The following is a 54,892-nucleotide window of genomic DNA, read 5'->3' on the forward strand; positions in this document are numbered from 1 at the left end:
TCGCCGCCTCGATCGCGATGCTGGCCTTCGTCCGCCCGGCCTTCGTCAAGCGGCTCCACAGCGGTCCCGAGCTCGCGCTCGGCCACGGCAAGCTGGTCGGCACGCGCGGGCTGGTGACCGAGGAGATCACCGGCCTCGCCCCCGGTCGGATCAGGGCGGGCGGCGAGATCTGGACGGCGCTGCCCTACGACGAGCACCTCAAGATCGGTCCGGGCGAGACCGTGGAGATCCTCCAGATCAAGGGCGCCACCGCCTACGTCCACCCGGTCGGCACGCTCGAGCCCTGACCTCGGTCGGGCCCACGACCACACGAGACCCGTACCACTCGCACACACCAAGATCGGGGGAGATCCAGTGCCGTCAGCATTGCTCATCCTGTTCCTGCTCGTCGCCGTGTTCGTCGTCGTCATGCTCGCGAAGACGGTCCGCATCGTGCCCCAGGCACGCGCGGGCATCGTCGAGCGCTTCGGCAAGTACAAGGGGACGCTGCCGGCAGGGCTCAACATCGTCGTGCCGTTCATCGACAAGGTGCGCTACCTCATCGACCTGCGCGAGCAGGTCGTGAGCTTCCCGCCGCAGCCGGTGATCACCGAGGACAACCTGGTGGTGTCGATCGACACCGTCATCTACTTCCAGGTCACGGACCCGGTGGCGGCGACCTACGAGATCGCCAACTACATCCAGGCCGTCGAGCAGCTGACCATGACCACGCTGCGCAACATCGTCGGTGGCATGGACCTCGAGCAGACGCTGACCTCGCGCGAGGAGATCAACAACGGCCTGCGCGGTGTGCTCGACGAGGCGACCGGCAAGTGGGGGATCCGGGTCAACCGCGTCGAGATCAAGGGCATCGACCCGCCGCCGTCGATCAAGGACGCGATGGAGAAGCAGATGCGCGCCGACCGCGACAAGCGTGCGCTCATCCTGACCGCCGAGGGCCAGCGCCAGTCGGCCATCCTGACCGCCGAGGGAAACAAGCAGTCGGCGATCCTCAACGCCGAGGGTGACCGCGAGTCGCAGATCCTCCGCGCGCAGGCCGACCGGGAGGCCCAGATCCTGCGCGCCCAGGGTGAGGGACAGGCCATCCAGACGGTCTTCCAGGCCATCCACGACGGCCAGCCCGACCAGTCGCTGCTCGCCTACCAGTACCTCCAGATGATGCCGAAGATCGCCGAGGGCAGCGCCAACAAGGTGTGGGTCATCCCCTCGGAGATCACCAAGGCGATGGAGGGCCTCGGGTCCTCGATCCACGAGATCGCCGGCATCCCGAAGGACGCGACGCCCCGCACGCGGGTGGACATGGGCTCCTCCGAGCCGCAGCTGCCGCGCGGTTCGGACGACCCGGAGATGCGGGCGACAAGCGAGGCGGTGCAGCAGGCGATCGCCGAGGCCGAGATCGCCGCCAACCCGGGCAAGTCCGCACGGTCGTCGATCGACCCCACTGACCCGGGAGCACCTGCCGGCCAGTGAGTCCACTAGAAGCCGCGCTGATCGCCCTCGCGGGCGTGGCCGCCGGCACCATCAACACCGTGGTGGGGTCGGGAACGTTGATCACGTTCCCGACCCTCCTCGCGTTCGGCGTACCCCCGGTGACCGCCAACGTCAGCAACACCGTCGGCCTCGTGCCGGGCAGCATGTCGGGGGTCTTCGGCTACCGCCGCGAGCTCGCCGGGCAGGGCGCCCGCGTCCTGCGGCTGGGCTCGGCGTCGCTGCTCGGCGGTGTCGTCGGTGCGCTGCTCCTGCTGTGGCTGCCGTCGTCGGCCTTCGACACGATCGTCCCGGTGCTCATCGCGCTCGGCGTGGTGCTCGTCGTCCTGGGGCCGCGCATCCAGCGGTCGGTCGCCGCCCGCGCCGAGTCGCGGGGCGGCATCCCCGACCACGGCGTGTGGTGGGTCTGGCCGGCCGTGGCCGCCGCGGGTGTCTACGGCGGCTACTTCGGTGCGGCGCAGGGCGTGCTGCTGATGGCGATCCTCGGCATCGGCGTCGTCGACTCGATCCAGCGGCACACGGCCACGAAGAACCTGCTCGCCCTGATCGTCAACGCCGTCGCCGCGCTGGTCTTCATCGCCGTCGCCGACGTCGACTGGGTCGTGGCCGGCCTCATCGCGCTCGGCTCGGTGGTGGGCGGCCAGATCGGCGCGACCGTCGGGCGCCGCCTCCCGCCCGCCCTGCTTCGCGCCGTCATCGCCGCGGTCGGGGTCGTGGCGCTCGTGGTGCTGCTCGTCTGAGTGCGCCCTGTCCCACACCTGCTGGGTCGAGGAGGGACGTAGTCCCTTCGCGAGACCCGGAAGAACGGCGTGGCGGACGGGTGTCCACAGACCGCTCCTCGACGGGTGCCGTTGTCGTACCCGACGGCTAGGGTCGAACACATGAGCGAAGCGCTGGCGGACCGGGTGGCGGGTGGGGTCGAGGACCTCACCGCCTCTGACCTGCTCGCTGCGATCCGACAGCGTCGCGTGGACGAAAACCGCGCCGCTGCCGACCAGCTCCTCCTGGCGGCGCAGTGGGCGGACCTGCATCCGCCGGAGTCGATCCACGACGCAGCGTCGTTCTCGGTGCCGGGCTGGGAGCACGAGGAGCCCATCGCGGGTGAGGGGTGCCCGCTGGTGGCGGAGTTCTGCGTGGCCGAGCTCGGCGGCGTCCTCGGGGTGTCGACGGTGGCGGCGAAGAAGCTGATCGGGCAGGCGTTGGAGCTGCGGCACCGGCTGCCGCGGTTGTGGGCGCAGGTCCAGGCCGGCCGGGTGCCGGCGTGGAAGGCACGCGCGGTCGCCGAGACCACCATCCACTCCTCCCCGTCGCTGACGCGGGCGGCGGCCGGGTTCGTGGACGCGCAGGTCGCCGCGGTCGCCGGGAAGGTCGGCCCCGCCCAGCTCGATCGGCTCGTCGCGGAGGCCATCAAGCGGTACGACCTCGCCGAGCCCGACCGGTCGGCTGATAGCCCTCTCAAACACTTTCGACGACGCGCCGTGCGGACCCCCCCCCGTTCTGCGAGAGTTTCTTCCGCGTGCCGGAGGACGGGTACCTCTACGTGGACCCGCGTCACGTGAGGATCGACACCGAGGACGTGCACTTCGCCGGGACCATGCGGGTCGAGGCGGAGGTGGACATGGCCGACGCGATCGACCTCGACCGGGCCGTCGCCCACGGTGCCGCGACCCAGGCCGCGCTGGGATCGACCGAGTCTCTCGACGTCCGCCGGGCCAAGGCGCTCGGTGAGCTCGCTCGCACCCAGACCGCGCTCGACCTCCACACCACGGGCGCACGCACCACCGCGATGACAGACGACGGCGACGGTCTGCCGGTCGCGCGGGAGGTCGTGCTCCACGCCCATTTCGACGCGGGCTTCGCCGGCGACGCCACCGTGTTCGGGCCGACCGGGCGGCTGGCGGAGGGCCAGCGGCTCGTGCTGCTCGACCAGGTCAAGTCGTGGTGTGCCGACACGCGCACGAAGGTGACGATCAAGCCGGTCATCGACCTCAACACCCATCTGAAGACCGACGCCTACGAGGTTCCGGACCGGATCCGCGAGCACGTGATCCTCCGCGACCGCACCTGCGTGTTCCCGCGGTGCACCCGACCGGCCAGAGGTTGCGACGTCGACCACGTCATCCCCTATGACCCAGACGCCGAAGCCGAGGGCCGGCCTCAACCCGGGCCGACACAGACCGACAACCTCGCCTGCCTGTGCCGGTCCCACCACAGGCTCAAGACGCACTCGGCCTGGCGCTACGAGATGGTCGCGCCCGGGGTGTTCGAGTGGACCAGCCCGCACGGGTACCGCTACCGCCGCGACCACACCGGCACCACCACGATCGACTCACCGGATCCGCCCGGCCTACCCGGCATCCCACGACCACGCCGACCATGACCCCGCCCCGGACCCCGCTGACGTGACAACGGGGGGCCGGAGGCATGTCCATGTGGATGCCCTAGGGGCCGAGCTCCCCATCGGGGAACCAGCTGCCGGAAGTCTCCAGTCCGTTGTCCGGCGTGCGCCGTGTCACCAAGGACATCAGCGACGATGACCTCTATGAGGCGTTCATGGAGTTTCTTGGATGCTTCGGAGTAGCCCGCGAGACGGCCGCAGGCGCGATCCGCCTCGACATCGCCGGCGCCATGTATCCCACCGGTTGCGAAGCAGGCCAGCCTCTGGTGGTGCGCCTCAGCCGAACCCAGCTCCGTCGACTGGCATGGGCTGAGGACAACATCGTCGATGACACGGACCTCACGGAGGCGCCCCGTACGACGCATCATGTCGAGGTCGGGTTTGGCACGTTGACCTCTGGGCTGGCGGAGGCCTTCGAGTCTGGGATAGGCGCCGGGGCCGGCGTGCAGCCAGGCGAGCTCGTGTACGACGAGTCCGTCAACCGCCTGAGATATCGCGTCCGATCGTGATTGGGGCTAGTAGGCAAGGCACGGCCAACCTTCCACTCATGCCCCATTCCGTTCGAGCTGCGTCAACGGTGCCCGGTCCACCAGGACGAGCGCGAACCTGTCGGTGATGCCCTGCTGGCACGGATCTCGTGGGTGGAGCTTCCATGAATCCGCGGGGGATCAGCGGTGAGCACGTCGCCGGGCTCATGTGGTCGGCTGGAAACCATGTCGCGACGTCGCGGCCTCCCGATCCACCCACGCCGCCAGCCACCGGTCGAGGACGTCGTACGCCTCCTCGCGGACGGGCGGGCGGGAGAGGACGACGTCGTGGATGGCGCCCTCGATCGCGATCGAGGTGACGTGGCGACCGACCGACGAGGCCCAGTGCCGGATCTGCTCCACGTCGAGCACGATGTCGTGCGTCGTGGCGCTCTCGTCGGTCTGCTCGCCGAACCAGGACCGGGCCGAGGAGAGCACGAGCGTGGGGGCATCGATGTCGAGTCCGGCGTGCAGCAGCGCGTGGCCGCGTCGTACGGCGCGCAGCCACCCGACGTACACGGGCCGCGACTCGAGCGGCTTCCAGGTGAGGTCGTAGTCCCACTCGCCGCCGTGCTCGCGGTGCAGCGCACGGCCGTAGACCGTGCTGACCTTGCGGGGGATCTCCTGCATCGGCCGGCTGGTGCCGAGCCGCTCGATCGCCAGGCGCGCCGCCGGGCTGCGCAGCCACGCCGCCCCCTGCATGTCGAACCAGGGGGAGTTGAGCACCATCGCGGTCAGCTCGGTCGGCCGGCGCTCCCGCACCCAGAGCGGCACGGTCAGGCCGCCGGTCGAGTGACCCGAGGCGATCACCTCGCGGTGCCCGTCGCGCTGGGTGATCCGCCACCACGCCAGGTCGATCTCGGCGAAGTACTCGCCGAGGTCGGCGACGTAGTGCGGGGTCTGGTGGTCGCGCAGGGAGCGGCCGTACTTGCGGAGGTCCAGGGCGTAGAACGTGTAGCCGCGATCCGCCCACCACCGGGCGTACTCGGTGTGGAAGAAGTAGTCGGCGAAGCCGTGGACGTGCAGCACGGCGCGGCCGTTGGGACGGTCGGGCGCCAGCGTCACGAGCGTGGCGACGACGGGGCCCTCGGGATCGGGTGGGAGCGAGATCGTCTCCACCCGGAAGTCAGGACCGAGGATGTCGGCCTGCAGCGGGACCAGCGGCATGCGGGGAGCCTATCGACCGGCTGCGCCGACTTTCCCGGTTCACCCTCGGGGAACATCTGTCGAGCCCTACCCTTCGGACGTGTCGAGTGCGCTGGGGTCCGTGGCGCGCGGCATCACGTCGTACGTCCAGCAGCGCGTCGCGGGCTGGCGCACCGGATCGCGCGGCAGCCAGGCGTTCCTCCTGCTCGTGCTCGTCGCCTCCGTGGCCGTCGCCGTGGGCATCGGGGAGCTGGCGCAGGTCGTCGTCCCGGTGGCGCTGTGGTTCCTCTTCCTGATGCTCGGCCTCATGCTGCTGCGCTTCGTGCCCCTGCTGCTGCTGACCGTGGTCCTGGTGGCGGCGGCCCTCTGGACGTCGGTCGAGACCGGCTTCAGCACCCCGAGCCGCGAGGCGGCGCTGGTCATCCTCGCCGTGGGCGTGCTGCTCGCGATCTACCAGGCCAGCCGCCAGCGCTCGGGCCTGCCGATGGCGCTCAGCGAGGCCGTGCTGAGCCAGCTGCGTGACCGCCTGCAGCGCCAGGGCGTCGTGCCGCCGCTGCCCCGCGGCTGGCGCTCCGAGTCCGCCACCATCACCGCCAACGGACCGAGCTATGCCGGTGACTTCCTCGTCGCCGACCTGCGCGAGGGACGGTGGCTGGAGATGGCCCTGGTCGACGTGTGCGGCAAGGGGACGTCCGTCGGCCCGCAGGCGCTGCAGTTCGCCGGCGCCCTCGGCGGCCTGATCGGGGCCCTGCCCCCGGCCGAGCTGATGGCCGCTGCCAACCACTTCCTGCTCCGCCAGGAGTCCGACGAGTCGCTGGCGACGGCCGTGCACATCAAGGTCGACCTGGTCACCGGCGACTACACGATCACCAGCGCCGGCCACCCGCCCGCCCTCCACTGGCACCTCGGCCAGCGCGGCTGGTCGGTCGACAACGCGCGCGGCATGGCGCTCGGCGTCATCGACGAGGCCGACTTCACCCCGAGTCGCGGTCGGCTCCGCCCGGGGGAGGCGCTGATGTTCTACACCGACGGCGTCATCGAGTCCGCGGACAAGGACCTCGACGCCGGCATCGAGTGGCTGCGGCACGAGGCGCTCAAGGCGGTCGACGCCCGCGGCTTCACCGGCATGCCCAAGCGGGTGCTCAAGAAGGTGCCGCGCGGGGACGACGACCGCGCCATGCTCGTGCTGGAGCGCCAGGCGCTGACCTCGCCCGAGCTGCTGGGTGGGGTCACTTAGGCGCGCGAGTAGAGCTCGCGGATCACGTCCTCGATGTCGGGCTCCTGGATCGACAGGTCCGCCACGTCGTACGACGCCGCGACCGCGGCCACGATGGGCGCGGCGCTCGCGTCGGCCGGGAAGGACAACCACTGCCGCGGTCCGTCGACCCGGCGCACGGTCGCCCCGGGCACGACGACGGGCGGCGCCTCGTCGACGAGGTCGACCACGAGCATGCGGGACGAACCGCCCTGGGCGTGGAGCCCGGCGAGCGGGCCGTCGTACACCGACGTCCCGTGGTCGATCACGATGACGCGGTCACAGAGCGCCTCGATGTCCTGCAGGTCGTGGGTCGTGAGGACCAGGGTGGTGCCGCGCTCGTCGTTGAGCGCGCGGAGGAACTCGCGCAGCCGGCCCTTGCTGACGACGTCGAGGCCGATCGTCGGCTCGTCGAGGTAGAGCACCTCGGGGTCGTGCAGCAGGGCTGCGGTGATGTCGCCGCGCATCCGCTGGCCCAGGCTGAGCTGGCGCACCGGCGTGTCGAGCTGGTCGCCGAGGTCGAGCAGGTCGACGAACCGGTCGAGGTTGTCGCGGTAGCGCGCGGGCGAGATCCGGTACATCTTCTGCAGCAGCTCGAAGGAGTCGCGCAGCGGCAGGTCCCACCACAGCGTCGATCGCTGGCCGAAGACCACGCCGATCCGCCGGGCGAGCTCGACCCGGTCGCGGCTGGGGTCGAGACCGGCGACCCTGACCTGCCCACCGGTGGGCACCAAGATCCCGGTCAGCATCTTGATCGTGGTCGACTTCCCGGCACCGTTGGGCCCGATGTAGCCGACCATCTCGCCGGCATCGACGGCGAACGTCAGGTCGTGGACGGCGAGCACGGACTCGCGGACCCGCCGTCGCCGGCCGTCGACCCGGCGCCGTACGTCGAAGGTGCGCTCGAGGTCACGCACGTCGATCAGTGGCCCTGTGGCAGGCATGGTCAGCTCCCCGTGGAGGTGTAGTGGCGGACGCCGGAGCGCCACACGAGCAGGGCGGCGGCCATCGTCAGCAGACCCGCCACCGGTGAGGCGAACTGGAACGCCTCGGGCATCCCCGCCGGGTCGGTGCGGCCGAGGAGGTAGAGGCAGGGGTACCAGTTGACGAAGGCGACCGGGATGACGAACGTCAGGCCCACCAGGACCTCGCGCGGGAAGATGTTGAGCGGGTACTGGGTGATCGTCGCACCGCCGTAGGTGAAGGCGTTGGCGAACTCCGTCGCGTCGGTCGTCCAGAACTGGACGCAGGAGAAGCCGACGAAGAGCCCGAAGAACAGCAGGCCGCCGCTGAGCAGCATCGACACCGCCACCAGCGCGCGCGACGGCGTCCAGTCGACGTAGGTACACGCCCACCCGAACACGATCGACGCCTGGGTCAGCCGCCCGAGCCGGCGCAGCGTGAACTGGTCGGCGCACACCTGGACGAGCAGCGGCACCGGCTTGGTCATCATCTGGTCCAGCCGACCGGTGCGGATGTAGGTGCCGATCCGCTCGACGCTGCCGATCGCGGTGTCGGCCACCGCCAGCGCGAGGGACGCGCTGCCGTAGAGCAGCGCCACCTCGGGGAGCGTGAAGCCTCCGAGATCGTCGAGGTGGGCGAACATGATCCAGAGCCCCACGAAGTCGAGACCGGTGATCAGCCCGTTGCCCACCGCGAGCAGCACGAACGACGTCGGGTACTGCCAGGCGGCGCGGATCCAGAGCCACGCGATCTGGAAGTAGGTGCGCAGGTGCAGCGCAGGTCCGGACTCAGCCACCCTGCACCACCACCTTGCGGGTGGCCAGGCGCAGCACGCCCTGGCACCCGGCGAGCAGCACGACGGCCCACATCACCTGGAAGCCGAGCGCGGCGAGGAGGTCGACGCCCGTGTGCTTGCCGAGCCAGACGTCGGCGGGGACCTGGACGTACGACGCCCACGGCAGGGCGCGGGCGAGCGTGCCGAGCCAGCCGGGGAAGAGCACGAGCGGCAGCATCATCCCGCTGAAGAAGATCGCGAAGGCTCCGCTCATCACCTTCACGCCGGACTGGTCGAGCAACCAGAAGGCGGTGCTCGCGACGAGGAAGCGGATCGCGAAGCTCACGACCACCGCCAGCACCAACGACACCGCGAAGGCGAGCGCGGTCAGGGGGGAGGAGGGGAGCGAGATCTCGAAGACCAGGAAGCCGATGATCGTGGGCCCGACCCCCCGCGTGAGGAGGTGGTACGCCGCCCGGCCGAGGTCGCTGGCGAGGTACCACCCGACGAGCCCGACGGGGCGGTAGAGGTCGATCGCCACGTCACCGGTGCGGATGCGCTCGGCGAGGTCGTCGGTGGTCCCGCCACCCCAGAGGGCGATGGTCATCAGCAGCGCCTGGCCGAGCCAGACGTAGGTCACCGCGTCCTGGGCGTCGTACCCGCCAGCGGTGGGGTTGGCCCTCCACAGCGCGAGGTAGGCGTAGGAGTAGATGATCCCGAACACCGAGTTGGTGAAGATCCCGGCGAGCGTCGCGGCCCGGTAGGTGGAGTAGCGGCGGAACGCGCGGGTCGCGATGGCGACGTGCAGCACGCTTCCCCCTCAACGACGACGATCCCCGGTCCACCCACGAGGGGGCCGGGGATCGTCTCACACGGTAGGGGTGCCGTGCACCTCAGCCGTGGCGGACGAGGTTGACCACACCGATGGTGCGGCCCTGGGAGTCGCGGGTGATCGCGACGCCGGCGCGCTTGGCGCGGGGGCTCAGCAGGATCTCCCGGTGGCCGGGGGAGTCGAGCCACAGCTCGACCATCGTCTCCGGGCTCAGCGCGGTGCCGCGGACGAGCGTCTCCCCGGCCCAGGAGTTGTCGCACCTGCGGATGACCTCGCGCTGGTCGCGGTGCTCGAGCACGCCGGTGCGGGCGATCCGGGCGCCCCACTTCTCGGCCAGCCGGTCGGTGCACACGTCGAAGGTCCGGATCTTGGCCAGGCCGTTCTGGGCGCGCGCCTCGTTGATCCGGACCATGAGGGCCTCCTCGAGCTGCGCGCTGCTGGCGCTCGCGTCGACCGCGGAGGCGCTGCGGGGCACGGACCACGTGGCGGCGTCGGCGGTCGCGGGGACGCCGCAGGCGACGGCGAGGGCCACGCCGAGGGCGGCCAGGCGCGAGAGGGCGGGAGAGTGACGCACGGGGGTTCCTCCAGGGGGATCCGCGCATCGGGGGTGCGGATCTTGACGGAATCTATAGAAAATTCGCGGTTGACCCTAAGCAGAGGATGTGTAAGAAGTCGAGTCTCCGTTGCCTGCAGGCCGTTCATGCGCCGAGGATCATCAATTTTTGGCAGGTACTTCGCCGGTACAGATGAAAGCGGCTTGACGGTTTCTCCATGACGGAAACGCCAAAAAAGAGACCCGTGGTCTGGACCTGTCGGTCCAGCACACGGGTCTTGGGGGGCGGATGGGGCGGATGTGACCGTTGGGGCGCCCGTGGTGCGGCGCGCCGGCCTCCGGTCAGGTCAGTGCTGGTAGGTGCCGTGCAGGATGGCGCGGCCGAGCGTCTTGAAGGCCAGGTTGAAGGAGACGACCGCGTTGGAGGCGTCGGCGTCGACCCCCAGGGTGGCGTCCTTCACCGCGTGGACCACGAAGAAGTAGCGGTGCGGGTGGTCACCCTCGGGCGGTGCGGCACCCATGAAGCCGGCCTCGCCGCCGTCGTTGCGCACGTGGAAGGCGTTGCCCGGCAGGTCGCCCGAGGCCGCTCCGGTGTCGAGCGAGGTGACGTCCGCCGGGATGTCGACCAGGCACCAGTGCCAGAACCCGCTCGGGGTCGGCGCGTCGGGGTCGAAGCAGGTCACCACGTAGGACTGGGTGCCCTCCGGTGCCCCCGACCAGCTCAGCTGCGGCGAGGTGTTGCCGAGGGCGGCCACCTGGTCGTCCTTGAGAGGGGCGCCGTCGGTGACGTCCTCGCTCGTGACGGTGAAGGACGCGGTCGCCGGCAGGTAGTCGTAGGGGTTGGGGGCCACGGGTCGCTCGATGCTCATCCCTCGAACGTAGCCACCTCCCACCACCTCGGAAAGGGACAATCGAGTCATGACCGATCGCGGCGACGACTCTCGTCCCTACCTGGCCGGGCTGGTGCTGACCGGTCGCCGGGTCGTCGTCGTCGGTGGTGGGCACGTGGCACAGAGACGCGTCTCGGGCCTCCTCGGCGCCGGCGCGGACGTGACCGTCGTCAGCCTCGAGGTGACGCCGGCGCTCGAGGGGCTGGCGGGCGAGCTCACCCTGGTGCTGCGGGAGTTCACCGAGACCGACCTCGACGGTGCCTGGTACGTCGTCGCCGCGACCGACGACCCGGCCGTCAACGCCCGCGTGGTGGCGGCCGCCGACGCCCGCCACACGTTCTGCGTCCGCGCCGACGACGCCCTCGGCGGCACCGCCTGGACGCCCGCGGTCGGCCACCACGGCAGCGTGACCGTCGGGGTGCTCGGCAACCGCGAGCCACGCAAGTCCGCCGCGCTGCGCGACGACATCGTCACCGCGCTGCGCGACGGGCACCTGACGGCCTCCGAGGCGCTCGACCGCAGCCCGGGCGTCGTCCTCGTGGGTGGCGGACCCGGTGAGCCGGAGCTCGTGACCGTCGCCGCCCGCCACGCCCTCGCGACCGCCGACGTCGTCGTCGCCGACCGGCTCGCCCCGCGGGAGCTGCTCGACGAGCTCGGTCCCGACGTCGAGCTGATCGACGTGGCCAAGCTGCCCCGCGGTCGCTCGGCGTCGCAGCAGAGCATCAACGAGGTGATCGTCGACCGGGCACGCGCCGGCAAGCGCGTGGTGCGCTTCAAGGGGGGCGACAACTTCGTCTTCGGCCGTGGCTACGAGGAGCTGCTCGCCTGCGCTGCCGCCGACGTGCCGGTCACCGTCGTGCCCGGCCTCAGCTCGGCCATCGCCGTGCCCGCCCGGGTCGGCATCCCGGTCACCCACCGCGGGATCGCCCACGAGTTCACCGTGATCTCCGGCCACCTCCCGCCCGGCCACCCGGAGTCCCTGGTCGCGTGGGACGCGGTCGCCGGCCTGCGGGGCACCCTCGTCCTGCTCATGGCCGTCGACAACGCGCCGGCGATCGCGCACGCGCTGCTCGACGGCGGGCGCGACGCCGCGACACCGGTGGCCGTCATCGTCGACGGCACCATGCCCACCGAGCGCACGGTCCTCAGCACCCTCGGCACCCTCGCCGACGACCTGGTCGCCCACCGGGTCGTCCCGCCCGCGATCATCGTGGTGGGCGAGGTCGTCGCCGTGGCCCGTCCGGCTCACTATGCAGATCCTGGGCCGGGGCGTGACTGAGGTGTCCGGGTTGGTCGAGATCTCCGACCCCGACGACCCGCGCCTGGCCGACTACCGCGACCTGCGCGACGTCGAGCTGCGCAAGAGCCTCGAGGCCGAGCACGGGCTCTTCCTCGCGGAGGGGGAGAAGGTGGTGCGCCGGGCCGTGGAGGCCGGCCACGAGGCGCGGTCCTTCCTGATGGCGCCACGCTGGCTCGACGGCCTCGACGACGTGCTCGCCCGCAGTGCCGCTCCCTGCTACGTCCTGTCCGAGGCGCTCATCGGGCAGGTCACCGGATTCCACGTGCACCGCGGCGCGCTGGCGTCGCTGCGCAGGAGGCCGCTGCCGACCGTGGACGACGTGCTCGACGGCGCCCGCTCGGTCCTGGTGCTCGAGGACCTCGTCGACCACACCAACGTCGGCGCGGTCTTCCGCTCCGGAGCCGCGCTGGGCTTCGACGCGGTGCTCCTGTCGCCGCGGTGTGCCGATCCGCTCTACCGCCGCTCGATCAAGGTCGGCATGGGGGCGGTGTTCTCCACGCCCTGGACCCGCCTGCCCGACTGGTACGACGCCCTGCCGGACCTGGCGCGGCGCGGCTGGACGACGGTCGCCCTGACCCTCGGCCCCGACTCGGTCCCCATCGAGGAGGCCGTCGCGGGCGTCGACCGCCTCGCCCTGGTGCTGGGCTCGGAGGGGCACGGCCTGTCGTCGCGCTGGGAGACCTCGGCCGATCGTCGTGCCGTGATCCCGATGGCGGCCGGCATCGACTCCCTCAACGTCGCGGCCGCCAGCGCGGTGGCCTGCTACGCCGCGGCGCGTCGCTGAGGCTCAGGTCAGTCGGTGGTCAGGCGGTGCCGCAACCGCCGGGCGGCCACGAACACCACGACGAGGCCGATCAGCACGTAGACGACGTTGCTGACCGGGCCGACGTACCCCTCCACGAGGTGCCACTGGGCGCCGAGCTCGTAACCGGCGAGGATCAGCGCTGCGTTCCAGACGAGGCTCCCGGCAGTCGTGAAGAGGCAGAAGCGGGGGAGCGGCATCCGATCGATCCCGGCGGGGATGGAGATCAGGCTGCGCACCCCGGGCACCAGCCGGCCGACGAAGACCGCGGTGCGCCCGTGCCGGCCGAACCAGGTCACGGCCCTGCGCACGTCGTGGGCGTGCATCAGGGGGATGCGGTCAGCCAGCGCGCAGATCCGCTCCAGGCCCCACGCGGCGCCGAGCCAGTAGAGGGCGAGGGCACCGACGAGGGAGCCGGCCGTCGCCCACGCGATCGCCGCACCGAGGCTGTAGTAGCCCTGGCTCGCGGTGTAGCCCGCCAGGGGCAGCACCAGCTCGCTCGGCACGGGCGGGAACACCGTCTCGAGGGCGGTGGCGAGACCGACGCCGGGGGATCCGATCGTGCGCATGACGAGCACGACCCAGTCGAGCACTGCCTCCATGTCGTACGACGCCCCTCAGCCGCGCTGTCGCAGGGACTCGTGCAGCACGATCGAGCCCGCCACAGCGGCGTTGAGGGAGGAGGCGGTGCCGACCATCGAGATGGCGACGACCTCGTCGCACGCCGCGCGCCAGCCCGAGGACAGGCCGTGGGTCTCGTTGCCGACGACGACCACGAGGCGTCCGCCGAGGTCGGCGTCGGCGAGGGCGCTGCCGTCCTCGTCGGTGCCGACGATGCGGTAGCCGTGGACATGGGCGTGCTCGACGACCGGGCCGGGACCGGGCACCCGCAGCACCGTCAGGGCGAAGAGCGAACCGGTGCTGGCCCGCACGGCCTGCGGGTCGTAGGGGTCGGCGGCGTGCCCGGTGACCACGAGCGCGGACGCGCCGAAGGCGTCCGCCGAGCGGGCGAGCGTGCCGATGTTGCCCGGGCTCGTCGGGCGGTCGAAGACCACGACCGGGCCGTGCGGCCGCCGCGACTCCTCGAGGCGGGCGACCCCGTCCTCGGGCATCTCGACGACCGCGACCAGCTCGGCCCCCTCCTCACGTCCGCTGAGCCGGGCGTGGAGCTCGGGGGAGAGCATCACCCGCTCGGCGTCGGTCGTCGACCACAGGCTGTCGGACCAGGTGGAGGTGGCGCCGTCGGCGCGCAGCAGCGCCCGTACGGTCCAGCCCTCCTCGACGGCCCGCGTGATCGGCCGGACGCCCTGCACCAGGAACTCCCGGTTGCGGTGCCGCTTGGAACGGTTGGTCAGCAGCGCCTCCCACTGCTGGAAGCGTGCGTTCTCCCGGGTGATGCGCAGATCGTTCACGCGGGGGCCTCGGCGGGCCAGGACAGCGGGTAGTCCTCGACGGCGGCATCGTGCTTCTTGGTCAGTCGCTTGCGCGACTTCGCCGAGAGACGGTCGCCGAAGACGGTGCCGAGGGTGTGGTCGGTCTCGTGCTGGAGGCAGCGGGCGAGGAGGCCGTCGCCCTCGAACGAGACGGGCTCGCCGTCGAGGCCCTGTCCGTCGACGCGCGCCCAGTCGGGGCGGGGGCAGGGCTCGAACGAGCCGGGGAAGGACAGGCAGCCCTCGTCGTCGTCCTCGAGGCGCCGGTCCTTGCCCTCGGGGAGCGTGAGGACGGGGTTGCAGACGACGCCGACGGTCCGCACGCCCTCGTCGTCGGGGCAGTCGAAGACGAACATCGCCACGTCCTCGCCGATCTGGCAGGCGGCCAGTCCGACCCCCTCCGCGGCGTACATCGTGGCGACCATGTCGGCGGCCAGTGCGGCGAGCGCGTCGTCGTACGACGTCACCGCGGCCTGCGGTCGGTGCATGACCGGCGTGCCCCAGCGGGTGATCGGTCGGACCGCACCGCCGTCGGGGAGGGGACCGTGGGGCGCCCGGACCCCGGGGTCGGTGCCGGTCTGGGCGTCGGTCGGCTGCTCGTCGGGCATGCGGGGATCCTAGCCAGCCGGGGGTCTGGCGCCCGCACGGTGGAGGGGCGCTGGCGAAGTGTGTAACTCGGAGTTACATTGGAGCCATGTCCTTCATCAGCAGCCTGCGGCCCGGTGGCCGCCACGGGTTGTCGTCCCGGGAGTCACGCGACGCGATCGGTCTGGCCGTCGCCGCCGTCAACCGACTGGCGCAGAGCGAGCTCCTCGACCGCGTGGGCCTGCGCAGGCAGGCGGAGCAGGCGGTCTACACGACGACACGCAGCGGGTTCCGGGTGGCGACGGCCGCCGGTCGCACGTTCGCCCGCGCTGGCCGCCGGACCGCCGGGGCCCGCCCGGCCAGCGCCGAGTCGCGCGGGGTCTTCGACCTCACGCCCACCGAGGACGAGGAGATGCTGCTCGACGTCGTCCGCGAGCTCGCGGACGAGGTGCTCCGTCCCGCCGCGTCCGCGGCCGACGACGCGTGCGCGCCCCCGACGGAGGTCGTGACCGCAGCCGAGGAGGTGGGGTTGCCCGTCCTGGGCGTCCCCGAGCAGCTCGGCGGCATCATGGAGGAGCGGTCGGCCATGGCCGGCGCGCTCGTCGCCGAGGCCCTGGCCCACGGCGACATGGGGCTCGCCGTCGCCACCCTCGCGCCCGGGTCCGTCGCCACCGCGATCGCCCTGTGGGGCAGCGACGCCCAGCAGCAGACCTACCTGCCCGCCTTCACCGGCAGCGGCGGCAGCTCCACCGGACCGGGCGTCCCGGCCGCAGCGCTCGCCCTCGCCGAGCCGCGGGTGCTCTTCGACCCCTTCGACCTCACGACCGCGGCCCGCCGCGACGGGGAAGGCTTCGTCCTCGACGGTGCGAAGTCCGCGGTCGTCCGTGGTGCCGACGCCGAGCTGTTCGTCGTCTCCGCGATGCTCGACGGCACGCCGGCGCTGTTCCTCGTCGAGTCCGGCACCGACGGGCTCGAGGTCGAGGCCGACCCGTCGATGGGAGTGCGCGCGGCCGGGTTGTCGCGCCTGCACCTCACCGGCGTACGGGTGGGCGCCGACGCGCTCCTCGGCGACACCGACGGCACGGCCCACGCCGAGTGCGTCCGACTCTCCCGCCTGGCCTGGTGCGCGCTCGCGGTCGGCACCGCGCAGGCAGTGCTGGACTACGTGAAGCCCTACGTCAACGAGCGCGTCGCGTTCGGGGAGCCGATCAGCCACCGCCAGTCGGTGGCCTTCATGGTCGCCGACATGGCGATCGAGGTGCAGGCGATGCGCCTGCTCACCTGGAAGGCGGCCTCCCGCGCCGCCCGCGGTCAGGACTTCTCCCGCGAGGTCGGTCTCGCCCGTCAGCTGTGCGCCGAGAAGGGCATGCGCATCGGGCTCGACGGCGTGCAGCTGCTCGGCGGGCACGGGTTCGTCAAGGAGCACCCGGTCGAACGGTGGTACCGCGACCTGCGGGCCGTCGGCGTGATGGAAGGCGCGGTGATGATCTGATGGCGATCAACCTCGAGACCCCCCGCAAGCTCGTCGGGCTGGTCGACCAGGCCCACCAGCTCGCGATGAACATGCTGCGCCCGATCTCGCGCACCTACGACCGCGCCGAGCACGCGTACCCCAAGGAGCTCGACATGCTCGCCGCGCTGATCGACGGCGTGTCCGAGACGGGGGCGACCGGCGGGGCCGGCGCGGGCGGCGTACGCCGTGACTCCTCCGCCGACGGCGACGACGACCGGGTCCGCAACGGGGCCAACCTCGCGTCCGTCCTCTCCGTCGCCGAGATGTGCTGGGGCGACACCGGCCTGCTGCTGTCGATGCCGCGCCAGGGCCTCGGCAACTCCGCGATCGCATCGGTCGCCGACGAGGAGCAGCTCGAGCGCTACCGGGGTACGTGGGCGGCCATGGCGATCACCGAGCCCGGCACGGGGTCGGACTCGGCCAACATCACCACCACGGCGGTCAGGGACGGCGACGAGTACGTCATCAACGGCGAGAAGATCTACGTGACCTCCGGCGAGCGCGCGGACTCGGTGGTGGTCTGGGCGACCCTCGACAAGGAGCTCGGCCGCGCCGCGATCAAGTCGTTCCTGGTCCGCAAGGACAACCCCGGCCTCAAGGTCGAGCGGCTCGAGCACAAGCTCGGCATCCGCGCCTCCGACACCGCGGTCATCACGTTCACCGACTGCCGCGTGCCGGCGGAGGACCTGCTCGGCTCGCCGGAGGTCGACACCAAGTCCGGCTTCGGTGGCGCGATGGCGACCTTCGACAACACCCGCCCGCTGGTCGCCGCGATGGCGGTCGGGTGCGCCCGGGCGTCGCTGGACCTGACCCGCGACCTGCTCGAGCAGGCCGGCGTGGTGATCGACTACGACCGTCCCGCGCAGTCCCAGTCCGCGGCGGCAGCGAGGTTCCTGCGGCTCGAGGCCGACTGGGAGGGTGCGAAGCTGCTGATGATGCAGGCGGCCTGGATGGCCGACAACCGCAAGCCCAACTCGCTCGAGGCGTCGATGGCGAAGGCCAAGGCCGGGCGCGTCGGTTCCGACGTGACGCTGTCGTGCGTCCAGCTGTGCGGCACCCTCGGCTACGGCGAGGGCGAGCTCCTGGAGAAGTGGGCGCGCGACTCCAAGATCCTCGACATCTTCGAGGGCACCCAGCAGATCCAGCAGCTCATCGTCGCCCGCCGGGTGCTGGGGCTGACCAGCTCGGAGCTCAGGTAGGCCGCACGTGACGAAGCCCCCTCCCGGATCACCGGCAGGGGGCTTCGTGACGTGTGGTCAGGAGACGGACTTGAAGGGGTCGTGGTCGGCGAGGATCTTGTCGACGCGGGCCTGGTCGATGCGGGACACCACGTAGGAGTCCTCCTGGGCGTCGCGGACGCACTTGGCGAGGGTGAAGCTCGACGTCGTGAGGAACATGGTGCCGAGGCCGAGGAAGGCGCGGATCCACGGGTCGACGGGGAGGTAGAAGATCGCGAAGATCATGGTCAGCAGCGCGACGGCGAAGGAGACGCCGGCCTGCAGGAAGAAGGCGTTGGTGTTCTTGGTGGGAGTCGAGGAGGCCATGGGTCAACCGTCGTCCTCCTCGGGCGTCGCCGGAGCCGCAGGCCTACCCGACCCGGGCTGAGTACCCGCGCTCAACCGTGCCGAGTACGTTCGGCGCATGCCGGACCAGCCAGCCCACATGACGCCCGAGGAGTTCCGCCGCCACGGGCACGCCGCCATCGACTGGATCGCCGACTACTGGGCGTCCCTCGACGACCTGCCCGTGCGCGCCCAGGTCGCGCCCGGCGACGTACGACGCCTCCTGCCGGCGTCGGTGCCGGAGGAGGGCGAGCCGTTCGACGCCCTGCTCGCCGACCTCGACCGGGTCGTCGTGCCAGGCCTCACGCACTGGCAGCACCCGCGGTTCTTCGCCTACTTCCCGGCCAACTCGTCGCCGGCCGCGATCCTCGGCGACCTCCTCTCCAGCGGCATCGGGGCGCAGGGGATGATCTGGGCGACGAGCCCGGCGGTGACCGAGGTCGAGCAGGTGGTCCTGGACTGGTTCGCCGAGGCGCTGGGGCTCCCGGAGGCGTTCCGCAGTGATGGCCCGGGCGGCGGTGTCATCCAGGACACGGCGTCCACGGCGACGTTCACCGCGCTGCTGTCCGCGCTGCACCGCGCCAGCGGCGGCGACGTACGACGTCATGGCGTGGGCGACGCCGGCTGGCGGGTCTACGGCTCCACGCAGGCGCACTCGTCGCTGGTGAAGGCGGCGATGATGGCCGGCCTCGGCGAGGACGCTGTCCGCACGATCGCCGTCGACCCCAAGACCCAGGCGATGGACGTCGACACGCTGCGCGCCGCGATCGCCCAGGACTCCGCGGCCGGGCTGCGGCCGGTGATGGTGCACGTCGCCGCCGGCAGCACCTCGACGGGCGCGATGGACGACATCGCCGCCGTCGCCGACGTGGTGCGCGAGCACGGCCTCTGGGTCCACGTCGACGCGGCCTGGGCGGGTGTCGCCGCCGTCTGCCCCGAGCACCGCGACCACCTCGCAGGGGTCGAGGCGGCGGACTCGTTCGTCACCAACCCCCACAAGTGGCTGCTCACGACCTTCGACTGCAGCACCTTCTGGGTGCGCGACCGCGCCGCCCTGACCGGCGCGCTGTCGATCCTCCCGGAGTACCTGCGCAACGCGGCCACCGAGTCCGGCGAGGTCGTCGACTACCGCGACTGGCACCCGCAGCTCGGCCGCCGGTTCCGGGCGATCAAGCTGTGGGCGGTGCTGCGCACCTACGGGCTCGACGGGCTCCGCGCCCATGTCCGCAGCGGCATCGCGCTCGCCCAGCACGTCGCCGGCCTGGTCGCGGCCGACGACCGCTTCGAGATGGTGACCGAGCCGTCGCTCTCGCTCGTCGTCTTCCGGCTCACCGCCGGCGACGAGCAGACGATGGCCGCGATGGAGGCCGTCAACGCCTCGGGCGAGGCGTACCTCTCGCACACCACGGTCGAGGGCCGCGCGGCCATCCGGGTCGCGGTGGGCAGCTGGCGCACGACCGAGGCCGACGTGGACCGCACCTGGCGGGCGCTGCAGGACGCGGCTGACAAGGTTGCCCCATGAAGCTCTTCGCGGACACGCCCCTGCGCCGCACGCTGCAGGTGCTTGCCGACCTGCTGTTCGTCGCCTGGCTGGTGCTCTGGGTCTGGATCGGGACGGCCGTCCACGACGGCACCGCGCAGCTGGCCGAGCCCGCGCGGCAGACCGACTCGGCGGCGACGTCGATGGCGGAGCAGCTGCGCGACGCCGGTGGTCAGCTGGGGGAGGCGCCGCTGGTCGGCGACGAGCTGGCGGTGCCGTTCGACCGGGCGGCCGACGCCTCCGACGGGATCGCCGCCGCCGGGCGCGACACCGTGGAGGCGGTGGAGCAGCTCGCGCTGCTGCTCGGCCTGTCGGTGGCGCTGATCCCGATCCTCATCGTCTCGGCGATCCACCTGCCGCTCAGGTGGCGCTTCATCCGCCAGGCGACGGCCGGCGCGCGGTTCATCGACGCCTCCGAGGACCTCGACCTGTTCGCCCTGCGCGCGCTGGCCAACCAGCCGATGCACGTGCTCGCCCGCGTCAGCGACGACCCGGCCGGGGCGTGGCGCGCGCGGGACCCCGACGTCGTACGACGCCTGGCGGCCCTCGAGCTCGCGGACGCCGGGCTGCGTCCGAAGCGCCTCCCGGCCGCGTAGAGTCCAGACACGTGCAGTTCCTCGATGGCGCATCGCCGCCCCACGACCTGACGTACGACGACGTCTTCATGGTCCCGCGTGCCTCCTCGGTCGCGAGCCGCTACGACGTCGACCTGGCCACCGACGACGGCACGGGCACGACCCTGCCGCTGGTCGTGGCCAACATGACCGCGATCGCCGGCAGGCGGATGGCCGAGACGGTCTCCCGGCGCGGCGGCATCACGGTGATCCCGCAGGACATCCCGATCCCCGTGGTCGCCGACGTCGTCCGGTGGGTCAAGCAGCGGCACCGGGTCTTCGACACCCCGATCGAGCTGCGGCCCGACCAGACCGTGGCGGAGGCGCTCGCGCTGATCCCCAAGAGGGCGCACAAGGCGGCCGTGGTGGTGCAGGACGGACGCCCGGTCGGCGTCGTCTCCGAGGCCGACTGCGCGGACGTCGACCGCTTCGCCCAGGTGTCGACGGTGATGAACCAGGACGTCGTCACGGTCCCGGCCGACGCCGACCCGCGCGAGGTCTACGACGCGATCGAGCGGGCCAAGGCGACCCTCGCCGTCGCGGTCTCCGGCGCGGGCGAGCTCGTGGGCGTGCTGACCCGGCTCGGCGCCCTGCGGGCCACGCTCTACACGCCCGCGGTCGACCCGTCCGGAGGCCTGCGGATCGCCGCCGCGGTGGGCGTCAACGGTGAGGTCGCCTACCGCGCCGCCCAGCTGCTCGAGGCGGGCGTCGACTGCCTCGTCGTCGACACCGCCCACGGCCACCAGGACCGGATGGTCCAGGCGCTCCAGGCGGTGCGCGGCCTGTCGCCGACCGTGCCGGTCGCGGCCGGCAACGTCGTCTCGGCCGAGGGCACCCGCACGCTCATCGAGGCGGGCGCCGACATCGTCAAGGTCGGCGTCGGGCCCGGCGCCATGTGCACCACCCGGATGATGACCGGGGTCGGACGACCGCAGTTCTCCGCCGTCCTGGAGTGCGCCACCGCCGCGCGCGAGCTCGGCAAGCACGTGTGGGCCGACGGGGGAGTACGCCATCCGCGCGACGTCGCGCTCGCCCTGGCCGCCGGCGCCTCGTCGGTGATGATCGGCTCGTGGTTCGCCGGCACCCACGAGTCGCCCGGCGACCTGATGCTCGACGCCGACGGCCGCCCGTTCAAGGTGTCCTTCGGGATGGCCTCGGCCCGCGCGGTCGTGAACCGCACGTCCGGTGAGTCGTCGTACGACCGGGCTCGCAAGGGCCTGTACGAGGAGGGCATCTCGTCCTCGCGGATGTACCTCGACCCCGACCGCCCGGGCGTCGAGGACCTCATCGACCAGATCTGCTCCGGCGTGCGGTCGGCCTGCACCTACGCCGGTGCCGCCGACCTCGCCCAGCTCCACGAGCGCGCGCTCGTGGGCGTCCAGTCCGCAGCCGGCTTCCACGAGGGCCGCCCGCTCGAGAAGTCGTGGTGACGGTGCGCGAGCTGGACTACGTGTTCGTGATGACCTACGGCAGGTCGGGCTCGACGCTGCTGATGGGCATCCTCAACTCGATCCCGGGCTGGTTGCTGCGCGGCGAGAACCGCCACGCCATGCGGCACCTCTACGACTTCCACCGCAGCGGGCTCACCGAGCGGGCGCGCGTCGACCCCGCCCGCGCCAGCCAGCCGACGCACCCGTGGTTCGGCATCGAGGCGTTCCCCGAGGTGGCCTCGCTGCAGCACATCCGCGCGCTGGCGGAGGCGACCCTGCTGCGGCCGGAGCACGACACGCGGGTCACCGGCTACAAGGAGATCCGCTGGTACGACGACGACCTGCCCGACTACGTCGACTTCCTGCGCCAGGTGTTCCCGGGCGCCCGCTTCGTGGTCAACACCCGCAACCTCGACGACGTCGCGGCCAGCAACTACTGGACCCACAAGGACGACCCGCTGGCGCAGGTGCGGGCGATCGAGGACAAGATCCTCGGCACAGTCGCCGGGCTGGGCGACGCGGCCTACCGGGTGCACTACGACGACTACGTGGCCGACCCCGAGGTCCTGCGCGGGCTGTTCGACTGGCTGGGCGAGGTCTACGACCAGAACCGCGTCGAGTCGGTGCTCGCCACGCCCCACTCGCGCCGCGGGAAGCACCGTGACTGAGCGCTTCCTGGTGGTCTCGGCGACCGCGGCCGAGGCGGCGCACGTGCCCGCCGACCTGCCGCTCGTCATCACCGGGCTCGGCAAGACCGCGGCCGCCGCGACGACGGCGCGCGCCCTGGCGTCGTACGACGACCTGGCCGGGCTCACCGTCCTCAACATCGGCACCGCCGGGGCCCTGCGTGCCGGCCTGACCGGCCTCTTCGAGCCCGGCACGGTGCTCAACCACGACATCAGTGCCGACCTCGTCCGGGCGCTGGGCTACGACCCCCAGGAGCGGCTCGAGGTCGGGGAGTCCGACGTTGTCCTCGCCACCGGTGACGTCTTCGTCACCGAACCCGCTGTCCGCGACGCCCTCGCCGAGCGCGCCCACCTCGTCGACATGGAGGGGTACGCCGTCGCGTGGGCGGCGCGCGAGGCCGGGGTGCCCGTCCGGCTCGTCAAGCACGTCTCCGACGCCGCCGACGAGTCCGCCCTCGACTGGACGTCCATGGTCGAGGCCTCCGCCCTCGCGCTCGGTGAATGGCTGCGCGACAACGTCTGACAGAGCACGTCGCAGCCGCCGCTCGGGGGATCTGGCTCGACGTTCACTCGCAGCATGCACGAGCGGACTTCGAGCTGCCTCCGCGGAATCCGTACGGGTTCGGTGGTCCACGGGGGCGGAGGAAGGCAGGCCTGAGTGTCGGACCCCTTCTCTAGACTCGAACACATGAGCGAGCGGCTGGCGGTGGCAGAGGCGGGTGAGGTCGACGACCTCACCGCCGCCGACCTGCTCGCCTCGATCAAGGCTTCCCGCGAGATCGAGTACGCCGAGGCTGCCCGCCAGCTCGTGCTCGCCGCCGCGTGGGCGGACCTGCACCCGCCGGAGTCGATGCACGACGCCGCGACCTTCTCGGCCGCCTCGTGCGGTCGGGAGCACGAGGAGCCGATCGCGGGTGAGGGTGCGCCGCTGGTCGCGGAGTTCTGCGTGGCCGAGCTCGGCGGCGTCCTCGGTGTCTCGACGACCGCGGCGAAGCGACTCATTGGTCACGCCCTCGAGCTGCGCCACCGCCTGCCCCGGCTGTGGGCGCGGGTGCAGGCGGGCCGGGTGCCGGCGTGGCGGGCTCGAGCGGTCGCGGAGACCACGATCCACTCCTCACCGTCGCTGACGAAGGAGGCGGCTGGGTTCGTCGACTCGCAGGTCGCCGCGGTCGCGGGGAAGGTCGGTCCGGCGCAGCTCGACCGGCTCGTCGCCGAAGCCATCAAGCGCCACGGCCTGGCAGAGGTCGACCGGTCGGCGGATCCGGAGGACGGCTGGCTCTACGTCGACCCGCGCCACGTCACCATCGACACCCAGGACGTGCACTTCGCCGGGACGATGCGCGTGGAGGCCGAGCTCGACCTGGCCGACGCTCTTGATCTCGACCGGGCCCTCGCCCATGGCGCGGCCACCTTGAAGGCGTTGGGTTCGGCGGAGACGTTGGATGCCCGTCGGGCGAAGGCGCTCGGCGAGCTCGCCCGCACCCAGACCGCCCTCGACCTCCACACCCGAGGCTCGACGGCCGTGAAGGGGACGGCGACGGGCGAGGACGGGATGCCGGCCGCCCGCGAGGTCGTGCTCCACGCGCACTTCGACGCAACGCTGGCCGGCGAGCAGACCGTCTTCGGGCCGACCGGGCAGCTCGAGGAACGCCAGCGCCTCGTGCTGCTCGAGCAGGTGCGGTCGTGGTGCGGAGACAGCCGGACGAAGGTCACCATCAAGCCCGTCATCGACCTCAACACCCAGCTCCGCGCCCCCGCCTACCACGTGCCCAACCGCATCCGCGAGCAGATCGTGCTCCGGGATCGCACGTGCGTCTTCCCTTACTGCAGCCGCCCCGCCCGGCGAGCAGACGTCGACCACGTCATCCCCCACGACCCCCACGCCGAGCCTGAAGGCCGACCGCAACGCGGGCCCACGCGGACCGACAACCTTGCCGCCCTGTGCCGGTTCCACCACCGGTTGAAGACACACTCGGCCTGGCGCTACGCCATGGTCGAGCCCGGGGTGTTCGAATGGACCTCCCCGCACGGTCACCGCTACCGACGCGACCACACCGGCACCAGCCCGATCGATGACGCTGGCCCACCCGTCCCGCCCGGTGTCGTACGCATCCCGCGCCCGCGCCGACGATGATCCCGCCCCACACCCCGCCACCACCACGGAGGCGGGGCCAGAGGCACGTCCGCGGGGCGTCACCTGACCGGGGCACCCTAGGAACGATGTGCGGCTACCGCCGACGCTCCAGAGACGTACGCCACCTCGACGACCTGCGGGCACCGTCGGAGCTCTGCGGCCACGAGGTGGTCCCGTGGGGCTCGGTCCGGTGCTGGACGTCGACACCTCGGCGCCGTCGACATCGGGAAGGTCGCAGCATCCTGCAGGGCCCTCCAAGACCCTGCTGGACCACTGACCCCAGAGTGGCACGCGGCTCGGGCTCGATGTCGCGCGAGCACCGGCGTGCGAGGATCCGCCCATGCTCATCAACCCCGGCAGCGACCGACCCCAGGGTCCGTGGGACCCGGACGAGAAGAAGAAGTGGATCGACACGGAGTACTTCTGGGTGCTCCTGCCGCTCCTGCTGATCATGGTCGGCGTGATGGTCCTGGTGTCCATCTTCGGCCCCTGACCGAGAGCCTGGCGACATGGGACGATCGGCGCGTGACGTGGCATCACTCGACAGATGCGGCCGAGCTCTGGCACGCAGCAGGTCCATGGCTTGCCGAGCACCCGTTCGAGAACGCACCGCTCCTGGCTGAGATCGGCCACCTCCTCGCGACGGACCCGGCGCCTGAGGGACTGGCCGGTGGCTGGTGGACCGAGGATGACGGCACGGTGAGCGGGGCGTACGTCCGGGCGCCGCGGCACAACCCGTTGCTGACGCGGATGCCCCGTGCCGCACTCGCCGGGCTCACCTCCCTCCTGCCGCACCCGGACGCCCTCGGCGTGCCCGAGGTGATCGCCGCCGACGTCATCGAGGCGTGGGCCGCGGCCGGCACGCGCCTGGCGCCAGCGCGGTCCTTCACGGTGCACGTGCTCGACGGACGTCCGGCGGCGCCCACCTGCGCGGGAGGTCCGCGCACCGCAGGCCCGGACGACCGGGCCTTGCTGCACCGGTGGTTCGACCAGCTGATGGCGGGCCTGCCCGGCGACCCCAGCGACCGGGCGTACGTCGTCGACGACCCGCTCGCGACCGGTGCGCTGGCGCTGTGGGAGGTCGACGGCGAGCCCGTCGCGATGTGCAGCCGCAGCCGCGTGCTCGGCGACACCGTGCGGATGGGGGCGAGCTACGCACCCCGAGGCGATGAGGCGTACGCCGATGCCGCGTTCGTCGCGGCCGTGGAGGAGGCCCGTCGCCACGCGCGGCACGTCACGGTGCTCGCCGCGACGGGTGACGAGCACGAGGCGGCTCGGCTGGCGGCGCACGGCTTCGTCCCGGCCGCGACGCGGGTCTCCCTCACGGCTCCCGGCGACGGCTGACCGGCCCGCGACGCAGGGTGCGCAGGAGGCCGCCCGCGACGCTGCGCGGCCGGAGAACCGGCGTACCCGTCGAGGCGGTGTCCTGCATCCCCGCAAGGGTCTCCGCCAGGACCGGCGTCGCGTCCACCGACGGCGTCCACCCGAGCTCCGACCTCGCCCGCGTGGTGTCGAGGAGCGGAACGGCGTAGCCCAGGTCGATCCACCCCGGGTCGAGCGGCTGCAGCCGCGCGTGCCAGCTGGCCGAGACGGCCGCCCGCACCGCGCCGGACGGCACGTGGACCAGCCGCGCATGGAGCACATCGGCCACGTCCTGCGCAGTGACCGGGGGCTCGGCAGCGAGGTTGAACGCGCCCGGCGCGCGGGCGTCGAGGATGCGGGCGAGCGCGTCGGCGACGTCGTCGGCATGCACCATCGGGATGACCAGGCCGGAGTTGATCGGCAGCACCGGGACGTGCCGCAGCAGCCCGGCGGGGACCAGTGCGGGCAGCCCGTAGCGCAGCAGGGCGCTGCCGGCACCGCGCTGGCCGACGATCCCGGGCCGCACCCGGGTGACGGCCACGTCGGGATCGTCGACCTCGAGCTCGTCGAGCAGCCGTTCGGCGGCTGCCTTGTGCCGGCTGTACATCGACGTCGGAACCCCGTCGGTGGGCCAGGTCTCGTCAACCGGGTCGTCGTCGCGCCTGGGTGAGTAGGCGCCCACCGATGACATGTGCACGAGGTGCGGCACGCCCTGCGTGACCACCGCGTCGATGACGCGCGCAGTGCCGCCGACCCCGAGCTCGCGCAGGTGGTCCTCGCGGTGCGAGGGCTGGAAGCCCCATGCCAGGTGCACGACGGCGTCGGCCCCCTCGCAGGCGGCACGCAGGGCGGGCACGTCCGCCTCGTCGGTCAGGTCGACCGCTGCCCACTCCGCCACGGGGAGGACGTCGCCGGCGGGCGGGCGCCGTACGACGCCGACGAGCTCGTGGCGGCCGTCGCGGGCCAGCCGTCGGACGAGGGCCGAGCCGACGTTGCCGCTGGCTCCGGTGATGACGATGCGCATGGGCGACCGGTACCCCGTCGCGCGTCGCGCAGACGCGGGGCCGAGGCAGGATCAGCGCGAGGTGTTCGCCGTGCGTCCCTTCGTGACGCCGACGAACGCCTGGGTGACGTCGTCGTCGCGCTCGACGCGCCAGACCAGCGCGATGGTGGTGGGCTCCAGGTCGGACACCACGCGCGTCACGACGTCCTTGCGCTGGTGGAGCCGGGCCACCGACATGGGTACGACGACGACGCCGGTGCCGGCGGCGACCGTCTCGATCGCCTCCTGCTCGGTCATCGGCGGCCAGTCGAGCTGCTCCGCGGTGGGCGTCCACCCGCTCGGGTGCGGCCGGACCAGCTGCTCGTCGACGAGGTCGGCCGTCGTGACCTCCTCGTCCGCCGCGGCGAGCACGTGGTCGCGGGACGCCACGGCCACCTGCAGCTCGTCGTAGAGCCGCACGCAGTGCAGCCCGTCGCGGTCCACGGGGAGGCGCACGAGCGACATGTCGAGGCTGCCGTCGCGCACGCCGTCCAGCTGGTCGGCCTCCGTCACCGGCACGAGCTCCAGGGGCTCGCGGCGGCGCTCACGCCAGTGGCGGGCCCACTTGTCGGGGGTCGCGCCGGTGACGAAGCCGATCCGCAGGGGGATGCTCATGCGAGCGAGCCTAGGCCTCAGGCCCGCCCGGCCGTCGCGGTGTCGTCGGCGGTGTCGCTCGCGGTGTCGGTGACCTCACCCTTCTCCACGGAGAGGACGAAGTCGTCGCCGTGCTCGGTGACGCCGGTGATGACCGCGGCCTCGACGGCCTCGAGGGCGTACTTGCGCCGCACGACCATCGGGTCCTGGGCGAGGTCCTTCACCAGCGCCACCGCCAGGCCGATCATGATGAGCACGAAGGGCAGGGCCGCGATGACCGTGATGGTCTGCAGCCCGCTGAGGGCGTCCGCGCCGCCGACGAGCAGCATCACCGCGGCGACGGCACCGGTGGCCACGCCCCAGAAGATGACGGTCGGGCGGCTCGGGTGGATCGTGCCGCGCTCGGAGAGCGAGCCCATCACGATGGACGCGGCGTCGGCGCCGGAGACGAAGAAGATGCCGACCAGCACCATCACGACGATGCTCGACACGGTGGCGAGGGGGTAGGCCTCGAGGGTGCTGAAGAGCTGGTTCTCCAGCCCGCCCGCACCGGCGATGTCGGTGCCCTTCTCCTGCAGGTCGATGGCCGCGCCGCCGAAGATGCAGAACCACACGACGCTGATGAGGCTCGGGACGAGGAGCACGCCGGTCACGAACTGGCGGATCGTGCGGCCGCGGGAGATGCGGGCGATGAACATGCCGACGAACGGCGTCCACGACAGCCACCACGCCCAGTAGAAGACCGTCCACGTTGAGAGCCAGGTGCTGACCTCGTCGCCCTCGGCGGCGGTGCGCGCGGCCATCATCGGCAGGTCGGCGACGTAGCTGCCGATCGAGGTGGGCACGAGGTTGAGGATGAAGACCGTGGGGCCGACGATGAACACGAACAGGGCGAGCCCCACGGCGAGGACCATGTTGATGTTGGACAGCCACTGGATGCCCTTGGCCACACCGGAGACTGCGGAGAGCACGAAGGCCGCGGTGAGGACGGCGATGATGCCGACGAGGACGCCGTTGCCGGTGTCGCCCAGACCGGCGACGATCTCGAGGCCGGACTCGATCTGGAGGGCGCCGAGGCCGAGCGAGGTGGCGGAGCCGAAGAGGGTCGCGAAGATCGCGAACATGTCGATCGCCTTGCCGCCGATCCCGTGGGCGTGGTGGCCGATGAGCGGCTCGAAGGCCGAGCTGATGAGCTGGAGGCGGCCCTTGCGGTAGACGCCGTACGCGACGGCGAGACCGACGACGGCGTAGATCGCCCACGGGTGCAGGGTCCAGTGGAACATCGTGGTCGCCATCGCGTGCTCGGCCGCTGCGGCGTTGCCGGCGTCACCGGTGCCGGGCGGGGGCGTGACGAAGTGCGTGATGGGCTCGCTGACGCCGTAGAACATGAGACCGATGCCCATGCCGGCGCTGAACATCATCGCGACCCACGAGATGGTCCGGAACTCCGGGTCCTCGTCGTCGCGCCCCAGGGGGATGTTGCCGAACTTGCCGAGGGCCAGCCAGATGACGAACACGACGAAGGCGCTCGAGGTGAGCACGAAGAGCCAGCCGGTGTTCTTCATCGTCCAGCCGAGGCCGGTGCCCGAGGCAGTGGCGAGGCTGTCGGTGTTGAGGAAGCCCCAGAGCAGGAAGGCGAGGCTGACGACCGCCGTGACGCCGAAGACCACCTTGTCCAGTCCCGTCTCGCGAGGCGTGGTGGGCTCGATCGCCGCGTCCAGCGCGGGGTGGGGGTCGTCGACGAGGTCGGGTGTGGGCAGGTCTCGGGGATGCTCGATTCCGGTGGCCATCCGCCGACCAGACCAAAGAACGACACGGGTGCGCAAACCGGGAGTATGCGCCCCCGCTCAAACTGAGACGATGCACACAGCGGCTCGGCTCCCCGGCGGCCGCTACGCCAGCGAGGCCAGGGCCCTGCCCCAGGCTCGCGCCCGCTCCAGCTCCCCGTCGACGAGCGGGCCGGGGGAGTCCTCGACGTAGAAGGACTCCGTGGCCACCATCCGGCCGAGGCGGTGGCGGGAGACGAAGCGGCCGGCCGCGCGGGCCGCTGAGCCGGGCAGCCGGCGCACCTGCTCGGCACGGGTGTCGAAGGTGGCGACGGCGCAGGAGGTGTCGCCGGTGGGCAGGGTGGCCAGCCACTCGCGGATGCCGCGGCCCTCGTGCCCGGGCTCCGCGCCGTGGTCGTGCGCGTCGCGCCGGGTCGTGGGCCGGCTCATCGAGAAGGCATGGGTCGGGCCGCCGAGCACGACGAGGTCGACCCCCGCGGGCAGCGGGGAGGGCGCGGCCGCCACGTCGACGACCTGCACCGGTCCGCCGTCGCTGTCGGCGAGGCCGTCGGCGATCGCCTGGGCGACCTGACGGGTGTTGCCCCAGTGGGACTCGTGGACGACCAGAGCGGTCATGACGTGCTCCTCTCACCATCAGGGAGGTCGGGGACATGGCTGGGAACGGGTTCGAAAGACCGGAGCCACCGCGCGACGAGCCACGCGCTCGCCGCGAGCAGCAGCAGGCTGGGCACCGCATCCGGCCCCAGGTCGACGTCGGCGTTGGTGACGAGGGCCAGGACGGGACCGGCCCACAGCGCGGTGAAGAGCGTGAGGATCTTGAGGAGGGCCACCGCCGCCAGTGGAGGTGCCACGGCCCGCCCGCGCAGGAGGAGGACGCCCACGGCGGCGATCGCGGGCAGGACCGCCGCGAGGTCGAGGACGAAGACGGGGAACGGCGTGCCGCCGACGCCCTCGGGCTCGGGGCTGGGGCCGCCCAGTGCGTACGGCAGCAGCACCGAGAGCCACAGCCCGGCGAACAGGACGGCGGTGACGACGAGCACCCATCCGGTGGTGCGGGTCAGCCGGGGCGAGGCGGTCGAGGCGGGCGGCCGGTCGACGAGGCGGTGCAGCCCGCCGAGCAGACCCGCACCGGACAGGCTCACGATCACGACGTACACGAGGAAGACGCGGTTCATCGGGACGCCGGTGACGTAGATCAGGTAGCTGTAGAGCAGGTAGCCGAGCAGCCCCAGCCGGGCGAGGTAGGAGGCGGTGGAGGTGACGCTGCGGCGGACGAGGAGGACCAGGATCGCGGCCACCACGATGCTGCAGGCGTCCTGGGCCTGCGCCGACACGACGGTCGCCTCGGGCAACGAGCGGTACGGCGTCTCGGCGAGGAGGCCGTAGAGCGAGGCGCCGACCACTGCGGCCGCGAGCACCCACGTCGACCAGGGCGTCAGGGTGCTGGTCGGTGGGGCCGCAACGGCTGCGGGCGGGGGAGTCGCCGCCCGGACGGCGGGGACCGCGGGCGCGGCTGGGACGGAGGTCCGGGTCGACCCGTCGCTCAGCGCGGGCCAGTCCGCGCGGGCCGCCGGCACGAGCAGCAGCAGCGCGGGGACGCACCACAGCCAGAACCCGAAGCCGAACGACATCAGCAGGACGTGGAAGGCGATCACGCCGATCCAGCCGACCTTCGCCGCGGCACCGCCACGGAGCAGCAGGAGCCCGAGCACGACCTCACCGGCGGCCAGCGCGAGGATCCAGGCGACAGGGTGGGCCATCACGACGGACTGCCAGGCGTCGGTGACGAACGACCAGAACGACTCGTCGGCGAAGGTCCGGTAGGTCTCCGGGTCGGCGACCACGACGCCGGCGTTGATGCCGCCCATCACGAGGTAGAAGCCCCCGACGAAGCGGCGTACGACCGAGGCACGCGTGCGCTCCCGCGGCACGGCGTCGGGGCTCGTGCGGGGCTGCAGCGTGGTGGTCACCGGCACACCTCAAGGCTCCACCTCGGTGCCGACTGCGGTCAGGGGCGAAGGTCGCCGTGGGCGGGGACCTAGGTCCCCGGCTTGCCGGCGTCGGCGTAGGAGCGCACGACCGAGACGCTGAGGGGGAAGTCGACCGGGTGCTCGCGGAACAGCAGCCGGCCGGCGGTGGCTGCTGCCTCTGTCACCTCGACGGCGACCGCGTCGGCGAGCCCGGCGGGGGCGTGCACGACCACCTCGTCGTGGAGGAAGAGGACCAGGTGGGGACGTGACTCCGGGGCACCGTCGCCGCCCAGCCGCCACAGCCGGTTGCGGAGGTCGGCGATCCAGCACAGCGCCCACTCCGCGCCGGTGCCCTGCACCACGAAGTTGCGGGTGAACCGGCCGAAGGACCGGCGCCGCCGGTCGAGGACGGCGAGGTCCGTCGGTGGCGCCTCGGGCGACTCGTCCCACGACCCCGCGAGGCTCGGGCTGCCCCGTCCGAGCAGCGTCCGGACCACCTGGCCACGTTCGCCCGCGCGGGCCGCCTCCTCGACGAGTCCGAACGCCTGCGGGTAGCGCCGGGTCAGCTCGGCGACCATGCGTCCGCTCTCGCCGCTCGTGGCGCCGTACATCGCCCCGAGGAGGCCGAGCTTGGCGTGCTGCCGGGTCGCGACGGCCCCGGCCTCCACCATCCCCTGGTAGAGGTCGGCGCCGCGCGCCGCGCGGGCGAGGGCCCGGTCGCCGCTCATCCCGGCGAGCACCCGCGGCTCGAGCTGGGCGACGTCGGCGACGACGAGCACCCAGCCCTCGTCGGCCACGGCCGCCGACCGCACCTGCACCGGGAACGACAGGGCGCCGCCACCGTTCGAGGCCCACCGGCCCGTCGCCGACCCGGCGGGCTGGTAGACCGGCCGGAAGCGGCCGTCACGCACCCACTCGTCGATCCAGGCCCAGCCGTTGGTCGAGAACAGGTGCGCCAGCGACTTGTAGCGCAGCAGCGGCTCGACGACCGGGTGGTCGACGGTGCGCAGCGTCAAGGCCCGCGTGTCGACGACCTCGATGCCGGCTCGGCGCAGCGCGGCGAGCAGCTCGGGATGGGAGTCGGGGTTGAGGTTCGGAGCGCCCAGCAGGCGACGTACGTCGTCGGCGCACTCCGCCAGCAGCCGGGGTCGTGCGCCGCGGGGCGGGCGCGGGCCCAGGCGCTCGGCCAGCAGCGCCTCGTGGAGGTCCACGCTCCACGGCACGCCCGCGTGCGTCATCTCGGCGGCGGCGAGGGCTCCTGCCGACTCTGCCGCGACGAGGAGCCGGAGCCGTGCCGCGTCGGGGGAGGCGTCGATCGCCGCCAGCTGTCGCTCGTCCTCGACGTCGGCTCGCAGGTGGTCGGCCGCATCGTGCCCGTCGAACAGGACGGGCTCCGTGACGGTCGCCGGACGCAGCCGTTCCCAGAGCTCCGCGTCCACGCCGGCCAGCAGCGCGGGGTCGACGGCGGGAGCCCGCGCGAGCAGTCGCCGGGACAGGCGGAGGTCGTGGCACCGGGCCACCCGCACGCCGGCCGCGAGGAGCGGAGGGCTCCAGCGCGCGGTGTCGTCCCAGACCCACCGGGGACCGTCCTTCTCGCGCTCGGCCACGAAGGCGGGCAGGTCGGCGAGGGCCACCTCGTGCGTCCCGCCGCCCTCGGACACCAGGGCGCGCTCGCCCGGCAACCGGGACAGGTGCACGCGTGACATGGGGACCAGCCTCCCCGACGGGGGTCAGTCCAGCTCGAGCACCTCCGACACGGGCCGGCGCGGCGTGCGGGCCGGCAGGGGCCGAGCGGTCGATCGCCAGCCGACCCGGACCAGCAGGAGCGGGTGGGCCAGGCTGCCGAGCACCTCCGCCTGGAAGGCGGTGCGTGTCTCGGGCACCTCGATCACCTGGCTGAGCGGCACGAGGGCCAGACCTGCCGTCGTGGCCGCGAGCCACATGGCGCCGAGTCCCTCGCCCGCGCGCAGCCAGGACGGCGCGTCGTCGTAGGTGTCGAAGAAGACGAGGAGCCCGTCGGACGCCTCCAGGTCAGGCTCCGCGCGCTCCTCCCACACGCCCTGGAAGCGGTGGGGGTGCGTAGCCGCGAGGTCGCCCGGACCGGGGAGGGAGCCCACCGGCAGGCCGTCGCCGGTCCCGCGGTGCTGCCAGGCCGCCTGCTCCGCTCGCGCTGCCGGGTCCGCCCACTGCAGCTGCTGCGCCCTCCGGACGAGCCGCTCGGCGATGAAGCGCTCGGACTCGTCGGTCAGCGCGACGGCCCGGGCGCCCCAGTGGTTCGCCAGCCGGGCGAGGTGGGCCTGCCGCTCCTCGGGCACCGGCCAGGCGGTGAAGCGTCGCCGGTCGGTGCAGCGCTGGTCGAGGGCCGTGAGCGTCTCCTCCGCCGTCGCGGGCAGGGTCCCGGGGGTGAGGTCGAGGAAGGCCAGGAGGTCGGGCTGGTCGGGGTCGGGGTGACGGGCGACCCGGGTCTCCCATCCCAGTGCCCCGGCCGCCACCTGCGCGTGGTGCAGGGCCACACCGCAGCTCAGGGTGAGGTTGCGGCCGTCGGGATCGGTCTCGCGCAGCTGGCGCGACCGGTCGGCGTACAGCTCGAGGGTGTGCGAGCCGCCGTGCCACCGCCACGGCTGGGTGTTGTGCACGCTGGGGGCGCGCGACGCGACCTCCACGATCCGGTGCAGCGTCTCCACGGGGACGAGGCGGGTGCTGGTCATGGCCGGCTCCTTGCAGGTCTGGGTCCTGCTCCGAGCGTGCTCGCACGCGGCGCCGGCCGTCAGTGCCGTTGGTCCCGCACCCCCGGGCCGTCGGGCTCTGCCGACCCGGCCCGGAGGCTCCTAGCGTCGAGTCATGAGGACAGTGCGCGACCCCGCCTCGACCGCCGCCCTCACCTTCCTGGGCGCGGTCGACACCGTCACCGGCAGCAGGTTCCTGATCGACACCGGCGGCGTGCGGGTGCTCGTCGACGCCGGCCTCTACCAGGGCCTCGCGACCCACCGCCGGCGCAACTGGGAGTCCTTCCCGGTCGACCCAGCGACCATCGACCACGTGGTGCTCACGCACGCCCACCTCGACCACACCGGCTACCTGCCGCGGCTGGTCAAGGACGGCTTCCGGGGTCGCGTGACGTGCACCGTGGGGACCGCCGAGCTGGCGGCGATCGTGCTGCGCGACAGCGCGCACCTGCAGCAGGAGGACGCCCGCTACGCCAACGCGGCCGGCTTCTCCAAGCACCACCCCGCGCTCCCGCTGTACGACGACCACGACGTGGAGCAGGCCCTGCAGCTCATCGAGCCGGTGGACCTCGAGCACCTCCTCGCGCTGGGACCCGACGTGAGCCTCACGCTCCGCTCGGCCGGGCACATCCTCGGCTCGGCCACGGCGGCGTTGCGGGTGGGGGAGCACCGGGTGGCCTTCAGCGGCGACCTCGGTCGTCCGCACCACCCCCTCCTGCGTCCTCCGGCCGACCCACCCGAGGCGGACACGCTCGTGGTCGAGTCGACGTACGGCGACCGGCAGCACCCGCCCCCGGACCCGTCGGTGCTCGCCGAGGCGGTGCGACGCACCGTCGCGCGGGGTGGGAGCGTGCTGGTGCCGGCCTTCGCCGTCGACCGCACCGAGCTCGTCCTCCTCGAGCTGCGCCGGCTGATGGAGCGCGGCGACATCCCCGACGTGCCCGTCTTCGTCGACAGCCCGATGGCCCTCGCCGCCCTGGACTGCTACCGGCGCGCCGCCTCGCGAGGCGGCCCGGACCTCCGTGCCGAGGCGCGTGAGCTCCTCGCCGACCTCGACGGTCCGGAGGTGCACGCCGTCCACGACGTGGAGGGGTCCATGCGGCTCAACCGGCCACGCACCCCCAGCATCATCATCTCCGCATCCGGGATGGCGACCGGGGGTCGTGTCGTGCACCACCTGGCCCACCAGCTGCCCGATCGCCGCAACTGCGTCGTGCTCACCGGCTACCAAGCCGAGGGCACCCGTGGGCGCCAGCTCGCCGAGGGCGCCCGCCAGGTGAAGATCCACGGACACTACGTGCCGGTGCGGGCGGAGGTCGTCTCGGTCACCGACTTCTCGGTCCACGCCGACGCGCACGAGACGATCGCGTGGCTCAGCCGGGCGTCGGTCCCCCCGCGCACCGTGTACGTCGTCCACGGCGAGCCGCGGTCCGCGGCCGCGCTCGCCCGACGCGTCTCGGAGGAGCTGGGCTGGACTGCCGTGGTGCCGTCCTACTGCGAGCGGGTGCTGGTGGACTGAGATGACCGCCGTGCGACCCACCACCTCCGCGACCGTCGGTCGGACCGGGGTCGCGGGATCAGCCGCGCATTCCGCCCCGGGGTGGGTCGTCGCGGCGGACGTGCTCGCGAAGACGCTGCTGTTCCTGGCGGTCGCGCGGATCGCGGTCGATCCCGGTTGGGGCAACCTCGAGGGCAAGGCACCCGGCACGCGGGCCCTGACCTACCCGCTGCTGGCGCTGGTGGTGCCGGCCCTGCACCTGGCCGTCGGGCGTGCCCGTCCCTACCCCTGGCTCGCTGACCTCCTGGTCACCGTGCCGGCCTTCTCCGACCTGCTGGGCAACCGGCTCGACCTCTACGACCGGGTGGTGTGGTTCGACGACGCCATGCACCTCGCGTCAACGGCCGCGCTCAGCGCGGGTGTGCTCGTCCTGGCCGGCGCGGACGCCGCGCCGTTCCGCCAGCGCGTGCAGCTCTCCGTGGCGGCTGGGATGACCCTGTCGCCGGTGTGGGAACTGTGGGAGTTCTACGCGTTCGTGACGCGCTCGGGCGAGGCGCCGACGGCGTACGCCGACACGCTCGGCGACCTGGCGCTCGGCTGGGTGGGCGCCGTGCTGGCCGCCGTCCTCCTCAGAGGTCCCGGCTGGAGCAGCCGCGCTCACCAGGAGGGGACTCGTGCGCCCGGCCGGAGGGACCTCTGACCCTGCCCCGCGACACCGCTGAGGAGCACGGTGGAGGTGGCAGGACACGAGGAGGGACACCATGGACACCAGGGCCACAGGGGCAGTCGTCGTCGGCGTCACGGGACGTGGACGCGAGACGTCGGCACTCCGCTTCGCCGCCGAGCACGCCCGCCGCGAGGGAGCTCGCGTCGTGCTGGTGCACGTGGGTCGGGTGTCGCTGCCGACCGTGCCCGGGCTCGTGATCACGCCCGACGAGGCCATCAGCGTGGCGGCGCGGATCGTCGCCGAGGTGGCCGAGGAGCTGGAGGAGCTCGTCGGGGGACCCGTCGCGCACGAGACCGTGGCGGTCACCGGCATCCCGTCACAGGTGCTGGTCGAGCTCAGCCGCGACGCCCGGCTCGTCGTCGTGCAGCACAGGACGTCGACGGCGCTGGAGCGACTCTTCGTCGGGTCCACGGCCAACGGTGCCGCGGCGCGGTGCCACTGTCCGCTGGTGTCCGTCCCGGCCGGGTGGGAGCCGGCCCCGAGGGGACCGGCCGAGGTGGTGGTCGGGGTCCACGAGGCAGGCGTGCCGCGGCAGGTGCTCGAGGCGGCGTTCACCTGGGCGGACCGCACCGGCGCGCCGCTCCGGGTCGTCCACGCCTGGCGCCTCGACGCCGCCTACGACGAGATCATCACCCGTCGGGTGGACTCGGAGTGGCGGGAGAAGCAGAAGAGGCTGCTCGCCGCTGCTGTCGCCGACCACCGCGACGCGTGGCCGACCGTCCCTGTCGACGTCGAGGTGCGGCACCAGTGGCCGGCCGACGTGCTGGTCGACGACTCGCGCAACGCCTCCCTCGTCGTCATCGGCCGCCGCGGTGCCCGCGGCTGGATCCCCGAGCACCTGGGCTCCCTCGCGCGGGCGGTCCTCAGGTCGTCGCTGTGCCCGGTGATGGTGGTGCCCGTCGACGCGGCCGTGCCCGCCGTCGAGGACTGGGAGCTCGTTGCCGACGAGGTGGCACCGCAGACGTGAGCTCAGGTCGGACCCGGATGATGGCGTGGTGCTGCACCGACATCCGTTCCTCAGCCTGCTGACCCTGCTGTACCTCGGCTTCGTCGGTCTGGTGACGCTGACCCCGGCGGAGGAGCAGCCCGACTACGCCGGCCTCGCCGGCCGCGTCCTCGCGCGCCTCGAGCGCTACCCCGACCTCGACCCGCTGACCAGCCGGCTCAGCGTCGAGCGCATCGAGTTCCTGGCCAACATCGGGCTCTTCGTGCCGCTCGGGGTGTTCCTGCTGCTCCTCGTCGGCACCCGGCTGTGGTTCGTCGCGCTGGCGGCCGGGATCGTGCTGACCTCGATGATCGAGCGTGTGCAGCGCGAGATCCCTGGGCGGGTGTCCGACCCCCGTGACGTCGCTGCCAACTCGATCGGCATGTTCGTCGGCATCGCCGTGGCGATGGTGCTGACCCTGCCGGGCACCCTCCGGCGGAGGCGTGCCCGGCCATAGGCGCGCGTCGCCATCCGATCCGCCCCCCGCGCCGAACACGCACCATGGCGCTCTCCCTTCGGCACACGCTGGACGAGGTCAGGCAGGCACCGCTCGTGGTGGACGTGCTGCGAAGCGGCGACCGCCTCGCGGCCGCCGCGGGCGCCGAGAGCGGGCCGGAACCCGTGCGGCTGCTCGCCTCGGTGATCGACGAGGACGACGAGCTCACCGCCGTTGCGGCGGTGCACGGACTCGCCAAGGTGTTCGACGACGGGGCGGACGCCGTCCTGTCCGACCTGCTGTCGCACCCCCGGGCGTTCCTGCGGGAGCACGCGAGCTGGGCGCTCGAGTCCCGGCTGCCGAGCCTCGACGCGATCGGCAGGCTCGTCGAGGTCGTCGTAGGTGGCGGGTTCGCCGGCATGCTCGCCCAACGCACCCTCGCCCGGTGGGCGGCCTCCGCGCCGGAGGAGGTCGCGCTCGGCATCGACGACGCACTCGCCGCGGCGGCCGATCCGGCGGTCCGTGGCCGGCTGGTCGAGACCCTCGGCCTGGTGCCGGGTCCCGTCGCCGGGCGCACCCTGCTCGGCCTCGCAGTCGACCGCGGCGAGCACCCGATGGTGCAGCTGACTGCGGTCGCCTCCCTCGGCGACCGTCCGGGCGACACCGCGGCGAGGGCGACGGTTCGTCACCTCAGCACGGCCGGCGGCGAACTGGGGACCGTCGCCCGGCTCGCTGCGATCGACCTGGGCATCGACCCTCCCGAGCCCGGCGCAGCGGGGCCCGGCCTGACCGTGGCCCAGCTGTTCCTGCACGCCGACATCGACCGCGACCTCAGCCGGGCCGGCGCCGGTGACAACGGCGGCGTCGCCACGCTGCTGGTCCGCCTGGGTGACGCGCTGGCGGCCGAGCCCGGTGTCGGCCGGGTGCTCACCCTGTCCCGCGGCACCGCCGGCGCCGCCCTCGAGGCGCTGGCCCCGGGCGACGGGCACCTCCTGACCCCCGTGCCCCTGCTCGCCGAGGCGGCCTCGGCCGCGCAGGCCTGGCCGTCCCGGGTGGCCGCCGGGCGCGGGATCCGGCGCGTGCTGCGGACGTACGGCGCTGACGTGCTCCACCTGCGGATGGCGGAGGTGGGCAGCCTCGCCGCCGCCGAGGTGGCCCGCGACCTCGGGATCCCGGTGGTGTTCACCCTTGCGCCCGACCCGCACGCCGCCATCCACGCCCTCGACATGACCGGTGGCCTGCACCGCGGCAACTTCGGCGTCGAGGACGAACGCGAGCACTACTGGTTCCGGGCGCGCCTGGTGCAGCGACTGGCCGAGGACGCGTCGCACGTCGTGCTCTTCCCCCGCCCCGAGCTCGAGCACGACATGCGCGAGCTGCTCGGCCTCGACGTGGCCGCGCAGCCCGGTCGGTTCACCGTGGTGCCGGAGGGAGTGGACCTGAGGGTCAGCGCCCAGGCCGCCACCGAGCTGCGGCGACCCGGGGTGCCCGCCTCCGCCGTGGCGGAGCTCGACGAGCTCGTGGCCGCACTGCCCGAGCACCGCAGGGGGCTGCCGCTGGTGATGAGTGTGGGGCGCCTGCACCGGGTGAAGGGCATGGCGACCCTGGTCGAGGCGTGGGCCGGCGACGCCGAGCTGGTCGAGCGGTGCAACCTGCTCATCGTCGGCGGCGACCTGGCCGATCCCTCCCCGGACGAGCGCGAGCAGCTCGACCTCGTCGACCAGGTGCTGGCACGGTTCCCCGCGGCCGCCGGGGGTCTGTTGATGCCCGGCCATCGCCCCAACCACGTGGTGGCGGTGTGGCTGGCGGCCGCGCGGGCCGGTCGGGAGGGCACCGTCGGCCCGGCCGGCGTGTACATGTGCAGCAGTCTCAAGGAGGAGTTCGGCCTGGCGCTGCTGGAAGCCCTCGCCTCCGGGCTGGTGGTGGTCGGACCGGCAGCCGGCGGACCGGCCACCTACGTCGACGAGGGGATCACCGGCGTGCTGGTCGACACCCGCCGACCCTCCGAGGTCGCCCGGGGGATCCGCGCCGCGTTCGACCTCGCGACCGCGCCCGATCAGGGGGAGCGGGTGGACCGGGCGGTGGAGCGGGTCCGGGCCGACTTCACCGTGCAGGCCATGGCCGACCGGTTGAGCGCGATCTATGCCGGCGCGGACCGGACGGCGGGCCACTCGTGACACGGTTGCGCGCATGACGCTGCTGGTGATCAGTCCGGACTACGCGTCGCACCTGCTGCCGCTGGCGACCCTCGCGACGGCCTGGCGCGATGCCGGCGAGCCGGTCGTGGTGGCCACCGGCCCCGCGACGGCCGGCATCGTGGCCGGGTTCGGCTTCGACCGTGCCGACCTGGTGCTGGGCCGCGGGTCCAACCCCGGTGTCATCCGGGCCGAGCAGCAACCACCCGGCGAGGACGCCGCCCTCCGCGGCTTCTTCGAGGCCACCCGGCAGGGGATGGTGGCCACGCTGCGCTACCAGGCAGAGGCCCGCCGCAACGACCTGCTGTGGGACCCGGTCGGCCGCGCCCGGGCCGTCCTCGACGTCGTCGACCGGGTCGAGCCCGACCAGGTCATCGTCGACCACCTGGCCTTCAGCGCGCGCCTCGCGCTGTCCGTGGCGGGTGTGCCCCACGCCGACGTCGTCCTCGGCCATCCGACCGCGCTGCCGGTCGGTGACGAGGTGTACGGCTACCCGCCCGTCTGGCCGGACGCGTTCACCGCCTCGGAGCCCGACCTCGCCGCCCTGCACCGGTTGTGCCGCGACGTCCGCGACTCCTTCACCGAGGAGTGGAACGCCGCCCTCCGGGTGCTGGCGCCCGGTGCCACGCCGTCCGCGGACGCGTTCGCCGAGCACGGCGACCTGCTGATGCTGAACTACCCCGCAGCGCTGCACGACCCCTCACGCACCGCGCTGCTCCCACCGCACGCGTTCCTCGGCTCCGCCGTGCGGGCCGAGCCCGCTGACGACGAGGTCCGGGACTGGCTCGCGGCGGACGACGAGCCGGTCGTCTACGTCAGCTTCGGCAGCTTCCTGTCGGCGCGCGGGGACGTGCTGGCCACGGTGCTGGACGCGTTGCGCCCCCTCGGCCTCCGGGTCGCGGTCGCGAGCGGTTCGGCCACAGGCCTGCCCGACGTCCCGCCCGACTGGCTGGCGCGTCCCTACCTGCCCCAGGTCGCCCTGCTGGACCGGGCTGGGTTGCTCATCACCCATGGCGGCAACAACAGCGTGACCGAGGCGCTCACCGCCGGCGTACCGATGGTGGTGTTCCCGTTCTCCACCGACCAGTTCGCCGGGGCGGCGGCGATCGAGGCCGCGGGGCTGGGGGTGGCGCTCGACCCCAACGCAGCGACGTCCCAGGACGTGGCGACCGCGGTGCGCGCGGTCCGCGACGGCCCCGCCTCTCGCCTGGCCGGCGCCATCGGCGACGAGCTTCAGCGCTCACCCGGCCGTCACGTGGCTCGCGCGGCCCTCCTGGGATGACAGAAGAGCCCCCGGCCCGCTTGGGGCCGGGGGCTCTTTCCCCTGTGCACCGCTCAGCGGTGCGTCCTGTGTCCGAGGGGGGACTTGAACCCCCACGCCCTAATACGGGCACTAGCACCTCAAGCTAGCGCGTCTGCCAATTCCGCCACCCGGACGAGTGCTGGAGAAGAGTAGCAAGGCAGTTCGTCGCCGACGAATCGGGGCAGGTGCTCGCTCGTGGGGCAGGATGGGCGGCATGGAACAGGCGCCGCAGGACAGCTCCCGGGACCGCTCGGACGACCGCTCCTACGACCCCGCCGCGGAGGTCGTGCAGCTGTGCCAGGACCTCATCGGGATCGACACCTCGAACTACGGGACCGACGACGGACCGGGGGAGCGGAAGGCGGCCGAGCACGTCGCCTCGCTGCTCGACGAGGTCGGGATCGACGCCGAGATCATCGAGGGCCGCCCCGGGCGGGCCAACGTGGTGGCGCGCTGGGGTGGCGGCGACGGCCGGGCCCCGCTGCTGCTCCACGGCCACCTCGACGTCGTACCCGCCGAGGCGTCGGACTGGCAGGTCGACCCGTTCGCCGGTGAGATCAAGGACGGTCAGGTCTGGGGCCGGGGTGCGGTCGACATGAAGGACTTCGACGCGATGCTGCTCAGCGTCGTACGCGCCCGCGCGGCCGCCGACGCGGCTCCGGGCCGCGAGGTCGTGCTGTGCTTCACCGCCGACGAGGAGGCGGGCGGCCACCACGGTGCCGGGATCCTCGTCGACCAGCACGCCGACTGGTTCGCCGACTGCACCGAGGCCGTCGGCGAGGTGGGCGGCTTCTCCGCCACCGTGCGCGGACGCCGGGTCTACCTCATCGAGGCAGCCGAGAAGGGCATGGCGTGGATGCGCCTCACCGCTCGCGGGCGGGCCGGCCACGGCTCGATGATCAACGACGACAACGCCGTCACCCGGCTCGCCGGCGCGGTGGCCCGCATCGGTGCCCACCAGTGGCCGGTGCGGCTCACACCGACCATGGAGGTCCTGCTCGCAACCGTCGGCGAGCTCGCCGGCACGGAGGCCACGCCGGACAACGCCGAGGCGCTGGTCGAGGAGTTCGGCGACGCCGCCCGCATGCTCGGGGCAGTGATCCGCAACACCGCCAACCCGACGATGCTCCGCGCCGGCTACAAGACCAACGTGATCCCCACCGACGCGCAGGCCACGGTCGACGGACGCTTCCTGCCCGGCTACGAGGACGAGTTCTTCGCGACCCTGCGCGAGCTCGCCGGCGACGGCATCGAGCTCGACTTCGAGTCCCACCAGCAGCCGTGGGAGACGCCGTACGACGGCGACCTGGTCGACGCGATGACCCGCAGCCTGATGGCCGAGGACCCCGACGCGCTGGTCGCGCCCTACACGATGAGCGGCGGCACCGACGCCAAGCACTTCCGCAAGCTCGGGATGCGCTCCTACGGCTTCGCGCCGCTGCGCCTGCCCGCCGACCTCGACTTCACCGCGCTCTTCCACGGTGTCGACGAGCGGGTGCCGGTCGACGCGCTCGAGTTCGGGGCGCGGGTCTTCGACCGGTTCCTCGACCAGGTCTGAGCCCCGCGGCTGGACCCCGGCGAGGGAATGCCTCGCGTTGTGGCAGAGTTGCCCCCACGAAGAGCTTGCGTGCTCTGGGGGCGGTGGAACTCCGCACCGGCGGTGACTGATCCGAAGGCTTCCTCGCTTCGCTCAGAAGTCCGCGACCCGACCACAGCCAGTGGCCGGTTGACCAGGTGGAACTCCTGGACCGACGGTCACAGTCCGGATGAGAAGTGCACGCTGACGGCTCGCACGCCATCCCGCGCGTCCCGCGGAGGAGTGCCCCGTCGACCGCCCCCCTGAGTCCCACCCGGACCGGAGGCGGAGATGACGACCAGCGAGGCAGAGCGGCGCGCCATGCAGCGCGCGCTGCAGCTCGCCGCGACGCCGGGCGTCCCCCTGGGTCCGAACCCCCGTGTCGGCTGCGTGCTGCTGGCGCCGGACGGCACGACGGTCGCGGAGGGCTTCCACCGCGGGGCGGGATCGCCGCACGCCGAGGTCGACGCGCTCGCGGCCGCCGGTGAGGCCGCCCGCGGCACCACTGCCGTCGTCACGCTCGAGCCCTGCAACCACACCGGGCGCACCGGTCCGTGCAGCGAGGCCCTCCTCGCCGCCGGCGTACGACGCGTCGTCCACGCGCAGGCCGACCCCAACCCCGTCGCCAGGGGTGGGGCCGACCGGCTGCGCGAGGCGGGCGTCGAGGTCGTCGGCGGGCTGCTGGCGGACGAGGCCGCCGCGGTCAACCGGGTCTGGAGCTTCGCCATGCAGCACGGGCGCCCCTTCGTCACCTGGAAGTTCGCCACCACCCTCGACGGGCGCAGCGCCGCGGCCGACGGAACCAGCCGTTGGGTCTCCAGCCGCGCCGCCCGCCTCGACACCCACCGCCTGCGCGGCCTGTGCGACACGATGCTCGTCGGCACCCACACCGTCGAGGTGGACGACCCCGAGCTCACGGTGCGTGACGAGCTCGACCAGCCGGTCCCGGTCCAGCCACTGCGGGCGGTCATGGGCCTGCGCGACCTGCGTGGTGACCGCCGGGTGCTCAACGACCGCGCGCAGACGGTGCGGCTGCGCACCCGCGAGCCGGGCGATGCCCTGGCGCAGCTGTTCGCGATGGACCGCCAGCACGTGTTCCTCGAAGGCGGTCCCACGCTCGCGCGGGCCTTCCTCGACGCCGGTCTCGTCGACGAGGTCGTCGCCTACGTCGCCCCGATGCTGCTGGGCGCCGGCACGAGTGCCGTCGCCGACCTCGGCATCACCACCATCGCCGACGCCCGGCACCTGCACGTCGACGACGTGCACGTCCTGCAGGGCCACGACGGCGAGGACACCAACGTCCGCCTCACCATGACCCCCCGCGCAACCCGAAGGAGCAGCTGAATGTTCACCGGCATCGTCGAGGAGCTCGGCACCGTCGCCGAGGTCGTCGACCAGGGTGACGCCATCCGGCTCACCGTCCAGGCCGAGACCGTGCTGGAGGGCACCGGCCTCGGCGACTCCATCTCCGTCAACGGCTGCTGCCTCACGGTGTCCGAGCTCGGCGACGGGCGGTGGACCGCCGACCTGATGCAGGAGACGCTCGACAAGACGTCGTTGCGCGGTGTCGTCCCCGGCGACCGGGTCAACCTCGAGCGCGCCGTCACCGTCGACAAGCGCCTCGGCGGGCACATCGTCCAGGGCCACGTCGACGGCGTCGGCGAGGTGCTGTCGCGCACCCCGAGCGAGCACTGGGACGTCGTGGAGATCTCGCTCCCCGGCGACCTCGACCGCTACCTCGTCGACAAGGGCTCGATCACCGTCGACGGCGTCAGCCTCACGGTCGTGGAGGCCTTCGAGGACAGCTTCACCGTCAGCCTCATCCCCGAGACCCTCGCCCGTACGACGCTCGGCAGCCGCCGCGTCGGCGACCTGGTCAACCTCGAGGCCGACGTCATCGCCAAGCACGTCGAGAAGCTGCTCGGCGCCTACGTCCCCACCCAGGAGTCCTGATGTCCCTGCTCGAATGGCTCATCCACGGCACGATCCCGGTGCCGGGCGGCGAGCTCGGCGCCCGCGAGGTGATCGGCAACCTGTTCGGCCTCGCCAGCGCGATCCTCGGCATGAGGCGGCTCGTGTGGGCCTGGCCCATCGGCCTGGTCGGCAACGTCCTGCTCTTCACGGTCTTCGCGACCGGTGAGCTGTCCGGCCAGATCGACGAGCCGCTGTGGGGCCAGGCCGGCCGCCAGGTGTTCTTCGCGGCGGTGTCCCTCTACGGCTGGTGGCGCTGGACGCAGGTACGCCGCTCCGGCGGCGCGTCCGACGGCGGCGCCATCGCACCCCGCTGGGCGACGGGTGCCGAGCGGGTTCAGCTGCTGGTCCTCGGCGTCGTCGGCTACGCAGCGGCGTACGTCCTCCTGACGCAGGTGCTCGGCTCGTGGGGCCCGACCACCGAGGCGTGGATCCTCGCCGGCTCGATGCTCGCGACCTACGGCATGGCGCGCGGCTGGGTGGAGTTCTGGCTCATCTGGATCCTCGTCGACATCGTCGGCGTGACCACGCTGGTGCAGGCCGGCTACTACCCGACCGCCGGGATGTACCTCTTCTACGCCGTCTTCGTGGTGATCGGCTTCGTGGTCTGGCTGCGCGCCAGCCGCACCGTGGTCGACACCACCGAGGCCGGGCGGAGCACCGAGGCGGTGTCCGCGTGAGCGCCGAGGACCGCGTGCGGCTCGACACCGTCGAGCGGGCCGTCGCCGACATCGCCGCCGGCCGGGCGGTCGTGGTCGTCGACGACGAGGACCGCGAGAACGAGGGCGACATCATCTTCGCCGCCGCGAAGGCGACGCCCGAGCTGATGGCCTTCACCATCCGCCACTCCAGCGGCGTCATCTGCGTGCCGATGCCTGGCGACATGCTCGAGCGGCTCGAGATCCCGCTGATGACCCCCCACAACAAGGACAAGCTGCGCACCGCCTACACCATCTCGGTCGACGCCCGCGACGGCGTGAGCACCGGCATCAGCGCGGCCGACCGGGCCCGCACGGCCCGGACTCTGGCCGACTCCGCCACCGAGCCGTGGGAGCTCACCCGCCCCGGTCACGTGTTCCCGCTGCGCTACCGCGAGGGTGGCGTGCTGGTGCGCCGCGGGCACACCGAGGCGGCGGTCGACCTCGCCCGCCTCGCGGGGCTCACCCCTGCCGGCGTGCTGGTCGAGGTGGTCAACGACGACGGCACGATGAAGCGTGCACCCGAGCTGCGCGCGTTCGCCGACGAGCACGGCCTGGCGATGATCTCGATCGAGGACCTCGTCCGCTACCGCCGCCGTCACGAGCGCCACGTCGAGCGCGTCGCCGAGACGCGGCTGCCCACCCGGCACGGCGAGTTCACCGCCTACGGCTACCGCATCACCATCGACGACAGCGAGCACGTCGCACTGGCCTACGGCGACGTCGACGGGGCCGTCGAGCGGGGCGAGCCGGTGCTCACCCGGGTGCACAGCGAGTGCCTGACCGGCGACGTCTTCGGCAGCGAGCGCTGCGACTGCGGCCCCCAGCTCGACGAGGCGCTCCGGGCGATCGTCGCCGAGGGCAGGGGAGTGGTGGTCTACCTCCGCGGCCACGAGGGACGCGGCATCGGCCTCGTCGCCAAGCTGCAGGCCTACCAGCTCCAGGACGGCGGTCGCGACACCGTCGACGCCAACCTCGACCTCGGCCTGCCCGCCGACGCCCGCCACTACGGCACGGCGACCCAGGTGCTGCGCGACCTCGGCATCTCCTCGGTGCGCCTGATGACCAACAACCCGGACAAGACGGCCAGCCTCGAGGACTTCGGCATCCACGTGGCCGAGCGCGTCCCGCTCACCATCCACCCGACCGAGCACAACCGGTCCTACCTCCGCACCAAGGCGGAGCGGATGGGCCACGACCTTCCCTCGGTCGACCTGCCCGACGTGGCGATCGACCACCAGGCCGAACACCAGACCGAACACCAAGGAGAACCCGCATGAGCGGCGCCGGCGCACCGACCTCGCAGCCCTACGACGCCAGCGACCTGAAGGTGGCCGTCGTCGCCGCGAGCTGGCACACCCAGGTGATGGACGGCCTGGTCGGTGGCGCCGAGCGCGCGCTGGCGGCGTACGGCATCGACGAGCCCGAGGTGATCCGGGTGCCCGGCACCTTCGAGCTCCCGGTGGTCGCGGCCGCGCTCGCCCGAGAGGGGTACGACGCCGTGGTGGCGCTCGGCGTCGTGATCCGTGGCGGCACCCCGCACTTCGACTACGTCTGCTCCGCCGCGACCGACGGGCTCACCCAGGTCAGCGTCGACCACGCCGTGCCGGTCGGCTTCGGCGTCCTCACGTGCGACACCGAGGACCAGGCCCTCGACCGAGCCGGCCTCGACGGCTCGGCGGAGGACAAGGGCTGGGAGGCGACGGCCGCCGCGCTCGACACCGCCCGTGTGCTGCGGGCGGTGCGGGCGGGCTAGCTCGTCCGGTCGCTCGCCGACTGCAGCCGGTCGATGTGCTCAGAGGCCTCGGCCTTGGTCAGGTCGGCCGGCAGCTGCTCGCCGGCCTCGCGGGCGAGGGTGTCGAGGTAGCTGCGCTGGGCGCCGGTCATCGGCTCGTCGCCGGTCACCCACTCCTCCGGGTCCTTGCGCGTGGTGTCGCCCTGGGGCCCGCCGAGGACCTCCTGTTGCGGGTCGTCGGGCGCGGTGTCGGTGGTCGGGTCGGGGTTCGAAGAGATGTTCGATTCGCTCATGCTGCGACTGTAGCCCGCGGCTCCGACAGCGCAACCACTCCGACGGGTGGTCCGTGCCCGGGCCCGGTGGGCGGCACGGCGGGGGCGAGCGCCTAGGCTTGCTCCTCGTGAAGACGTTCGAGGAGCTCTGGGCGGAGCTGTCCGCCAAGGCCGAGGAGCGGCCCGAGGGGTCCGGCACCGTGCAGCAGCTCGACGCCGGCGTCCATGCCATCGGCAAGAAGCTGCTGGAGGAGGCCGCCGAGTCCTGGATGGCCGCCGAGCACGAGGGCAAGGACGCGACGGCGCTGGAGATCAGCCAGCTGCTCTACCACGCGCAGGTTCTCATGCTCGCTTCCGGCCTCACCCTCGACGACGTCTACGCCCACCTGTGAACCCCGATGACTGTGATCCAGTGAGCCAGCCATGACCCTCCGCATCGCCGTCCCCAACAAGGGGTCGCTGTCCCAGGCCGCCACCGACATCCTCCGCGAGTCGGGCTACCGCCAGCGCAGCGACTCCAAGGAGCTCGCGCTCGTCGACACCGAGAACGACGTCGAGTTCTTCTACCTCCGCCCGCGCGACATCGCGCTCTACGTAGGTGAGGGCACCCTCGACGTCGGCATCACCGGCCGCGACCTGCTCCTCGACTCCGGCGCCAAGGCCGAGGAGGTCATGAACCTCGGCTTCGGCCGCTCGCGGTTCCACTTCGCCGGCCCCGCCGGGCGCTACTCCTCGCTGCAGGACCTCCACGGCCTGCGCGTGGCGACGTCGTACGTCGGCGTGGTCGAGGACTACCTCTTCCGCCACGGCATCGACGCGACCGTCACCCGCCTCGACGGGGCGGTCGAGACCAGCATCCAGCTCGGCGTGGCCGACGTCATCGCCGACGTGGTGGAGACCGGCTCGACCCTGCGCGCCGCCGGGCTCGAGACCTTCGGCGAGGTCATCCTCGACTCCCAGGCCGTCCTGATCACCCGCGGCGGTGAGGTGTCCGAGGACTTCGAGGTCTTCCGACGTCGGATCGAGGGCGTGCTCGTGGCGCGCAGCTTCGTGATGATGGACTACGACATCGAGGAGCGGCACCTCGAGCGGGCGACCGAGCTGGCCCCGGGCCGCGAGGGCCCGACCATCTCCCCGCTCGGCAAGGCCGGGTGGGTGGCCGTGCGCGTGATGGTGCCGCGCGCCGGTTCGCAACGCCTGATGGACGACCTCTGGTCGATCGGCGCCCGCGCCATCCTCCTCACCGACATCCATGCCTGCCGCCTCTGAGCGTCCCGCCGCGCCCACGCTGCCGCACACCTGGCGGCCCATGGGCGTGCGGTTCGCGGTGATCGGCCTCGGCGTGATGCTGCTCGTCGTGTGCGCGGCGGCGTGGTTCGGCTTCGACGACGAGACACGCGCCAAGTTCAACATCCTGCAGCGGCTCACCCTGCTCGCGATGGGCGCCGGGTTCGCGGTCATCGGCTGGGCCCTCGGTCGCGCGCGGGTCACCGCCGAGCAGGCCGCGCTCGTGGTCGTCAACGGGTTCCGCACCCGGCGCCTGGAGTGGGAGCAGGTGCTCGGCGTGCACCTGCCGGCCGGCGCGCCGTGGGCGACCCTCGACCTCGCCGACGGCACCACCATCTCCGCGATGGCGTTCCAGGGCTCCGACGGCAAGGCCGCCCGCGACGGCGTGCGCCAGCTGCGTGCGCTGATCGACCGGGCCGACCACTAGGCACCCAGCTCAGAGAGCGTGGATGCCCCACTGGACCGACAGCTCGTCGCCGGCGGTGCCGGCCGGGGCGAGCGTGGCGAGGTCCGTGCCGGAGTTGAAGGCGTCGGCAGGGGCCGTCATCGGCTCCACCGCGAGGGCCGGACGCGGCCCGTCGGCGGGGGGCGTGAAGACCTGGAGCCACCGGTGGTGCTCGTCGACCCAGAGCGCGACGCCGCGTCCGCCCGACGGGTCGGCGAGCGTCACCCGGGCCCGTCCCTCGACGTGCTGCAGGTCCCCGAAGCCGTGGTCGAGCGCCAGGTCGCCGATGCGACGGGCGGAGGTGAAGTCGAGGTCGTCGCCGACGGGCTCGACCCCCGTCGGGAGCTGGCGCTCGTCGAGGACCAGCCGGGTCCGTGCGGGCAACGTCAGCTCGAGGTCCTCGATCGCGTCGCCCACGCAGAGATAGGGGTGCGCCCCGCTCGCGTAGGGCGCCGGGTCCGGCGCGAGGTTGGTCGCCGTCTGGGTGACGACGAGGCCGTCCGCCGACAGGTCGTACAGCACGTGGAGGTCCAGCGCCCACGGGTAGCCGGTCTGCGCCATGAGGCGGTGGACCAGCGACACCGACGTCGCGGTGTGCTCCTCGAGCGTCCAGGGCGCCCAGCGCGCGAGTCCGTGCGAGGCGTTGCCGGTGCGCGGGTCGGTGAGGCCGAGCTGCAGGTCCTGCCCGCCGAAGGAGTAACGACCGTCGCGGATCCGGTTGGGCCACGGCACCAGCAGCTGGCCCCGCCCGCCGGTGGACATCTCCGTCTCCGCGAAGCCGTGCACGAGGTCCCGCCCGTGGTGCCGGAGCACGCGCAGCGCCGCCCCGCCCTCGGTGACGACCGCGGTGTACCCCGCGGCCGAGATCTCGTACTGGTCACCGCTCGGAAACACCATGGCGGTCACCCTAGACATCAGCGGGGGGCCTCCCGGCGCACCGCCACGCGGCTCAGCCGGTGACGACCACCAGGTCGGCCCGGGAGCGGGTCCCGAGCCGGGCGAACAGCGCGTCCTCGTCGAGCCGCCACTGCTCCCACTGCGGGCGCATCTGCTCCCCGTCGCGCTCGATGCCGCGGCGCAGCCGCAGCGACGACTCCGCCTCGACCCACACCAGGACCCCGACGAGGTGCGCGATCCCGGGCGACCAGCAGCCGACCCCCTCCAGCACGAGCAGCCCACCGGACTCGACGGGGTGGGTCTCCGCCCAGTCGTCGGCGAGCCAGTCCCAGCGCGTCCACCGGCCCTGCTCACCGCGCGCCAGCGGCTCGAGCAACGACTCGACCGTGCCGGCGAGACCGGGCAGCCCGCGCCACCCGTGCAGCAGCTCGTCGCAGTGGACGACGTGAGCCCCCGGCACGACGTCGGCGAGGGCGGCGGCCAGCGTGGTCTTGCCGGACCCGGCCGGGCCGTCGACGCACACCAGCCGCCCGGCACCGAGCGTCGGGGGAGCGCCCATCACCCGGGCGGCGATCGCGTCGGCGACGGCGTGAGGGTCGGGCGGAGCCTCAGAACGCACGGTCGCAGCCGCGGTAGGACGGCACCACCTCGGTGACGGTCTCCCCACGCACGAGGTGCACGTCGCGGACGTGCTCGAAGAGCTCGCCCGACTTGGCGTGGCGGAACCAGACCAGGTCCCCGATCCCCAGCATCGCTGCCGGGTGGCCGGTCAGCGGGGTCTGCACCTCCCCGGCGCCCTCGAGACCCGTCAGGTGCAGCCCAGGCGGCGCCCACGGGACGGGGGAGCGGTCCGCGCCGGTCGCGCCGCTGGCGATGAGGCCACCGCCGTGGACGGTGACCATCGCCGGGGTGGGCCTGCGCGTCACGCGCAGCCCGAAGTACGCCGCCGGGCGCGGCTCGAAGGAGGCGTAGTGGTCGAAGATGCCGGGCACCAGCAGCCCGGAGCCGGCGGCGATCTCGGTGACGGCGGCATCGGCGGCCGTGGCCTCGACCGACCCCGACCCGCCGCCGTTCCAGAACTCCAGCGACACCACGTCGGCGAGCGCCTCGGCGATCTCGCGGCGGCGCACCTCGAGCTGTGACATCGACGCCTTCTTGAGGCGTCGTACGACGCGGGAGCGGGCGCGCTGGTCGGGCACCGAGTCCTGGACGCCCGCCACCTGGCCCTCGTAGGTCATCACGCCGACGAGGCGGAAGCCGTCGCGGTCCACGACCCGCCGCGCCATCGCGACGACGTCGGCGGTGTCGAAGAGCGGCGAGCGCTTGGGCCCGACGTGCTGCCCGCCGAACCGCAGCCCGGCGTCGACGTCGAGCGCGACCCGGACCGGCACCGCCCGCGAGGAGCGCGTCGAGTCCACGTCGTCGAGGTGGGCCGGGTCGTCCACCATCAGGGTGATCGCTGCCGCGGCCGAGGGTGACGAGGTCAGCCGGCGCAGCGCCGCCACGTCGACAGTGGGGTAGGCCACGACGATGTCGTCGCTGATGCCGGTCTCGTGCAACCAGAGCGCCTCGGCGAGCGTGTAGGCCAGGACACCGGCGAACCCGTCGTGCGCCAGCGCCCGCTCGATCAGGGCGGGCACGCGCAGGGACTTCGAGGCCACCCGGATCGGCTTGCCACCCGCGCGGCGCACCAGGTCGTCGGCGTTGGCGTCGAAGGCGTCGAGGTCGACGACAGCGATCGGTGTCGACGGGGGTTCGGGGAGACCGGCGATGGCGGTGTCGAGCCGTGACCACAGGCGGTTGCGGTCGACGAGCCGGTCGCTCACTCGATGCCTCGTTTGCGCAGCAGCGCCTCGATGTCGGCCATCTCGTCGTCCACGGCAGGGCGCGAGGTCGGACCGGTCCGGGTGGAGGAGGCCTCAGGCAGGGCGTCACGGCCCCCGGACGTGCGGCCGACACCTGCGGCCTGGGCGCGGGCGAGCTGTCGGTCGCGGATGATGCCGCTCACGAACCACAGCACGACGGCGAGTCCGGCGAGCCCGACGCCGACCCACGTGCGTACGTCGAACACAAGGGTGGTCGCCCAGTCGGTGACGGAGCCGGCGATCTCGGTGACCATCTCGAGCGTCCCGGTCAGCCAGGCCGCTGCCGGGAGCAGCGTGAAGCCCATGGCACGGAGGCCGTTGGCCGCACCCCTGCGACGGAACGCGATCCACGTCCAGATGGCACCCGCGACGGTGAGTGCGGCGGTCAGTGCGGCCCAGGTAGTCCCTTCCACCTCTCCAGACTCCCACAGCGCACCACGTCCGGGAGAGGATGGCGCCATGGCCTCCGACGACCGCCTCGAGCGCACCATCCCCGACCCGGGGTTCGCCGACGACGCCGGGGACGCCGATCCGCGGCTCACCCGCGCGCTGGTCGACCACGCGGCCGGGGCCGCGACCTCGGGCGCGGTGCTCGCGCTCCTGCAGGACGCGCGGCTGCTGGTGCCGGTCGTCGCGGTGCTGGGGGAGGTGGAGGTCGACGAGCGCGGTCTGGCCCACGACAAGACCTCCGACATGGCCGCGGTCCTGGTGCAGGCCGCCGACGGCAGCAAGGGCCTGCTGGCCTTCACCTCGACCGCCTCGATGGCCCGGTGGGACCCCGGCGCGCGCCCGGTACCGGTGCCCGCGGCGACGGCGGCCACCGCGGCGATCCAGGACGGCGCCGAGGCGCTGCTGGTCGACCTGGCCGGCCCGGCGACGTACGTCGTCGACGGCGACGACCTCACCCGGCTCGCCGCCGGGTGGCGGCTGGTGGCGATGGGCGACGCCTCGGGCGGGCACGGCTGGATTGGCCCGTCGGCGGAATGATCCGCTAACCTCTTGTGTTGACCGATCAGTGACACCACGCTCCACCGGTGCCACCGATCCCGCCAAGCGGAGGCACGCACCACCCGTCTCCCACCCGCATCGATCGCCCAGCACCACAGATCGTCGGGTCCCGGTCCAGAGCCACGCTCGTCGCGAGACGGACGTGGACACCTCAGTTCCCCGGCAGGGGGACGTGTCGTGACTGGCTCCCGCTTGGCAACAGCGGGAGCCATTGTCCATTTTCCGGCCCACATGACCGGTGAGACAGGGACTCCCACCCACCCGAACCACTGGAGGACCCATCAGCACCGAGCTGCGCATCAACGACCGGATCCGCGTACCCGAGGTCCGGCTCGTAGGACCCAACGGCGAGACCGTTGGCATCGTGCCGACCGACCAGGCACTCAAGCTGGCCGTGGAGGCCGACCTCGACCTCGTCGAGATCGCTCCCCAGGGACGCCCCCCGGTCTGCAAGCTCATGGACTACGGCAAGTTCAAGTACGAGAACGCCCAGAAGGCCCGCGAGTCGCGCCGCAACCAGACGAACGTGATCATCAAGGAGATGAAGCTTCGTCCCAAGATCGACAAGCACGACTACGAGACCAAGAAGGGTCACGTCGTGCGGTTCCTGGGTGCCGGGGACAAGGTCAAGATCACGATCATGTTCCGCGGCCGCGAGCAGCACCGCCCCGAGCTGGGCTTCCGCCTGCTGCAGAAGCTGGCCGAGGACGTCCAGGAGCTGGGCTTCGTCGAGTCCTCGCCCAAGCAGGACGGCCGCAACATGACGATGGTCCTCGGCCCGCACAAGAAGAAGGCCGACGCCAAGATCGACGCCGACGCAGCCCGGGCCAGCAAGGAGCAGGCGCGTGCGGACCGCAAGGCCGAGGAGGACGCCGAGCGGGAGGCCGCCCACGCTGCCGGACCGGTCGCGCAGAAGAAGGAGCGTCGCCGCTCCGAGAACCTCGATCCTGAGATCGAGGCCTGAGCGAAGCGAAGGGCTCGATCGAGCACGTCGCGGCGAAGCCGTGACAACGGCCTGAGCCCGCTCGCCCACCCCGCACCAACCGCGATTCACCCCCCGAACCACGCACAAGGAAGTTGAGGCAGACATGCCGAAGAACAAGACCCACTCGGGCGCGAAGAAGCGCTTCAAGGTGACCGGCTCGGGCAAGATCATGCGCCTGCAGGCCGGCCGCAAGTCCGGCGCTGCGTTCGCGTCCGCGCCCACCACCGGCAGCCGCAAGAAGCACCGCCGCAACGCCGGCATGGTCGAGCTCGAGAAGGGCGACGTCGCACGCGCCAAGAAGATGCTCGGCATCTGAGCCTCACCCACCGCACCACCCTGGTGGCTCAGCCGCCGTCCGTCTGACTTTCCCCTGCATCAAGGAGTAGCACCATGGCACGCGTCAAGCGCGCAGTGAACGCCCAGAAGAAGCGTCGTACCACCCTCGAGCGCGCCAGCGGTTACCGCGGCCAGCGCTCGCGCCTCTACCGCAAGGCCAAGGAGCAGGTCACCCACTCCCTGGTCTACAGCTACAACGACCGGCGCAAGAACAAGGGCAACTTCCGCAAGCTGTGGATCCAGCGCATCAACGCCGCTGCCCGCGCGAACGGCATGACCTACAACCGCTTCATCCAGGGCCTCGGCCTGGCCGGCATCGAGGTGGACCGCAAGATCCTCGCCGAGCTCGCCGTCAACGACGCGCCGGCCTTCGCCGCGCTCGTCGAGGCCGCCAAGGCCGCGCTGCCCGAGGATGTCAACGCGCCCAAGGTCAGTGCCTGATCAAGCGCGCCTGAACCACATGAGCACTCCACTGACCGCTGGAAACAGTCGCGTCAAGGAGGCTCGCAAGTTGAGCCGCCGCTCGGTACGCACCGAGCGGCGGCTCTTCCTCGCTGACGGGCCGAAGGCCGTCGAGGGCGCCCTCGGCGTAGAGGGGTGCGTCGTCGAGGTCTTCGCGACGCCGCTCGCGCTGGAGCAGCACGCCGAGCTGCTGGCGACGGCGCCCGTCACGCTGGTCGAGGACCGCGCGCTCGCGTCGCTGTCCGACTCGGTGTCACCGGCCGGGGTGGTCGCCGTCTGCCGCCACCTCGACGCGCCGCTTGAGCAC

At 72.6% G+C, this 54,892-nt stretch carries 61 protein-coding genes, 1 tRNA gene and 1 riboswitch (2 of these 63 only partly in view); of the genes, 39 read left to right on the top strand and 23 right to left on the bottom strand.

The genetic code is table 11. The features are described from left to right. The 6 genes from HOO61_RS15480 to HOO61_RS15505 form a co-directional block, all read left to right on the top strand. Positions 1 to 287: the 3' portion of an NfeD family protein gene (locus tag HOO61_RS15480; protein WP_172259887.1), read on the top strand. The gene continues 175 nt to the left of window position 1, outside the view; 287 of the gene's 462 nt are visible here — the last part of the coding sequence; the start codon falls outside the window, past its left edge; it ends in the stop codon at positions 285 to 287. Positions 288 to 354: 67 nt separating this feature from the next. After that, positions 355 to 1,470 carry an SPFH domain-containing protein gene (locus HOO61_RS15485; RefSeq protein ID WP_367650198.1) on the top strand — a complete coding sequence of 372 codons (1,116 nt, stop codon included), beginning with the start codon at positions 355 to 357 and terminating at the stop codon, positions 1,468 to 1,470. Continuing rightward, positions 1,467 to 2,228 (top strand): sulfite exporter TauE/SafE family protein, encoded by a 762-nt coding sequence (locus HOO61_RS15490; RefSeq protein WP_172259889.1) that lies wholly within the window; start codon positions 1,467 to 1,469, stop codon positions 2,226 to 2,228. Before HOO61_RS15485 ends, HOO61_RS15490 begins: the two co-directional genes overlap by 4 nt. A 141-nt stretch (positions 2,229 to 2,369) precedes the next feature. Then, positions 2,370 to 3,047, top strand: a complete 678-nt coding sequence (locus tag HOO61_RS15495; RefSeq protein ID WP_172259891.1) for a DUF222 domain-containing protein — start codon at positions 2,370 to 2,372, stop codon at positions 3,045 to 3,047. Next, complete coding sequence (locus tag HOO61_RS15500; protein ID WP_172259893.1) at positions 3,044 to 3,868, top strand: HNH endonuclease signature motif containing protein; 825 nt, start codon at positions 3,044 to 3,046, stop codon at positions 3,866 to 3,868. The genes HOO61_RS15495 and HOO61_RS15500 overlap by 4 nt, the downstream gene beginning before the upstream one ends. Before the next feature lie 122 nt (positions 3,869 to 3,990). Then, positions 3,991 to 4,395: a hypothetical protein gene (locus HOO61_RS15505; protein WP_172259895.1), complete on the top strand. Its 405-nt coding sequence runs from the start codon at positions 3,991 to 3,993 to the stop codon at positions 4,393 to 4,395. 183 nt (positions 4,396 to 4,578) lie between these two features. Here HOO61_RS15505 and HOO61_RS15510 read toward each other — a convergent pair whose 3' ends face one another. Next, positions 4,579 to 5,580 (bottom strand): alpha/beta hydrolase, encoded by a 1,002-nt coding sequence (locus HOO61_RS15510; protein ID WP_253942401.1) that lies wholly within the window; start codon positions 5,578 to 5,580, stop codon positions 4,579 to 4,581. 79 nt (positions 5,581 to 5,659) lie between these two features. Here HOO61_RS15510 and HOO61_RS24955 point away from each other — a divergent pair, with 79 nt between their 5' ends. Then, positions 5,660 to 6,796: a PP2C family protein-serine/threonine phosphatase gene (locus HOO61_RS24955; protein ID WP_172259897.1), complete on the top strand. Its 1,137-nt coding sequence runs from the start codon at positions 5,660 to 5,662 to the stop codon at positions 6,794 to 6,796. On the opposite strand, the gene HOO61_RS15520 is transcribed toward HOO61_RS24955, so the two are convergent. The 5 genes from HOO61_RS15520 to HOO61_RS15540 form a co-directional block, all read right to left on the bottom strand. After that, complete coding sequence (locus tag HOO61_RS15520) at positions 6,793 to 7,758, bottom strand: ATP-binding cassette domain-containing protein (RefSeq protein ID WP_172259899.1); 966 nt, start codon at positions 7,756 to 7,758, stop codon at positions 6,793 to 6,795. The two genes, HOO61_RS24955 and HOO61_RS15520, sit on opposite strands and share 4 nt — an antisense overlap. Before the next feature lie 2 nt (positions 7,759 to 7,760). Continuing rightward, entirely contained in the window at positions 7,761 to 8,573 is an 813-nt protein-coding gene (locus HOO61_RS15525) for an ABC-2 family transporter protein (protein ID WP_172259901.1), read from the bottom strand. Further along, the gene (locus HOO61_RS15530) at positions 8,566 to 9,363 is read right to left on the bottom strand and encodes an ABC-2 family transporter protein (RefSeq protein ID WP_172259903.1); all 798 of its coding nucleotides are present in this window, start codon (positions 9,361 to 9,363) and stop codon (positions 8,566 to 8,568) included. Before HOO61_RS15530 ends, HOO61_RS15525 begins: the two co-directional genes overlap by 8 nt. Positions 9,364 to 9,445: 82 nt before the next feature. Continuing rightward, on the bottom strand, positions 9,446 to 9,958 hold the full coding sequence (locus HOO61_RS15535; protein ID WP_172259905.1) for a CAP domain-containing protein: 513 nt from the start codon (positions 9,956 to 9,958) through the stop codon (positions 9,446 to 9,448). A 326-nt stretch (positions 9,959 to 10,284) separates the two neighbouring features. Further along, complete coding sequence (locus HOO61_RS15540) at positions 10,285 to 10,806, bottom strand: YbhB/YbcL family Raf kinase inhibitor-like protein (RefSeq protein WP_172259907.1); 522 nt, start codon at positions 10,804 to 10,806, stop codon at positions 10,285 to 10,287. Positions 10,807 to 10,855: 49 nt separating this feature from the next. On the opposite strand from HOO61_RS15540, the gene cobA reads away from it, so the two are divergent. Further along, positions 10,856 to 12,106 (top strand): uroporphyrinogen-III C-methyltransferase, encoded by a 1,251-nt coding sequence (cobA, locus tag HOO61_RS15545; RefSeq protein WP_172259909.1) that lies wholly within the window; start codon positions 10,856 to 10,858, stop codon positions 12,104 to 12,106. A gap of 1 nt (position 12,107) precedes the next feature. Next, entirely contained in the window at positions 12,108 to 12,911 is an 804-nt protein-coding gene (locus HOO61_RS15550) for an RNA methyltransferase (RefSeq protein ID WP_172260182.1), read from the top strand. 8 nt (positions 12,912 to 12,919) lie between these two features. On the opposite strand, the gene HOO61_RS15555 is transcribed toward HOO61_RS15550, so the two are convergent. From HOO61_RS15555 to def, 3 genes are read right to left on the bottom strand one after another with little or no spacing between them, the layout of a single operon-like run. After that, complete coding sequence (locus HOO61_RS15555; RefSeq protein WP_172259911.1) at positions 12,920 to 13,531, bottom strand: DedA family protein; 612 nt, start codon at positions 13,529 to 13,531, stop codon at positions 12,920 to 12,922. Between the two features lie 15 nt (positions 13,532 to 13,546). Further along, complete coding sequence (locus tag HOO61_RS15560) at positions 13,547 to 14,341, bottom strand: TrmH family RNA methyltransferase (protein ID WP_367650199.1); 795 nt, start codon at positions 14,339 to 14,341, stop codon at positions 13,547 to 13,549. After that, entirely contained in the window at positions 14,338 to 14,967 is a 630-nt protein-coding gene (def, locus tag HOO61_RS15565) for a peptide deformylase (RefSeq protein WP_172259913.1), read from the bottom strand. The genes HOO61_RS15560 and def overlap by 4 nt, the downstream gene beginning before the upstream one ends. 86 nt (positions 14,968 to 15,053) lie before the next feature. On the opposite strand from def, the gene HOO61_RS15570 reads away from it, so the two are divergent. Together HOO61_RS15570 and HOO61_RS15575 are read left to right on the top strand one after the other, a co-directional pair. Further along, a complete protein-coding gene (locus HOO61_RS15570; protein WP_172259915.1) occupies positions 15,054 to 16,436 on the top strand; it encodes an acyl-CoA dehydrogenase family protein in 1,383 nt (460 codons plus the stop codon). Further along, positions 16,436 to 17,656: an acyl-CoA dehydrogenase family protein gene (locus tag HOO61_RS15575; protein ID WP_172259917.1), complete on the top strand. Its 1,221-nt coding sequence runs from the start codon at positions 16,436 to 16,438 to the stop codon at positions 17,654 to 17,656. The genes HOO61_RS15570 and HOO61_RS15575 overlap by 1 nt, the downstream gene beginning before the upstream one ends. 57 nt (positions 17,657 to 17,713) lie before the next feature. On the opposite strand, the gene HOO61_RS15580 is transcribed toward HOO61_RS15575, so the two are convergent. After that, complete coding sequence (locus tag HOO61_RS15580; protein ID WP_172259919.1) at positions 17,714 to 18,001, bottom strand: YiaA/YiaB family inner membrane protein; 288 nt, start codon at positions 17,999 to 18,001, stop codon at positions 17,714 to 17,716. A gap of 97 nt (positions 18,002 to 18,098) precedes the next feature. Here HOO61_RS15580 and HOO61_RS15585 point away from each other — a divergent pair, with 97 nt between their 5' ends. The 8 genes from HOO61_RS15585 to HOO61_RS15620 all read left to right on the top strand — a co-directional run bounded on the left by HOO61_RS15585 (position 18,099) and on the right by HOO61_RS15620 (position 25,767). Continuing rightward, positions 18,099 to 19,541 (top strand): aminotransferase class V-fold PLP-dependent enzyme, encoded by a 1,443-nt coding sequence (locus HOO61_RS15585; RefSeq protein ID WP_216658924.1) that lies wholly within the window; start codon positions 18,099 to 18,101, stop codon positions 19,539 to 19,541. Continuing rightward, a complete protein-coding gene (locus tag HOO61_RS15590) occupies positions 19,538 to 20,155 on the top strand; it encodes a hypothetical protein (RefSeq protein ID WP_172259921.1) in 618 nt (205 codons plus the stop codon). The genes HOO61_RS15585 and HOO61_RS15590 overlap by 4 nt, the downstream gene beginning before the upstream one ends. A gap of 11 nt (positions 20,156 to 20,166) precedes the next feature. Further along, complete coding sequence (locus HOO61_RS15595) at positions 20,167 to 21,603, top strand: GuaB1 family IMP dehydrogenase-related protein (RefSeq protein ID WP_172259923.1); 1,437 nt, start codon at positions 20,167 to 20,169, stop codon at positions 21,601 to 21,603. Beyond that, complete coding sequence (locus HOO61_RS15600) at positions 21,600 to 22,271, top strand: sulfotransferase (RefSeq protein ID WP_172259925.1); 672 nt, start codon at positions 21,600 to 21,602, stop codon at positions 22,269 to 22,271. The genes HOO61_RS15595 and HOO61_RS15600 overlap by 4 nt, the downstream gene beginning before the upstream one ends. Next, entirely contained in the window at positions 22,264 to 22,812 is a 549-nt protein-coding gene (locus tag HOO61_RS15605; RefSeq protein WP_172259927.1) for a nucleosidase, read from the top strand. The genes HOO61_RS15600 and HOO61_RS15605 overlap by 8 nt, the downstream gene beginning before the upstream one ends. 165 nt (positions 22,813 to 22,977) lie before the next feature. After that, positions 22,978 to 24,423 (top strand): HNH endonuclease signature motif containing protein, encoded by a 1,446-nt coding sequence (locus HOO61_RS15610; RefSeq protein WP_172259929.1) that lies wholly within the window; start codon positions 22,978 to 22,980, stop codon positions 24,421 to 24,423. Positions 24,424 to 24,763: 340 nt separating this feature from the next. Beyond that, positions 24,764 to 24,916 carry a hypothetical protein gene (locus tag HOO61_RS15615; protein ID WP_172259931.1) on the top strand — a complete coding sequence of 51 codons (153 nt, stop codon included), beginning with the start codon at positions 24,764 to 24,766 and terminating at the stop codon, positions 24,914 to 24,916. 32 nt (positions 24,917 to 24,948) lie between these two features. Beyond that, a complete protein-coding gene (locus tag HOO61_RS15620) occupies positions 24,949 to 25,767 on the top strand; it encodes a hypothetical protein (protein WP_172259933.1) in 819 nt (272 codons plus the stop codon). Here HOO61_RS15620 and HOO61_RS15625 read toward each other — a convergent pair. The 7 genes from HOO61_RS15625 to HOO61_RS15655 all read right to left on the bottom strand — a co-directional run bounded on the left by HOO61_RS15625 (position 25,745) and on the right by HOO61_RS15655 (position 33,886). Beyond that, positions 25,745 to 26,809, bottom strand: a complete 1,065-nt coding sequence (locus HOO61_RS15625) for an NAD-dependent epimerase/dehydratase family protein (RefSeq protein WP_172259935.1) — start codon at positions 26,807 to 26,809, stop codon at positions 25,745 to 25,747. The two genes, HOO61_RS15620 and HOO61_RS15625, sit on opposite strands and share 23 nt — an antisense overlap. Positions 26,810 to 26,860: 51 nt before the next feature. Beyond that, on the bottom strand, positions 26,861 to 27,442 hold the full coding sequence (locus tag HOO61_RS15630; protein ID WP_172259937.1) for a LysR substrate-binding domain-containing protein: 582 nt from the start codon (positions 27,440 to 27,442) through the stop codon (positions 26,861 to 26,863). Between the two features lie 17 nt (positions 27,443 to 27,459). Then, a complete protein-coding gene (locus HOO61_RS15635; protein ID WP_172259939.1) occupies positions 27,460 to 29,211 on the bottom strand; it encodes a BCCT family transporter in 1,752 nt (583 codons plus the stop codon). 102 nt (positions 29,212 to 29,313) lie between these two features. After that, positions 29,314 to 29,823: a flavodoxin domain-containing protein gene (locus HOO61_RS15640; RefSeq protein ID WP_172259941.1), complete on the bottom strand. Its 510-nt coding sequence runs from the start codon at positions 29,821 to 29,823 to the stop codon at positions 29,314 to 29,316. Beyond that, positions 29,820 to 31,178, bottom strand: coding sequence for a hypothetical protein (locus tag HOO61_RS23730; protein WP_216658925.1), 1,359 nt, complete (start codon positions 31,176 to 31,178; stop codon positions 29,820 to 29,822). The genes HOO61_RS15640 and HOO61_RS23730 overlap by 4 nt, the downstream gene beginning before the upstream one ends. Positions 31,179 to 31,246: 68 nt before the next feature. Further along, positions 31,247 to 32,884: a bifunctional 3'-5' exonuclease/DNA polymerase gene (locus tag HOO61_RS15650; protein ID WP_172259943.1), complete on the bottom strand. Its 1,638-nt coding sequence runs from the start codon at positions 32,882 to 32,884 to the stop codon at positions 31,247 to 31,249. A gap of 24 nt (positions 32,885 to 32,908) precedes the next feature. After that, on the bottom strand, positions 32,909 to 33,886 hold the full coding sequence (locus HOO61_RS15655; RefSeq protein ID WP_172259945.1) for a nitroreductase family protein: 978 nt from the start codon (positions 33,884 to 33,886) through the stop codon (positions 32,909 to 32,911). A gap of 133 nt (positions 33,887 to 34,019) precedes the next feature. Between HOO61_RS15655 and HOO61_RS15660 the strand changes: the two genes are divergently transcribed. The 6 genes from HOO61_RS15660 to HOO61_RS15685 all read left to right on the top strand — a co-directional run bounded on the left by HOO61_RS15660 (position 34,020) and on the right by HOO61_RS15685 (position 41,027). Beyond that, positions 34,020 to 35,423 (top strand): MBL fold metallo-hydrolase RNA specificity domain-containing protein, encoded by a 1,404-nt coding sequence (locus tag HOO61_RS15660; protein WP_172259947.1) that lies wholly within the window; start codon positions 34,020 to 34,022, stop codon positions 35,421 to 35,423. A 10-nt stretch (positions 35,424 to 35,433) separates the two neighbouring features. Then, entirely contained in the window at positions 35,434 to 36,102 is a 669-nt protein-coding gene (locus HOO61_RS15665) for a hypothetical protein (protein ID WP_172259949.1), read from the top strand. 61 nt (positions 36,103 to 36,163) lie between these two features. Further along, entirely contained in the window at positions 36,164 to 37,096 is a 933-nt protein-coding gene (locus HOO61_RS15670) for a universal stress protein (protein ID WP_172259951.1), read from the top strand. A 28-nt stretch (positions 37,097 to 37,124) separates the two neighbouring features. Further along, the gene (locus HOO61_RS15675; protein ID WP_172259953.1) at positions 37,125 to 37,571 is read left to right on the top strand and encodes a VanZ family protein; all 447 of its coding nucleotides are present in this window, start codon (positions 37,125 to 37,127) and stop codon (positions 37,569 to 37,571) included. 44 nt (positions 37,572 to 37,615) lie between these two features. After that, positions 37,616 to 39,727: a glycosyltransferase gene (locus HOO61_RS15680; protein ID WP_172259955.1), complete on the top strand. Its 2,112-nt coding sequence runs from the start codon at positions 37,616 to 37,618 to the stop codon at positions 39,725 to 39,727. A 13-nt stretch (positions 39,728 to 39,740) separates the two neighbouring features. Further along, positions 39,741 to 41,027, top strand: coding sequence for a glycosyltransferase (locus tag HOO61_RS15685; RefSeq protein WP_172259957.1), 1,287 nt, complete (start codon positions 39,741 to 39,743; stop codon positions 41,025 to 41,027). Between the two features lie 69 nt (positions 41,028 to 41,096). On the opposite strand, the gene HOO61_RS15690 is transcribed toward HOO61_RS15685, so the two are convergent. After that, positions 41,097 to 41,182 (bottom strand) — tRNA-Leu (locus tag HOO61_RS15690). Positions 41,183 to 41,262: 80 nt separating this feature from the next. Here HOO61_RS15690 and HOO61_RS15695 point away from each other — a divergent pair. The 6 genes from HOO61_RS15695 (at position 41,263) to ribH (ending at position 47,049) form a co-directional block, all read left to right on the top strand. After that, the gene (locus tag HOO61_RS15695) at positions 41,263 to 42,606 is read left to right on the top strand and encodes a M20/M25/M40 family metallo-hydrolase (protein WP_172259959.1); all 1,344 of its coding nucleotides are present in this window, start codon (positions 41,263 to 41,265) and stop codon (positions 42,604 to 42,606) included. 65 nt (positions 42,607 to 42,671) lie between these two features. Next, positions 42,672 to 42,831, top strand: a riboswitch (FMN riboswitch). Between the two features lie 84 nt (positions 42,832 to 42,915). Beyond that, positions 42,916 to 43,968: a bifunctional diaminohydroxyphosphoribosylaminopyrimidine deaminase/5-amino-6-(5-phosphoribosylamino)uracil reductase RibD gene (gene ribD / locus HOO61_RS15700; RefSeq protein WP_253942402.1), complete on the top strand. Its 1,053-nt coding sequence runs from the start codon at positions 42,916 to 42,918 to the stop codon at positions 43,966 to 43,968. Then, the gene (locus HOO61_RS15705) at positions 43,969 to 44,577 is read left to right on the top strand and encodes a riboflavin synthase (protein ID WP_172259961.1); all 609 of its coding nucleotides are present in this window, start codon (positions 43,969 to 43,971) and stop codon (positions 44,575 to 44,577) included. Continuing rightward, entirely contained in the window at positions 44,577 to 45,275 is a 699-nt protein-coding gene (pnuC, locus tag HOO61_RS15710; RefSeq protein WP_172259963.1) for a nicotinamide riboside transporter PnuC, read from the top strand. Before HOO61_RS15705 ends, pnuC begins: the two co-directional genes overlap by 1 nt. Then, the gene (locus tag HOO61_RS15715; protein ID WP_172259965.1) at positions 45,272 to 46,573 is read left to right on the top strand and encodes a bifunctional 3,4-dihydroxy-2-butanone-4-phosphate synthase/GTP cyclohydrolase II; all 1,302 of its coding nucleotides are present in this window, start codon (positions 45,272 to 45,274) and stop codon (positions 46,571 to 46,573) included. Before pnuC ends, HOO61_RS15715 begins: the two co-directional genes overlap by 4 nt. Next, positions 46,570 to 47,049 (top strand): 6,7-dimethyl-8-ribityllumazine synthase, encoded by a 480-nt coding sequence (ribH, locus tag HOO61_RS15720; RefSeq protein ID WP_172259967.1) that lies wholly within the window; start codon positions 46,570 to 46,572, stop codon positions 47,047 to 47,049. Before HOO61_RS15715 ends, ribH begins: the two co-directional genes overlap by 4 nt. Here the strand turns inward: ribH and HOO61_RS15725 are convergent. After that, positions 47,046 to 47,321, bottom strand: a complete 276-nt coding sequence (locus tag HOO61_RS15725) for a DUF3072 domain-containing protein (protein WP_172259969.1) — start codon at positions 47,319 to 47,321, stop codon at positions 47,046 to 47,048. The two genes, ribH and HOO61_RS15725, sit on opposite strands and share 4 nt — an antisense overlap. 107 nt (positions 47,322 to 47,428) lie before the next feature. Here HOO61_RS15725 and HOO61_RS15730 point away from each other — a divergent pair, with 107 nt between their 5' ends. From HOO61_RS15730 to HOO61_RS15740, 3 genes are read left to right on the top strand one after another with little or no spacing between them, the layout of a single operon-like run. Next, a complete protein-coding gene (locus tag HOO61_RS15730) occupies positions 47,429 to 47,692 on the top strand; it encodes a phosphoribosyl-ATP diphosphatase (protein ID WP_172259971.1) in 264 nt (87 codons plus the stop codon). 31 nt (positions 47,693 to 47,723) lie between these two features. Continuing rightward, the gene (gene hisG, locus HOO61_RS15735; RefSeq protein WP_172259973.1) at positions 47,724 to 48,569 is read left to right on the top strand and encodes an ATP phosphoribosyltransferase; all 846 of its coding nucleotides are present in this window, start codon (positions 47,724 to 47,726) and stop codon (positions 48,567 to 48,569) included. After that, complete coding sequence (locus HOO61_RS15740; protein ID WP_172259975.1) at positions 48,553 to 49,014, top strand: PH domain-containing protein; 462 nt, start codon at positions 48,553 to 48,555, stop codon at positions 49,012 to 49,014. Before hisG ends, HOO61_RS15740 begins: the two co-directional genes overlap by 17 nt. 9 nt (positions 49,015 to 49,023) lie before the next feature. Here the strand turns inward: HOO61_RS15740 and HOO61_RS15745 are convergent, their stop codons facing one another. Genes HOO61_RS15745 through HOO61_RS15760 form a run of 4 tightly spaced genes read right to left on the bottom strand, consistent with a single transcriptional unit; the run spans position 49,024 to position 52,207 of the window. Beyond that, positions 49,024 to 49,929, bottom strand: a complete 906-nt coding sequence (locus HOO61_RS15745) for an aldose 1-epimerase family protein (RefSeq protein WP_172259977.1) — start codon at positions 49,927 to 49,929, stop codon at positions 49,024 to 49,026. A gap of 52 nt (positions 49,930 to 49,981) precedes the next feature. Continuing rightward, positions 49,982 to 50,548, bottom strand: coding sequence for a uridine kinase (locus tag HOO61_RS15750; RefSeq protein ID WP_367650200.1), 567 nt, complete (start codon positions 50,546 to 50,548; stop codon positions 49,982 to 49,984). Next, on the bottom strand, positions 50,538 to 51,755 hold the full coding sequence (locus HOO61_RS15755; RefSeq protein WP_172259979.1) for an amino acid deaminase/aldolase: 1,218 nt from the start codon (positions 51,753 to 51,755) through the stop codon (positions 50,538 to 50,540). The genes HOO61_RS15750 and HOO61_RS15755 overlap by 11 nt, the downstream gene beginning before the upstream one ends. Then, positions 51,752 to 52,207, bottom strand: coding sequence for a cellulose synthase (locus tag HOO61_RS15760; protein ID WP_172259981.1), 456 nt, complete (start codon positions 52,205 to 52,207; stop codon positions 51,752 to 51,754). The genes HOO61_RS15755 and HOO61_RS15760 overlap by 4 nt, the downstream gene beginning before the upstream one ends. Positions 52,208 to 52,253: 46 nt before the next feature. Between HOO61_RS15760 and HOO61_RS15765 the strand changes: the two genes are divergently transcribed. The 5 genes from HOO61_RS15765 to HOO61_RS15785 form a co-directional block, all read left to right on the top strand. After that, entirely contained in the window at positions 52,254 to 52,781 is a 528-nt protein-coding gene (locus tag HOO61_RS15765; protein ID WP_172259983.1) for an SseB family protein, read from the top strand. Positions 52,782 to 53,040: 259 nt separating this feature from the next. Next, a complete protein-coding gene (gene infC, locus HOO61_RS15770; RefSeq protein ID WP_367650201.1) occupies positions 53,041 to 53,766 on the top strand; it encodes a translation initiation factor IF-3 in 726 nt (241 codons plus the stop codon). 124 nt (positions 53,767 to 53,890) lie between these two features. After that, positions 53,891 to 54,103, top strand: coding sequence for a 50S ribosomal protein L35 (locus HOO61_RS15775; protein WP_090971167.1), 213 nt, complete (start codon positions 53,891 to 53,893; stop codon positions 54,101 to 54,103). 74 nt (positions 54,104 to 54,177) lie between these two features. Beyond that, positions 54,178 to 54,564, top strand: coding sequence for a 50S ribosomal protein L20 (rplT, locus tag HOO61_RS15780; RefSeq protein WP_090971165.1), 387 nt, complete (start codon positions 54,178 to 54,180; stop codon positions 54,562 to 54,564). A 19-nt stretch (positions 54,565 to 54,583) separates the two neighbouring features. Then, a protein-coding gene (locus HOO61_RS15785; protein ID WP_172259985.1) for an RNA methyltransferase crosses the window boundary here: on the top strand, positions 54,584 to 54,892 show its beginning. It continues 480 nt past the right edge of the window; 309 of the gene's 789 nt are visible here — the first part of the coding sequence; its start codon is at positions 54,584 to 54,586; its stop codon lies off the right edge, out of view.

This window comes from Nocardioides sp. zg-1230, assembly GCF_013155335.1.
In the GTDB taxonomy this organism is placed as follows: Bacteria; Actinomycetota; Actinomycetes; order Propionibacteriales; family Nocardioidaceae; genus Nocardioides.

Bases quoted from the DNA above. Each gene is read 5' to 3' on its own strand.
- HOO61_RS15740 (WP_172259975.1), top strand. From the start codon at position 48,553: ATGCCTGCCGCCTCTGAGCGTCCCGCCGCGCCCACGCTGCCGCACACC.
- HOO61_RS15660 (WP_172259947.1), top strand. From the start codon at position 34,020: ATGAGGACAGTGCGCGACCCCGCCTCGACCGCCGCCCTCACCTTCCTG.
- HOO61_RS15775 (WP_090971167.1), top strand. From the start codon at position 53,891: ATGCCGAAGAACAAGACCCACTCGGGCGCGAAGAAGCGCTTCAAGGTG.
- HOO61_RS15495 (WP_172259891.1), top strand. From the start codon at position 2,370: ATGAGCGAAGCGCTGGCGGACCGGGTGGCGGGTGGGGTCGAGGACCTC.
- HOO61_RS15555 (WP_172259911.1), bottom strand. From the start codon at position 13,531: ATGGAGGCAGTGCTCGACTGGGTCGTGCTCGTCATGCGCACGATCGGA.
- HOO61_RS15655 (WP_172259945.1), bottom strand. From the start codon at position 33,886: ATGACCAGCACCCGCCTCGTCCCCGTGGAGACGCTGCACCGGATCGTG.
- ribH (WP_172259967.1), top strand. From the start codon at position 46,570: ATGAGCGGCGCCGGCGCACCGACCTCGCAGCCCTACGACGCCAGCGAC.
- HOO61_RS15635 (WP_172259939.1), bottom strand. From the start codon at position 29,211: ATGGCCACCGGAATCGAGCATCCCCGAGACCTGCCCACACCCGACCTC.
- HOO61_RS15615 (WP_172259931.1), top strand. From the start codon at position 24,764: ATGCTCATCAACCCCGGCAGCGACCGACCCCAGGGTCCGTGGGACCCG.
- HOO61_RS15640 (WP_172259941.1), bottom strand. From the start codon at position 29,823: ATGACCGCTCTGGTCGTCCACGAGTCCCACTGGGGCAACACCCGTCAG.
- HOO61_RS15575 (WP_172259917.1), top strand. From the start codon at position 16,436: ATGGCGATCAACCTCGAGACCCCCCGCAAGCTCGTCGGGCTGGTCGAC.
- rplT (WP_090971165.1), top strand. From the start codon at position 54,178: ATGGCACGCGTCAAGCGCGCAGTGAACGCCCAGAAGAAGCGTCGTACC.
- cobA (WP_172259909.1), top strand. From the start codon at position 10,856: ATGACCGATCGCGGCGACGACTCTCGTCCCTACCTGGCCGGGCTGGTG.
- HOO61_RS15580 (WP_172259919.1), bottom strand. From the start codon at position 18,001: ATGGCCTCCTCGACTCCCACCAAGAACACCAACGCCTTCTTCCTGCAG.
- hisG (WP_172259973.1), top strand. From the start codon at position 47,724: ATGACCCTCCGCATCGCCGTCCCCAACAAGGGGTCGCTGTCCCAGGCC.
- HOO61_RS15570 (WP_172259915.1), top strand. From the start codon at position 15,054: ATGTCCTTCATCAGCAGCCTGCGGCCCGGTGGCCGCCACGGGTTGTCG.
- HOO61_RS15680 (WP_172259955.1), top strand. From the start codon at position 37,616: ATGGCGCTCTCCCTTCGGCACACGCTGGACGAGGTCAGGCAGGCACCG.
- def (WP_172259913.1), bottom strand. From the start codon at position 14,967: ATGCCCGACGAGCAGCCGACCGACGCCCAGACCGGCACCGACCCCGGG.
- HOO61_RS15695 (WP_172259959.1), top strand. From the start codon at position 41,263: ATGGAACAGGCGCCGCAGGACAGCTCCCGGGACCGCTCGGACGACCGC.
- HOO61_RS15630 (WP_172259937.1), bottom strand. From the start codon at position 27,442: ATGAGCATCCCCCTGCGGATCGGCTTCGTCACCGGCGCGACCCCCGAC.
- HOO61_RS15610 (WP_172259929.1), top strand. From the start codon at position 22,978: ATGAGCGAGCGGCTGGCGGTGGCAGAGGCGGGTGAGGTCGACGACCTC.
- HOO61_RS15650 (WP_172259943.1), bottom strand. From the start codon at position 32,884: ATGTCACGCGTGCACCTGTCCCGGTTGCCGGGCGAGCGCGCCCTGGTG.
- HOO61_RS15540 (WP_172259907.1), bottom strand. From the start codon at position 10,806: ATGAGCATCGAGCGACCCGTGGCCCCCAACCCCTACGACTACCTGCCG.
- HOO61_RS15725 (WP_172259969.1), bottom strand. From the start codon at position 47,321: ATGAGCGAATCGAACATCTCTTCGAACCCCGACCCGACCACCGACACC.
- HOO61_RS15520 (WP_172259899.1), bottom strand. From the start codon at position 7,758: ATGCCTGCCACAGGGCCACTGATCGACGTGCGTGACCTCGAGCGCACC.
- pnuC (WP_172259963.1), top strand. From the start codon at position 44,577: ATGTCCCTGCTCGAATGGCTCATCCACGGCACGATCCCGGTGCCGGGC.
- HOO61_RS15705 (WP_172259961.1), top strand. From the start codon at position 43,969: ATGTTCACCGGCATCGTCGAGGAGCTCGGCACCGTCGCCGAGGTCGTC.
- HOO61_RS15685 (WP_172259957.1), top strand. From the start codon at position 39,741: ATGACGCTGCTGGTGATCAGTCCGGACTACGCGTCGCACCTGCTGCCG.
- HOO61_RS15585 (WP_216658924.1), top strand. From the start codon at position 18,099: ATGCCGGACCAGCCAGCCCACATGACGCCCGAGGAGTTCCGCCGCCAC.
- HOO61_RS15590 (WP_172259921.1), top strand. From the start codon at position 19,538: ATGAAGCTCTTCGCGGACACGCCCCTGCGCCGCACGCTGCAGGTGCTT.
- HOO61_RS15625 (WP_172259935.1), bottom strand. From the start codon at position 26,809: ATGCGCATCGTCATCACCGGAGCCAGCGGCAACGTCGGCTCGGCCCTC.
- ribD (WP_253942402.1), top strand. From the start codon at position 42,916: ATGACGACCAGCGAGGCAGAGCGGCGCGCCATGCAGCGCGCGCTGCAG.
- HOO61_RS15745 (WP_172259977.1), bottom strand. From the start codon at position 49,929: ATGGTGTTTCCGAGCGGTGACCAGTACGAGATCTCGGCCGCGGGGTAC.
- HOO61_RS15670 (WP_172259951.1), top strand. From the start codon at position 36,164: ATGGACACCAGGGCCACAGGGGCAGTCGTCGTCGGCGTCACGGGACGT.
- HOO61_RS15765 (WP_172259983.1), top strand. From the start codon at position 52,254: ATGGCCTCCGACGACCGCCTCGAGCGCACCATCCCCGACCCGGGGTTC.
- HOO61_RS15510 (WP_253942401.1), bottom strand. From the start codon at position 5,580: ATGCCGCTGGTCCCGCTGCAGGCCGACATCCTCGGTCCTGACTTCCGG.